General features: G+C 67.6%; 50 protein-coding genes and 1 pseudogene (2 of these 51 cut by a window edge). 36 read left to right on the top strand and 15 right to left on the bottom strand.

Annotated elements, in window-relative coordinates; translation table 11 throughout:
* On the top strand, positions 1-1790 hold the final stretch of the coding sequence (gene gltB, locus L8F96_RS06845; RefSeq protein ID WP_334655606.1) for a glutamate synthase large subunit. It extends 2725 nt beyond the left edge of the window; 1790 of the gene's 4515 nt are visible here — the last part of the coding sequence; its start codon lies off the left edge, out of view; it ends in the stop codon at positions 1788-1790.
* A gap of 43 nt (positions 1791-1833) precedes the next feature.
* Here gltB and L8F96_RS06840 read toward each other — a convergent pair whose 3' ends face one another.
* A complete protein-coding gene (locus L8F96_RS06840) occupies positions 1834-3942 on the bottom strand; it encodes a transglycosylase domain-containing protein (protein WP_334655605.1) in 2109 nt (702 codons plus the stop codon).
* Positions 3943-4043: 101 nt separating this feature from the next.
* On the opposite strand from L8F96_RS06840, the gene L8F96_RS06835 reads away from it, so the two are divergent.
* The 12 genes from L8F96_RS06835 (at position 4044) to L8F96_RS06780 (ending at position 17545) form a co-directional block, all read left to right on the top strand.
* Positions 4044-4643 (top strand): NADPH-dependent FMN reductase, encoded by a 600-nt coding sequence (locus tag L8F96_RS06835; RefSeq protein WP_046407933.1) that lies wholly within the window; start codon positions 4044-4046, stop codon positions 4641-4643.
* A 212-nt stretch (positions 4644-4855) separates the two neighbouring features.
* On the top strand, positions 4856-5968 hold the full coding sequence (locus L8F96_RS06830; protein WP_334655604.1) for an Rv3169 family protein: 1113 nt from the start codon (positions 4856-4858) through the stop codon (positions 5966-5968).
* The gene (locus L8F96_RS06825) at positions 5965-7374 is read left to right on the top strand and encodes a phosphotransferase family protein (RefSeq protein ID WP_334655603.1); all 1410 of its coding nucleotides are present in this window, start codon (positions 5965-5967) and stop codon (positions 7372-7374) included. The genes L8F96_RS06830 and L8F96_RS06825 overlap by 4 nt, the downstream gene beginning before the upstream one ends.
* Positions 7371-9638, top strand: a complete 2268-nt coding sequence (locus L8F96_RS06820) for a CaiB/BaiF CoA-transferase family protein (protein WP_334655602.1) — start codon at positions 7371-7373, stop codon at positions 9636-9638. The genes L8F96_RS06825 and L8F96_RS06820 overlap by 4 nt, the downstream gene beginning before the upstream one ends.
* Positions 9639-9649: 11 nt before the next feature.
* The gene (locus tag L8F96_RS06815) at positions 9650-10453 is read left to right on the top strand and encodes a crotonase/enoyl-CoA hydratase family protein (RefSeq protein ID WP_046408016.1); all 804 of its coding nucleotides are present in this window, start codon (positions 9650-9652) and stop codon (positions 10451-10453) included.
* Between the two features lie 2 nt (positions 10454-10455).
* Positions 10456-11964, top strand: coding sequence for an acetyl-CoA acetyltransferase (locus L8F96_RS06810; RefSeq protein WP_334655601.1), 1509 nt, complete (start codon positions 10456-10458; stop codon positions 11962-11964).
* A gap of 128 nt (positions 11965-12092) precedes the next feature.
* Positions 12093-14135: a malate synthase G gene (locus tag L8F96_RS06805; RefSeq protein ID WP_334655600.1), complete on the top strand. Its 2043-nt coding sequence runs from the start codon at positions 12093-12095 to the stop codon at positions 14133-14135.
* 137 nt (positions 14136-14272) lie between these two features.
* Positions 14273-14725 (top strand): ribose 5-phosphate isomerase B, encoded by a 453-nt coding sequence (gene rpiB, locus L8F96_RS06800; protein WP_136450985.1) that lies wholly within the window; start codon positions 14273-14275, stop codon positions 14723-14725.
* A complete protein-coding gene (gene glyA, locus L8F96_RS06795) occupies positions 14722-16044 on the top strand; it encodes a serine hydroxymethyltransferase (RefSeq protein ID WP_046407940.1) in 1323 nt (440 codons plus the stop codon). Before rpiB ends, glyA begins: the two co-directional genes overlap by 4 nt.
* Before the next feature lie 7 nt (positions 16045-16051).
* A complete protein-coding gene (locus tag L8F96_RS06790; protein ID WP_164518900.1) occupies positions 16052-16228 on the top strand; it encodes a hypothetical protein in 177 nt (58 codons plus the stop codon).
* A gap of 62 nt (positions 16229-16290) precedes the next feature.
* The gene (gene nrdR / locus L8F96_RS06785; protein ID WP_125945407.1) at positions 16291-16752 is read left to right on the top strand and encodes a transcriptional regulator NrdR; all 462 of its coding nucleotides are present in this window, start codon (positions 16291-16293) and stop codon (positions 16750-16752) included.
* 61 nt (positions 16753-16813) lie between these two features.
* Positions 16814-17545, top strand: a complete 732-nt coding sequence (locus L8F96_RS06780) for an RNA methyltransferase (protein WP_334655599.1) — start codon at positions 16814-16816, stop codon at positions 17543-17545.
* A 22-nt stretch (positions 17546-17567) separates the two neighbouring features.
* On the opposite strand, the gene L8F96_RS06775 is transcribed toward L8F96_RS06780, so the two are convergent.
* A complete protein-coding gene (locus L8F96_RS06775; protein WP_334655598.1) occupies positions 17568-18260 on the bottom strand; it encodes a DUF2490 domain-containing protein in 693 nt (230 codons plus the stop codon).
* A gap of 78 nt (positions 18261-18338) precedes the next feature.
* Here L8F96_RS06775 and L8F96_RS06770 point away from each other — a divergent pair, with 78 nt between their 5' ends.
* From L8F96_RS06770 to L8F96_RS06760, 3 genes are read left to right on the top strand one after another with little or no spacing between them, the layout of a single operon-like run.
* Positions 18339-19301 carry an alpha/beta fold hydrolase gene (locus L8F96_RS06770; RefSeq protein ID WP_046407945.1) on the top strand — a complete coding sequence of 321 codons (963 nt, stop codon included), beginning with the start codon at positions 18339-18341 and terminating at the stop codon, positions 19299-19301.
* A gap of 45 nt (positions 19302-19346) precedes the next feature.
* A complete protein-coding gene (locus tag L8F96_RS06765; protein WP_334655597.1) occupies positions 19347-20648 on the top strand; it encodes a teichoic acid transporter in 1302 nt (433 codons plus the stop codon).
* Positions 20641-21669 carry a glycosyltransferase family 4 protein gene (locus L8F96_RS06760; protein WP_334655596.1) on the top strand — a complete coding sequence of 343 codons (1029 nt, stop codon included), beginning with the start codon at positions 20641-20643 and terminating at the stop codon, positions 21667-21669. The genes L8F96_RS06765 and L8F96_RS06760 overlap by 8 nt, the downstream gene beginning before the upstream one ends.
* Here the strand turns inward: L8F96_RS06760 and L8F96_RS06755 are convergent.
* On the bottom strand, positions 21618-23117 hold the full coding sequence (locus L8F96_RS06755; RefSeq protein ID WP_334655595.1) for a hypothetical protein: 1500 nt from the start codon (positions 23115-23117) through the stop codon (positions 21618-21620). The two genes, L8F96_RS06760 and L8F96_RS06755, sit on opposite strands and share 52 nt — an antisense overlap.
* Positions 23118-23276: 159 nt before the next feature.
* Here L8F96_RS06755 and L8F96_RS06750 point away from each other — a divergent pair, with 159 nt between their 5' ends.
* From L8F96_RS06750 to L8F96_RS06735, 4 genes are all read left to right on the top strand, one after another.
* Entirely contained in the window at positions 23277-23855 is a 579-nt protein-coding gene (locus tag L8F96_RS06750; protein ID WP_334655594.1) for an LbetaH domain-containing protein, read from the top strand.
* Positions 23852-25024 (top strand): glycosyltransferase, encoded by a 1173-nt coding sequence (locus L8F96_RS06745; protein WP_334655593.1) that lies wholly within the window; start codon positions 23852-23854, stop codon positions 25022-25024. The genes L8F96_RS06750 and L8F96_RS06745 overlap by 4 nt, the downstream gene beginning before the upstream one ends.
* 64 nt (positions 25025-25088) lie before the next feature.
* On the top strand, positions 25089-25517 hold the full coding sequence (locus L8F96_RS06740) for a hypothetical protein (RefSeq protein WP_046407949.1): 429 nt from the start codon (positions 25089-25091) through the stop codon (positions 25515-25517).
* Positions 25514-26935, top strand: coding sequence for an SGNH/GDSL hydrolase family protein (locus L8F96_RS06735; protein WP_334655592.1), 1422 nt, complete (start codon positions 25514-25516; stop codon positions 26933-26935). Before L8F96_RS06740 ends, L8F96_RS06735 begins: the two co-directional genes overlap by 4 nt.
* A 30-nt stretch (positions 26936-26965) precedes the next feature.
* Here the strand turns inward: L8F96_RS06735 and L8F96_RS06730 are convergent, their stop codons facing one another.
* Positions 26966-27499, bottom strand: a complete 534-nt coding sequence (locus L8F96_RS06730) for a hypothetical protein (RefSeq protein WP_052742442.1) — start codon at positions 27497-27499, stop codon at positions 26966-26968.
* Positions 27500-27657: 158 nt separating this feature from the next.
* Here L8F96_RS06730 and L8F96_RS06725 point away from each other — a divergent pair, with 158 nt between their 5' ends.
* The 4 genes from L8F96_RS06725 (at position 27658) to L8F96_RS06710 (ending at position 31916) form a co-directional block, all read left to right on the top strand.
* Entirely contained in the window at positions 27658-28257 is a 600-nt protein-coding gene (locus tag L8F96_RS06725; protein WP_465250262.1) for a TonB-dependent receptor plug domain-containing protein, read from the top strand.
* Positions 28139-30979 (top strand): TonB-dependent receptor domain-containing protein, encoded by a 2841-nt coding sequence (locus L8F96_RS06720; RefSeq protein WP_334655590.1) that lies wholly within the window; start codon positions 28139-28141, stop codon positions 30977-30979. The genes L8F96_RS06725 and L8F96_RS06720 overlap by 119 nt, the downstream gene beginning before the upstream one ends.
* A gap of 373 nt (positions 30980-31352) precedes the next feature.
* Positions 31353-31610, top strand: a complete 258-nt coding sequence (locus L8F96_RS06715; protein WP_125945418.1) for a hypothetical protein — start codon at positions 31353-31355, stop codon at positions 31608-31610.
* Between the two features lie 48 nt (positions 31611-31658).
* Positions 31659-31916: a hypothetical protein gene (locus tag L8F96_RS06710; protein ID WP_046407955.1), complete on the top strand. Its 258-nt coding sequence runs from the start codon at positions 31659-31661 to the stop codon at positions 31914-31916.
* Positions 31917-32014: 98 nt separating this feature from the next.
* Here L8F96_RS06710 and L8F96_RS06705 read toward each other — a convergent pair whose 3' ends face one another.
* On the bottom strand, positions 32015-33058 hold the full coding sequence (locus L8F96_RS06705) for a hypothetical protein (RefSeq protein WP_125945420.1): 1044 nt from the start codon (positions 33056-33058) through the stop codon (positions 32015-32017).
* Positions 33059-33164: 106 nt separating this feature from the next.
* Here L8F96_RS06705 and L8F96_RS06700 point away from each other — a divergent pair, with 106 nt between their 5' ends.
* Positions 33165-34418 (top strand): aspartyl/asparaginyl beta-hydroxylase domain-containing protein, encoded by a 1254-nt coding sequence (locus L8F96_RS06700; RefSeq protein WP_241212593.1) that lies wholly within the window; start codon positions 33165-33167, stop codon positions 34416-34418.
* Positions 34419-34454: 36 nt separating this feature from the next.
* On the opposite strand, the gene L8F96_RS06695 is transcribed toward L8F96_RS06700, so the two are convergent.
* Positions 34455-36590 (bottom strand): AsmA family protein, encoded by a 2136-nt coding sequence (locus L8F96_RS06695; protein ID WP_417158949.1) that lies wholly within the window; start codon positions 36588-36590, stop codon positions 34455-34457.
* A 156-nt stretch (positions 36591-36746) separates the two neighbouring features.
* Between L8F96_RS06695 and rpmI the strand changes: the two genes are divergently transcribed.
* From rpmI to L8F96_RS06650, 9 genes and pseudogenes are all read left to right on the top strand, one after another.
* The gene (gene rpmI / locus L8F96_RS06690; protein WP_046407959.1) at positions 36747-36950 is read left to right on the top strand and encodes a 50S ribosomal protein L35; all 204 of its coding nucleotides are present in this window, start codon (positions 36747-36749) and stop codon (positions 36948-36950) included.
* 17 nt (positions 36951-36967) lie between these two features.
* On the top strand, positions 36968-37333 hold the full coding sequence (gene rplT, locus L8F96_RS06685; RefSeq protein WP_046407961.1) for a 50S ribosomal protein L20: 366 nt from the start codon (positions 36968-36970) through the stop codon (positions 37331-37333).
* A gap of 139 nt (positions 37334-37472) precedes the next feature.
* Positions 37473-37763 (top strand): annotated as a pseudogene (locus L8F96_RS06680) (GIY-YIG nuclease family protein); the annotation flags it as partial.
* Between the two features lie 85 nt (positions 37764-37848).
* A complete protein-coding gene (gene pheS, locus L8F96_RS06675) occupies positions 37849-38955 on the top strand; it encodes a phenylalanine--tRNA ligase subunit alpha (RefSeq protein WP_046407964.1) in 1107 nt (368 codons plus the stop codon).
* A 13-nt stretch (positions 38956-38968) separates the two neighbouring features.
* On the top strand, positions 38969-41320 hold the full coding sequence (gene pheT / locus L8F96_RS06670; protein WP_334655588.1) for a phenylalanine--tRNA ligase subunit beta: 2352 nt from the start codon (positions 38969-38971) through the stop codon (positions 41318-41320).
* Between the two features lie 51 nt (positions 41321-41371).
* A complete protein-coding gene (locus L8F96_RS06665; RefSeq protein WP_334655587.1) occupies positions 41372-42247 on the top strand; it encodes an aldose 1-epimerase family protein in 876 nt (291 codons plus the stop codon).
* On the top strand, positions 42244-43128 hold the full coding sequence (locus L8F96_RS06660; protein ID WP_334655586.1) for an RsmD family RNA methyltransferase: 885 nt from the start codon (positions 42244-42246) through the stop codon (positions 43126-43128). Before L8F96_RS06665 ends, L8F96_RS06660 begins: the two co-directional genes overlap by 4 nt.
* Positions 43129-43186: 58 nt before the next feature.
* Positions 43187-43582 carry a peptide-methionine (R)-S-oxide reductase MsrB gene (msrB, locus tag L8F96_RS06655; RefSeq protein WP_334655585.1) on the top strand — a complete coding sequence of 132 codons (396 nt, stop codon included), beginning with the start codon at positions 43187-43189 and terminating at the stop codon, positions 43580-43582.
* A gap of 143 nt (positions 43583-43725) precedes the next feature.
* The gene (locus tag L8F96_RS06650; protein ID WP_334655584.1) at positions 43726-45855 is read left to right on the top strand and encodes a transglycosylase domain-containing protein; all 2130 of its coding nucleotides are present in this window, start codon (positions 43726-43728) and stop codon (positions 45853-45855) included.
* Here L8F96_RS06650 and L8F96_RS06645 read toward each other — a convergent pair.
* Genes L8F96_RS06645 through L8F96_RS06635 form a run of 3 tightly spaced genes read right to left on the bottom strand, consistent with a single transcriptional unit; the run spans position 45813 to position 47586 of the window.
* Entirely contained in the window at positions 45813-46532 is a 720-nt protein-coding gene (locus tag L8F96_RS06645) for a M48 family metallopeptidase (protein ID WP_334655583.1), read from the bottom strand. The genes L8F96_RS06650 and L8F96_RS06645 overlap by 43 nt on opposite strands.
* Before the next feature lie 44 nt (positions 46533-46576).
* Entirely contained in the window at positions 46577-47008 is a 432-nt protein-coding gene (locus L8F96_RS06640; RefSeq protein ID WP_145117803.1) for a YcgN family cysteine cluster protein, read from the bottom strand.
* Positions 47005-47586, bottom strand: a complete 582-nt coding sequence (locus L8F96_RS06635; protein WP_301091331.1) for an SCO family protein — start codon at positions 47584-47586, stop codon at positions 47005-47007. Before L8F96_RS06635 ends, L8F96_RS06640 begins: the two co-directional genes overlap by 4 nt.
* Before the next feature lie 46 nt (positions 47587-47632).
* On the opposite strand from L8F96_RS06635, the gene L8F96_RS06630 reads away from it, so the two are divergent.
* Together L8F96_RS06630 and L8F96_RS06625 are read left to right on the top strand one after the other, a co-directional pair.
* On the top strand, positions 47633-48244 hold the full coding sequence (locus L8F96_RS06630) for an ankyrin repeat domain-containing protein (protein WP_046407978.1): 612 nt from the start codon (positions 47633-47635) through the stop codon (positions 48242-48244).
* 192 nt (positions 48245-48436) lie between these two features.
* Complete coding sequence (locus tag L8F96_RS06625) at positions 48437-49762, top strand: WcaI family glycosyltransferase (RefSeq protein WP_334655582.1); 1326 nt, start codon at positions 48437-48439, stop codon at positions 49760-49762.
* On the opposite strand, the gene L8F96_RS06620 is transcribed toward L8F96_RS06625, so the two are convergent.
* The 6 genes from L8F96_RS06620 to L8F96_RS06595 all read right to left on the bottom strand — a co-directional run.
* Positions 49646-50626, bottom strand: coding sequence for an acyltransferase family protein (locus L8F96_RS06620; RefSeq protein WP_186313880.1), 981 nt, complete (start codon positions 50624-50626; stop codon positions 49646-49648). The two genes, L8F96_RS06625 and L8F96_RS06620, sit on opposite strands and share 117 nt — an antisense overlap.
* Positions 50627-51486: 860 nt before the next feature.
* Positions 51487-54084 carry a type I DNA topoisomerase gene (topA, locus tag L8F96_RS06615; RefSeq protein WP_334655581.1) on the bottom strand — a complete coding sequence of 866 codons (2598 nt, stop codon included), beginning with the start codon at positions 54082-54084 and terminating at the stop codon, positions 51487-51489.
* A gap of 83 nt (positions 54085-54167) precedes the next feature.
* Positions 54168-54548, bottom strand: coding sequence for a hypothetical protein (locus L8F96_RS06610; RefSeq protein ID WP_334655580.1), 381 nt, complete (start codon positions 54546-54548; stop codon positions 54168-54170).
* Positions 54548-55903, bottom strand: coding sequence for a cytochrome P450 (locus L8F96_RS06605; RefSeq protein WP_334655579.1), 1356 nt, complete (start codon positions 55901-55903; stop codon positions 54548-54550). The genes L8F96_RS06610 and L8F96_RS06605 overlap by 1 nt, the downstream gene beginning before the upstream one ends.
* Before the next feature lie 31 nt (positions 55904-55934).
* Positions 55935-56729, bottom strand: coding sequence for a glutathione S-transferase family protein (locus tag L8F96_RS06600; RefSeq protein ID WP_334655578.1), 795 nt, complete (start codon positions 56727-56729; stop codon positions 55935-55937).
* Positions 56730-56808: 79 nt separating this feature from the next.
* Positions 56809-57149, bottom strand: partial view of a cytochrome c-type biogenesis protein gene (locus L8F96_RS06595; protein ID WP_334655642.1) — the 3' portion only. The gene runs 73 nt beyond the window's last position; only the last 341 of its 414 coding nucleotides appear in the window; the start codon falls outside the window, past its right edge; the stop codon is at positions 56809-56811.

Raw genomic sequence — 57149 nt, 5'->3', positions numbered from 1 at the left:
AGGGCGGCGAGGACAAGAGCCGGTATCAGCCGTACGAGAATGGCGACAACGCCAATTCGGTGATCAAGCAGATCGCGTCGGGGCGCTTCGGCGTGACGGCCGAATATCTCAACGCCTGCGACGAGATCGAGATCAAGGTCGCGCAGGGTGCCAAGCCCGGCGAGGGCGGGCAGCTGCCCGGTTTCAAGGTGACCGAATTCATCGCCAAGCTGCGCCATGCGACGCCGGGCGTGACGCTGATTTCGCCGCCGCCGCACCACGACATCTATTCGATCGAGGATCTGGCGCAGCTGATCTACGATCTGAAGCAGATCAACCCGCGCGCGCGGGTATGCGTGAAGCTCGTCTCCTCGGCGGGCATCGGCACGGTGGCGGCGGGCGTCGCGAAGGCGCATGCCGACGTGATCCTGGTGTCCGGCCATGTCGGCGGCACGGGTGCTTCCCCGCAGACCAGCATCAAATATGCCGGCACGCCGTGGGAAATGGGCCTTTCCGAGGTCAATCAGGTGCTGACACTGAACGGCCTGCGCGGGCGCATCAAGCTGCGCACCGACGGCGGCCTTCGCGTCGGGCGCGACATCGTGATCGCCGCAATCCTGGGGGCGGAGGAGTTCGGCATCGGCACGCTCAGCCTCGTCGCGATGGGCTGTATCATGGTGCGCCAGTGCCATTCGAATACCTGCCCGGTCGGCGTGTGTACGCAGGATCCGCGGCTGCGCGAGAAGTTCGTCGGAACGCCGGAAAAGGTCATCAACCTGATGACCTTCATTGCCGAGGAAGTGCGCGACATCCTGGCGCGGCTGGGCGTGCGCAGCCTCGACGAAGTGATCGGGCGTACCGAGCTGCTGCGGCAGGTGAGCCGCGGTGCGGAGCATCTCGACGACCTCGATCTCAACCCGATCCTCGCCAAGGTCGATGCCACGGATGCGGAGCGCCGCTTCTCGCTCAGCACCTTCCGCAACGAGGTGCCCGACAGCCTGGACGCGCAGATCATCAAGGACGCCGCCGCCGTCTTCTCGCGCCGCGAAAAGATGCAGCTGACCTATTCGGTGCGCAACACGCACCGCGCAGTCGGCACGCGGCTGTCGAGCGAGATCACGCGCACCTTCGGGATGAGCGCGCTCAACGACCATCACGTGACGATCCGCCTGCGCGGCTCGGCGGGGCAGAGCCTTGGCGCCTTCCTGTGCAAGGGCATCACGCTGGAGGTGTTCGGCGACGCCAATGATTATGTCGGCAAGGGTCTGTCCGGCGGCATCATCGTGGTGCGCCCGGCAGTGTCGTCACCGCTGCGCAGCCAGGAAAATACGATCGTCGGCAACACCGTCCTCTATGGTGCGACCTCCGGCGCGTTGTTCGCGGCCGGACAGGCGGGCGAGCGGTTCGCGGTCCGCAACTCGGGCGCGACGGTGGTGGTCGAGGGCTGCGGCGCGAACGGCTGCGAATATATGACCGGCGGCACGGCTGTGGTGCTGGGCGCCGTCGGCCAGAACTTCGGCGCCGGCATGACCGGCGGCATGGCGTTCGTCTATGACCATGACGACAGTTTCGCCCGGCGCGCCAATCCGGAAAGCATCACCTGGCAGCGGCTCGCCTCGACGCATTGGGCGCACGTGCTGCACGACCTGATCGCGCGTCATGCCAAGGCGACCGATTCCAAATGGTCGCGCGGTATCTTGGAGGATTGGGACCGCAGCGTCGGCCGGTTCTGGCAGGTGGTCCCGCGCGAGATGCTGGACCGGCTGTCGCACCCGCTGGACGACAGCCCCGTGATGGAAGCGGCCGAATGAGGGACGCGCCCGCCGCTCGTGACCCGAGCGGCGAGCGGCGCGACTAGTAGAAGCCTGGCGGTCCGTCCTCGAAGACCGGTTCGCGTTCCTCGCGCCGGCGCGGCGGGGGCGGGCCCTCGGGACGGGCGATGCTGACCGAGCCATCCGGCCCGATCTGAAGATCCATCCCCAACCCCTCGATCGGCGCGGTGATCGGCGCGATTTCGTTTTCGACGTCGGCGATCAGCCCGGCATCGGGATCGACATCCTCGACCACCGGCGCCTTCACGACCGGCGCAAGATCGAGTGCGCTGACCATGAAATTGCGCCAGATCTGCGCCGGGATCCCGCCGCCGTGAAGCCCGGGGTTGGGGGTATTGTCGTCATTGCCGACCCACACGCCGACTACCAGATCGCCCGCAAAGCCGATGAACCACGCGTCGCGTCCCGATTGCGACGTGCCCGTCTTGCCATAGGCATCGACCGACAGCGCCGCCGCGCGGCCCGTACCGCGCATCGAGGCGGCAAGCAGGGTCAGCATGTCGTCATGGATGCGGCGCGGCATCGTGCGTTGGCCATCGGTCAGCGCCTGGTACCAGCTCTTGTCCGCGACGTTGCGCAGGCCGTGCGGCTGCACCGGATAGCGGCCCTCGGACACGCCGGCGAAGGCAGCGGTCAGTTCCAGTAGCGATACTTCCGACGTGCCCAGGCCAATCGTCGCCTCATTGGCGATCGGGGTGGTGATGCCGAGGTCGCGCGCGGCGCGGATCACGTTGCGCACGCCGACCTCCTGCGTCAGCCGCGCGGCGACGACGTTGGAGGATCGTTGGAAGGCGCGTTGCAGCGTGATGTCGCCGAGATAGCGGCCGTCGTCGTTCTTTGGTTTCCACCCGGCGATCTCGACCGGCGAATCGTCAACGATCGTGTCGGGGGACATGCCGGCGCGCAGCGCGGCGAGGTAGACGAACAGCTTGAACGTCGATCCCGGCTGGCGCCTCGCCTGGGTGGCGCGGTTGAACGGGCTTTTCTTGTAATCGCGCCCACCGACCATCGCGACGACCTCGCCATTGCGCTTCATCGCCACCAGCGCGGCCTGCGCCTGGCGCAATCCGGCCTGGCGGATGACGCGTTCGGCATTGCGCTGCAGATCGCGGTCCAGCGTGGTGCGCACCGTCGCCTCGGTCTGCACCTCGCCGGCCTGGTCGCGCGCATCGGGCAATACCCAGTCGGCGAAATAGGTGCCGGTGGGCAATTGCTGGGCGCGGCGCGCCTTGACGCGCTGCGGCTGCACGTCGGCTGCCTCGCTTTTGGTCAGGAAACCGGCGTCGACCATCGCCGCGACGACCACCTTCTGGCGATCGCGCGCGCCCTTCAGGTTGCTGGTCGGAGCGAGCCGTGACGGCGCCTTGACGAGGCCGGCCAGCATCGCCGCCTGGCCGATGTTCATCTTCTCTGGCTCACGCCCGAAATAATGGTTCGACGCGGCGCGCAGGCCATAGACGTTGTCGCCGAAATAGACGTTCGACAGATAGCGGGAGAGGATCTCGTCCTTGCTCAGCCACGCCTCCAGCCAGAAGGCGATGAACACCTCCCGGATCTTGCGCGCGGCGGTACGATCGGAATCGAGAAAGGCGTTCTTGGCCAGCTGCTGCGTGATCGTGCTGCCACCCTGACGCACCCCGCCGGAGCCGAAATTCGCCCAGGCGGCACGCGCAATGCCGCGCGGATCGATGCCCCAGTGCGAATAGAAGCGCCGGTCCTCGATCGCCATGAACGCTTCGCGGACATGCGCGGGCAGCTTCGCAGCATCGACCGGCTGGGCGATGATTGCGCCGCGCCGCGCGATCGGCGTGCCGTCGGACGCGGTGAGCGTGATCGACGGGGGCGTCGGCGGTTTCAGCGATTGCGACAAGGGCGCGGTGATCGCCAGCCAGATGATCGCCAGCACCAGCAGGATGACGGCTGCCCCGAGCCCGCGCATGATCCAGCGCATCGACACCCGTGGCAGGCGGAAGCGCGTTGCGCGGCTTGTCGCCGCTCCGTCCTCGCCCGGCAGGTCGCCGTCGCGCCACGCCGCGAAATCGGGCATGGGATCACGCGCCTCGCCGGGGGCATGGTGATAGCGGATGCGGCCACCGTCGTGCTGGCTGGGATCGAAGGGGTCAGGGCGCATGGAGCTCGGGCGCATGGAATCATCTCGGCGGTCAGCCATCGGGCGTATTACTTCAGTATGACAGTTGCCGCAAGGGTGCGCACCGTGCGAGGGATAGGCGCATGAGCGGCGAAGAGAAAGCATTTCAATTGGACGACAGACCGTTGGTCGTGGGCATTGGCGGCACCATTGGTGGCATATCCTCCACCGAACGCGCGCTTCGGATCGCGCTGGACGCGGCGGGCGAGCAGGGTTTCCGCACGCGCCTGTTCGGTGGTGCCGACATGGCGAAATTCCCGCTCTATGACCCCAAGGCGCCCGGCCGCACCGCCGAGGAGCAGGAATTCGTCGACGCGGTGCGCGGCGCGTCGGCGCTGATCATCGCCTCGCCCGGCTATCACGGCAGCATTTCGGGCGTGGTGAAGAACGCGCTCGACCTGCTGGAGGAAACCGCGCGCGATGCCGAGCGGACCTATCTTGCCGACATGCCGGTGGGGCTGATCGCGACTGCTTATGGCTGGCAGGCGACGGGATCGACGATCGCCGCGCTGCGATCGATCGTCCATGCGCTGCGCGGCTGGCCGACGCCTTTCGCCGCCGCGATCAACAGCGCGATCACCAAGTTCGATGCCGAGGGCGGGGCGAACGACCCGGCGGTGGTCGAGCAATTGCGCATGGTGGGCAAGCAGGTCGCCCGCTTCGCACCGCTCGCGCGCGGCTGAGCCAGACCGGAGGCGCACGGGTGGCGGCTTTGCCCCGCCCGTGTCGCCGGGTGGTTGGGCCAGTGTCTGCTTGGTTGACGCACCCGCCCGCACCAGCGCGTCATCGTAACGTAACTTCTGTTATCTTGGCGTTGACAGGGCCGCCGCCGCTGGTCCACCTCCGCCCTTGAGCCGACGACAGATCGGCCAAGGATGTGATGGAGAGAGCGGGCATGGTGCTGACCAAGGGCGACGAATATCCGATCCACCAGACCGCCGAGCCGGTCGCTTATGCGGGGACGGACCGCAATTTCTACGATCGCTTCTTCTTCAACGGCTATGCCCCCGGCGCGGACGAAGACGGCTTCTTCGCCGCCGCGATGGGCGTCTATCCGCATATCAACATCATCGACGCGAGCTTCTGCTGGCTGAAGGACGGCAAGCAGGTGAATCTGCACGCCAGCCGCGGCCTCAACATGGAGCGGATGGACACGCAGGTCGGCGGGATCGCGGTCGAGGTGCTTGAGCCGCTCAAGTCGGTGAAGCTCAAGGTCAATTCGCCCGAGCACAAGATCCGCGCCGAGCTGACCTTCACCGGCCGCGCCTTCCCGCTGGAGGAGCCGCGCTTTACCCGCCGCAACGGCCCGCGCGTGCTGATGGACGTGACGCGGATGACGCAGAACGGCAGCTATCAGGGCTGGATCGAGGTCGATGGCGAGCGGACCGAGGTGAACGGCTGGCTGGGCACGCGCGACCGCTCCTGGGGTGTGCGCCCGATCGGTGCGCCCGATGCGCAGCCAGCCAGCCCGCCTATTGCGCCGCAATTCTTCTGGCTGTGGAGCCCGACCGCGATGGAGGACGGGGACTTCTATTTCCACACCAACGACGACGAGCATGGCCGCTTCTGGAATCGCCGCGCGGCGTGGAAGCCGCTGGGCGGCGGGATCGAGGATGAGACGCATTTCGAATCCGACTATCAGGTGCAGTGGAAGCAGGGATCACGCCACGCCCAGGCTGCAAGCGTCACGCTGAAGGACGAAGAGGGTCAGGAAACGAAGGTCGAGTTCGACCTGGGCCAGCAGTTCATGATGCTTGGCCTTGGCTATACCCACCCCAAGTGGAGCCACGGCCGGCACCAGGGCGACGGGCTGACGGTGGAGCGCGAGGATTTCGTACCCGCGGAGATGGACCCGATGCAGCCGCACCATCTGCACGTCCAGGCGCTGGCCACCGTCACCATGACGGGACCGGACGGCAAGGTGCGGCGCGGCAAGGGGGTGCTCGAGCAATTGGTGATGGGGCCGCACGCGCCGTCGGGCTTCAAGGGCGTGCTCGACCCGGCATGACGACGCTGACCGCAACCGAGATCGAGGCCTATCTCTCGCGCGTCTGGGAACAGCCGGTGCGGGTGGCGGATCTCGCCCGGATCCCCGGCGGCGCGAGCCGCGAGACCTATCGCTTCAATGCCCATGCCGGCGCGAACATCCACCGGCTGATCCTGCGGCGCGAGCCGGCAAAGGGCCTGATCGACACCGAAAGCGCGACCGAGTTTCGCGCCTATCAAAGCGCCGCCGGTGTGGTCCCCGTGCCGCGTGCGGTGGCGCTGGAGCCCGATGGCGCCGAGCTTGGCCGACCGTTCTTCATCATGGAGCGGATCGAGGGCGGCGAAGTCGCGAGCAGCTTCGCCCGCGATCCGTTCGGCGCACATGGGCCGGCGCTGGGCGAGGCGTTCTTCGGCGCGCTGGGCCGGCTGGCGGCGCATGATCCGACCGGTACGCCGCTCGCCGATCATGTGCCGATGCCCGAGCCCGACCAATGCTGGCGGATCGCGCTCGATTATTGGGAAGGGGTGATCGAGGAGGACGCGCTGCAGCCGCAGCCGATCGCGCGCGCCGCGATCCGCTGGCTGCGCGCCAATCCGCCGCCGCCGGCGCAGCGTGTTGCGATCGTTCATGGCGATTACCGCTCCGGCAACGTCATGCACGACGGCGCGGGCGGGATGCGCGCGATGTTTGACTGGGAAATGGCGCATCTCGGCGATCCGCTGGAGGATCTGGGCTGGGCGCTGGACCCGATCTGGGATCATTTCATCCCCGGCGCGGCGAGCGGCATGCTGCCGCGCCCGGACGCGATCGCGATCTGGGAGCGCGCCAGCGGGCTGACCGTCGACCCCGCGGCAATGCACTGGTGGTCGCTGTTCGCATCGGTGAAGGGAATGGCGATCTGGATCTCCGCCTTTCGCGAGTTCGTCGACGGCGGGCGGCAGGATCCGGTACTCGCCGTTTCGGGCTGGTACACCGCGCGGCGGCAGGAGGCGATCATCGCCGCGCAGCTTGGCGGATCGGTGTTCGATCCGGTGCCGGCCCTCCCCACCAGCGATCTGGCGCAGGTGCTGATCGGTGCTGGCATCGCCGCCGCCGGGGCGGGGGAGAAGGTGGGTGCGAGCGATGCCTTCGCCGGATCGACGCTGACCGTGGCGGCGCTGCTCGCGCTGCTCGGCGCGCAGGAGGCGGAGAAGGCTGCCGCCTGGCGCCGCGCCGATATTGCCGACATGCGCCGGCTGCTCGGCGACGATGCTCCGGTTACCAACGAGGGCGAGACGCTGGACGCGCTGGACGGCGCCTGGGCGACGCTGGCCGAGGCGCTGATCGCGCATCATGACGAGGTTGCGCGGACGCGCGAGGACGAGCGGCCGCTGCTCGATTTCTACCGCGAGAGCGCCGCACGGCGGGAGCTCGCCTGGCCGCTATGACCGACCTGCCGCTCACCGGGATACGCGTATTGGATGCCGTTCCCGGCGTGCTCGGATCGGCGGGGCGGCTGTTGGCGGAACTGGGCGCCGAGGTCATCCGCATCGAGTCCCGCGGCGGGGGCGTGGATCGCCGCGCCGGTATGATGGTCGGCGACATCAGCCTCGACTTTGTTGCGGCGAACCTTGGCAAGCGCGCCGTCACGATCGACCTGCCGCGCGATCAGGATCGCTTTCTGGCGCTGGCGGCGGGGGCGGATATCCTGCTCGAGGCGCAGCTCCCCGGGCTCGATCACGCGGCACTTCGCCGTGCGGCGCCGCAGATCATTCATGTCACGCTGAGCGATTTCGGCACCGTCGGCCCGTGGAAGGACTGGCGTGCGAGCGACGCGGTGCTGCACGCGCTGACCGGCAGCCTGTCGCGCTCCGGCCTGCCGGACCGGCCACCGCTGCTGCCGCCGGGCCGCCTGACGCTGGAAACCGCAGCGACGCAAATGGTGGTCGCGACGCTCGGCGCGCTGATCCGCCGCTTGCGCACCGGCGAGGGCGATCACCTCGACATGACGCTGCTCGAGGCGGCGATGCAGGCGCTTGATCCGGGCTTCGGCCTGAACGGCAGCGCGCAATCGGGGGTGCCAAGCTGGAAGCAGCCGCGCGGTCGCACCGACGAACGCTATCGCTATCCGATCCTGCCCTGCGCTGATGGCTTCGTGCGGCTGTGCGTCCTCGCGCCCCGCCAGTGGCGCAGCATGTTCGTGTGGCTGGGGGAGCCGGACGAGTTTGCCGGGCCGGAGTGGGAGAAGCTGATGACCCGCTTCCGCTCCACCACCTTGCTGCCGGCGATCACGCGCTTCTTTGCCGACAAGACCCGCGCCGAGATCGAGGAAGAGGCGGCGGGACGCGGAATCCCGGCCGCCGGACTGCTCACCGTCGAGGAAGCGATCGCGACGGCGCAGATGACGGCGCGCGAGGCCTTCGTGCCGGTGGAAATAGCGCCCGGCATCACCTTGCCCTTCCCCAACGGCACGATCGAGATCGACGGCGAGCGCGCCGGGGTGTCGCCTGCCGCTCGCGACCCTCTGGCGGGCGAGAATACGGCGTTCGCGACGGCGCGGCCGCGCTTCGATCCTCCGCCAGCGGCCGATTACCCGCTCGCCGGCCTGCGCGTGCTCGACATGGGGATCATCGTCGTCGGGGGAGAGGCCGGGCGGCTGCTCGCCGACTTTGGCGCCGACGTGGTGAAGGTGGAAAATGCCGCTTTCCCCGACGGGCAGCGCCAGTCGCGCGACGACGATCCGGTGAGCCTCACCTTTGCGGCCGGCCACCGCAACAAACGCGGGCTGTCGATCGATCTCAAGGCGCCGGAGGGGCGTGCGCTGTTCCTCGATCTGGTGCGGCAGGCCGATGTGCTGCTGTCGAACTTCAAGCCCGGCACCCTCGATGCGCTGGGGCTGGATGCCGCGACCTTGGTCGAGGCCAATCCGCGGCTGGTCAGCGTCGACAGTTCCGCCTTCGGGCCGACCGGGCCCTGGTCGCGCCGGCTGGGCTATGGCCCGCTGGTGCGCGCCTCCGCCGGGCTCAGCACGCAATGGACCTATCCGGGCGAGCCCGACAGCTTCTCCGACACAGTCACCGTCTATCCCGATCACGTCGCTGGCCGGATCAGCGCGATCGGCGCGCTGGCGCTGCTGATCCGGCGGATGCGCACCGGCACCGGCGGGACGGCGAGCGTCAGCCAGGCGGAAGAGATGCTGGGGCACAAGGCAGTGGAGATCGCCGCGGCCGCCGCCCGCGCGGAGGGGCTGACGGTCAGCGGCGATCCGGCGGAGGATCGTCTTCTTCCGTGCGCTGGCGAGGACGAATGGTGCGCCGTGACGCTGCGTGACGCGGCGGATCACCGGGCCCTGAAGGCGATCGCCGGTGACGAGCCCGAACAATGGTCGCGAACGCAGCCGGCCGACAACGTGATGGCACAGCTTCAGTTGGCGGGGCTGGCGGCGGGCATGATGGTCCGCGTGGTGGACCTTCCCGACCTTCCCGTGTTTCGCGCGCTCGGCACGTTTCGCACCGCGCGGCACCCGCTGCTGCCCGACCCGTTCATCGTCGAGGGCGCGCTCACCCGCTTCGACCGGGTGCCGCCGCCGGACCAGCGGCCCGCGCCGCGGATCGGCGAACACAGCGCCACCGTCATCAAGGATTGGCTGGGGTGGAGCGACGATCGCGTCGCTTCGCTGCTGGCCGGGAAGATCATCGAACAAGCAGCATGAAAGGGATCAATATGGCCGACCTTGGCAATGAAGCCGTCACCGTCGAAACGCGCGGCAATGTGATGCTCATCACGATCAACCGCCCGGAAGCGCGCAACGCGGTCAACCGCTTCGTCCATGAGGGCGTAGGCGATGCGCTGGAGGCGGCGGACAAGGATCCAGAGATCCGCGTCGTCATCGTAACGGGCGCGGGCGACAAGTCGTTCTGCGCGGGTGCCGACCTCGTCGCGCTGTCGCGTGGGGAGAGCCTGGCGCCGGACGACAAGACCAAGGCCGCATGGGGCTTTGCCGGGATCGTCAGCCACGCCATTTCCAAGCCGGTGATCGCGGCGGTGAACGGCATGGCGCTGGGCGGCGGGCTGGAAATCACGCTGGCCTGTGACCTCGCCGTGGCCGTTGATGAGGCGAAGTTCGGCCTGCCCGAGCCCAAGCGCGGCCTGTTTGCGGCCGCCGGCGGCGTGTTCCGGCTGCCCGAGCAATTGCCCAAGAAGATCGCGATGGAGATGATCCTGACCGGCGATCCGATCGACGCCAACCGCGCGCTGGAACTGGGCCTGATCAACGCCGTCGCCCCGCGTGAGCAGCTGCTCGACACCGCCTTTGCGCTGGCCGAGCGGATCGCCGTCAACGCGCCGCTGTCGGTGCAGGCGTCGAAGCGGATGGCGCAGGGCATTTCGAATGGCCGGGTCGAGCGCGAGGAAGCGGCCTGGGCGCAGAACCGCGAGGAAACCAAGATCGTCTTCACCAGCGAGGATTCGCGCGAAGGGCCCAAGGCGTTCGCCGAGAAGCGCGCGCCGGTGTGGAAGGCGCGCTGAACATGGCGACTGACCCGGAGAAGGTCGCGGTCATCGTCGGGGTCGGGCAGGTCAATGACCGCCCGGCCGATCCGATGGCGGGCAAGGATGCGCTGGGCCTGATGATCGCCGCGCTGGAGGAGGCCGACAAGGATGCCGGCGGCGGCTGGCTGGCGGACGTGGATTCCGTCGCGGTCGTGCAGCAGATCAGCTTCCGCAAGGACAATCCGCTGGCGCAGAAGGTGGCGGACGGGATCGGATCGACGGCGGGGATCGTCTATGAATCGGTCGGTCCCAATGGCGACAGCCCGATCCTGCTGCTGAACGAGGCGGCGAATCGGATCGCGCGCGGCGAGATCAAAATCGCGGCGGTGACCGGCGGCGAGGCGCTGCGCACCGCCAGCCAGCGTGCGGCGATCGCGGCGAAGACGAGCGTTGCGGACCAGAACCCGCTGCGCACGCTGAGCAAGGGCGCGAAGCCCGGCTATCGCCAGATCTATGGCCTGGCGACGCCGGTCGACGTCTATCCGCTCTACGAGAATGCCGGGCGTGCGGCTTATGGCCAGACGCTGGACGAAGGGCAGCGTGAGTCAGGCGAGATCTGGTCACGCTTTTCCGAGATCGCGGCGCAGACGCCGGCGGCGTGGATCCATGCGCCCAAGTCACCGCAGGAGATCGTCGAGCCGACCGCGGACAATCGCCCGATCGCCTTCCCCTACACCAAGCTGATGGTGGCCAATTCGAGCGTCAATCAGGGCGCCGGCTTCATCGTCACCAGCCTTGCCGAAGCACGACGGCGCGGCGTGCCGGAGGAGCGGATCATCTATGTCGGGCGCGGCGCCAGCGCGCATGAGGCGGACGATTTTCTCGCTCGTGACCGCTACGACACGTCGCCCAGCATGGAAGTGTGCCTCCGCCGCACGCTCGAGTTCAACGAGGTGACGGCGGACGATCTCGACCTGGTCGAGCTTTATTCCTGCTTCCCCTGCGTGCCCAAGATGGCGCGGCGGGTGATCGGCTGGCCGGTGGAGAAGCCCGCGACGGTGTTCGGCGGGCTGACCTTCGGCGGCGGGCCGATCGGCAATTACATGGCGCACGCCGTAGCCGAGATGGTCGACAGCTTGCGCGCCGGCGAGGGCGAGAAGGGGCTGTTGTTCGCCAATGGCGGCTTTGCCACGCACAATCACGCGATCGTGCTCGGCACAAAGCCGCTGCCTGGCGCGGGAGAGGCACATGAGTTCGACCTGCAGGCCGAGGCGGATGCTGCGCGCGGGGCGGTGCCGGAACTGGTGAAGGACTATAGCGGACCGGCTGAGGTCGAGACCTACACCGTCTTCTACAACCGTGACGGTTCGGCAAAGGCCGGGGTGGTCGTGGCGAAGCTGCCGGATGGGAAGCGCACGCTGGCGCAGGTGCCGGCGAGCGATGCGGCGACGATCGCTTTCCTCAGCGACGGCAGTGCGGAGCCCGTCGGAACGCCTGGCCAAGTGGTTGCCGAGGGCGAACTGATGGTGTGGAAACGCGCCTCCTGATCGGGCCCGATCAATCCTCCCCGGGCGGACCTCGGGGAGGAATTGGGCGTTGCACTCCCACCGCGGCATCGATTAATCGCGGCGGTGCCCTCCCCAGGCGCTGTTGGTAACGTCAGGAGGAATCCCCCATGCAGACCCGCGCCGGCCTTTCGGTCGATGATCGCCTTGCCGCCTTTGTCGAGGAGGAGGCGCTTGCCGGCACCGGCATTTCGGCTGACGCCTTCTGGCAGGGCGCCGCGGCGATCTTCGATCGCTTCACGCCGGAGAACAAGGCGCTGCTTGCCCGCCGCGAGGAGCTGCAGGCGGCGATCGACGCGCGCTATATGGCCGGCGAGCCGGTCGACGAGGCGTTCCTGACGCAGATCGGCTATCTCGTGCCAGAGCCGGCGCCGTTCACCATCGGCACGCAGAATGTCGATCCCGAGATTGCTACGATGGCCGGGCCGCAGCTGGTGGTGCCGAGCCTCAACGCGCGCTTCGTGCTGAACGCCGCCAATGCGCGCTGGGGCAGCCTTTACGACGCATTCTACGGCACCGATGCGCTGCCGGGGAAGGCGAAGCCGGGCGGCTATGATGCCGATCGCGGCGCTGAGGTGATCGCGCGGGCGCGGGCGTTCCTCGATGAAACGCTGCCGGGCTGGGAAGCGGCGCTGACGGGCGGTGACTGCCCGCATCGCTTCGCGCGCTTCGATAAGGGCGTGATGTTCGTCCATAACGGGCTGCACATCGAGATCGTGGTCGATCGCGAGTCCCCGATCGGCAAGACCGATCCGTTCGGCATCGCCGACGTGATCCTCGAATCGGCGCTGACGACGATCGTCGACCTGGAGGATTCGGTGGCCGCGGTCGACGCGGAGGACAAGGTCGCGGCGTACCGCAACTGGCTGGGCCTGATGCGCGGCGATCTTGTCGAGACGTTCGAGAAGAACGGCGCGACGCTGAACCGCAAGCTGGCCGGCGATCGGACCTATCAATCGCCGAGCGGCTCCAGCTTCACGCTGCCGGGCCGTTCGCTGCTGTTCGTGCGCAACGTCGGCCATCTGATGACGACGCCCGCGCTGCGCCTCGAAGATGGCAGCGACGCGCCGGAGGGGATCCTCGACGCGATCGTCACCTCGCTGATCGGGCTGCATGATCTGAAGCGGCTCGGCACGCTGCAGAACAGCCGCACCGGATCGATCTATATCGTGAAGCCCAAGATGCATGGGCCGGACGAAGCGGCGTTCACCAACCGGCTGTTCGATGCGGTGGAGGATCTGCTCGGCCTCGACCGCCACACGATCAAGGTCGGTGTGATGGACGAGGAGCGTCGCACCTCGGCCAATCTCGCCGCGTGCATCCATGCGGTGCGCGACCGGATCGCCTTCATCAACACCGGCTTCCTCGATCGCACCGGCGACGAGATCCACACCGCGATGCGAGGCGGCGCGGTGATCCGCAAGGCGGAGATGAAGGGCGCCGAGTGGATCAAGGCCTATGAGGATCGCAACGTGCGCATCGGCCTTGCCTGTGGCCTTTCCGGCAAGGCGCAGATCGGCAAGGGCATGTGGGCCGCGCCGGACATGATGGCCGACATGCTGGAGCAGAAGATCGCGCACCCGAAAAGCGGCGCCAACACCGCCTGGGTGCCGTCGCCCACCGCGGCGACGCTCCACGCGCTGCATTACCATCAGGTCGACGTGTTCGCGCGGCAGAAGGAGATCGTGGGCGAGGCGCCGCCGCCGCTGGCGAAGCTGCTGGCCGTGCCGTTCGCGGCGCCGGGTCGCAACTGGACGCCGGAGGAGATCCGCGAGGAACTGGACAACAATTGCCAGGGGATCCTTGGCTATGTCGTGCGCTGGATCGACCAGGGCGTCGGCTGTTCCAAGGTGCCCGACATCCATGACGTGGGACTGATGGAGGATCGCGCGACGCTGCGTATTTCCTCGCAGCATATCGCCAACTGGCTGCTCCACGGCGTGTGCACCGAAGATGAGGTGGACGAGGCGCTCGATCGGATGGCGAAGAAGGTCGATGCGCAGAATGCGGGCGACCCGCTGTATCGCTCGCTCGACTGGGACGGTCATGCCTTCCGTGCGGCCCGCGCGCTGATCTTCGAAGGGGTGGAGCAGCCGTCGGGGTATACCGAGCCGTTGCTCCACCGTTTCCGCCAGGCAGCCAAGGCCGCCTGATCCGCGCCCTATCCCTCGCGCCCGGCCATGTCCCGGCGCGGGGGAGGCGAGCGGTGGCGATCGCGACGGTGGCATTATCGTGACACCGCGGCTAAAGGGCCGCGCATCCACCACTGCCGAGAGCATCGCTGAACCCCATGCGAGTCGCCGTCGCTTCCGATCACGCCGCCGTGTCGCTGAAGGCGACGCTTGTCGCCTGGCTGCGCGAGGGCGGGCATGATGTTCTCGACCTCGGGCCCGACACCGACGCGCGGGTCGATTATCCCGATTACGGATACAAATTGGCCGAAGCGGTCGCCGCGGGTGAGGCCGAGCGCGGCATTGCCCTATGCGGTTCGGGTATCGGCATTTCGATCGCGGTGAACCGCAATCCCGCGCTGCGCTGTGCGCTCGTGTCCGATCCGCTCGCCGCCGCTTTGTCGCGCGAGCATAATGACGCCAACGCCATCGCGCTTGGTGCCCGCCTGATCGGCGAGGACATGGCCAAGGCCTGCGTCACCGCCTTCCTCGACACCGCCTTTGCCGGCGGCCGCCACGCCCCCCGCGTCGACAAGCTCGGCGCGCCTGATTTCCAGAAGGAGCCAGCATGAGCACCAACCCAACCACGCTGAACGAGGTTCAGACGCCTTATGCTGTCGAGGGCGGCTTCTTCACCCGCGGTCTCGCCGATGCTGATCCCGCGGTGTTCGCCGGTGTCGAGCATGAGCTGGACCGTGAGCAGACTCAGATCGAGCTGATCGCGTCCGAGAACATCGTCTCCAAGGCGGTGCTGGAGGCGCAGGGCTCGGTCTTCACCAACAAGTACGCCGAGGGTTATCCCGGCAAGCGTTACTATCAGGGCTGCCACCCGTCCGATGAGGTGGAGCAGCTCGCGATCGATCGCGCGAAGCAGCTGTTCAACTGCGGCTTTGCGAATGTGCAGCCGCACTCGGGCGCGCAGGCGAATGGCGCGGTGATGCTGGCGCTGGTGAAGCCGGGCGACACGATCATGGGCCTCAGCCTCGATTCGGGCGGGCACCTGACGCACGGCGCGCGCGCGGCGATGAGCGGCAAGTGGTTCAACGCCGTGCAATATGGCGTCACGCCGGACACGCACCTGATCGATTATGACGCGGTCGAGCGTCAGGCGATCGAGACACAGCCCAAGCTGATCATCACCGGCGGTTCGGCCTATCCCCGTCACATCGATTTCGCCCGCTTCCGCGCGATCGCGGACAAGGTCGGCGCGTTCTTCATGGTCGACATGGCGCATTTCGCGGGCCTCGTCGCTGGCGGCGTCCACCCAACCCCGTTCGGTCATGCCCATGTCGTCACCACCACGACGCACAAGACGCTGCGCGGCCCCCGTGGCGGCATGATCCTGACCGATGACGAAGCGATCGCGAAGAAGATCAACTCGGCGGTGTTCCCGGGGCTCCAGGGTGGCCCGCTGATGCATGTCATCGCCGCCAAGGCAGTGGCGTTCGGCGAGGCGCTGCAGCCGGAGTTCAAGAGCTATGCCGCCGCGGTGGTGGAGAATGCCAAGGTGCTGGCGGCAACGCTGAAGGAGCGCGGCGCGGCGATCGTGTCCGGCGGCACCGACACGCATCTGGCGCTGGTCGATCTCACCCCGCTCGGCGTCACCGGCAAGGATGCGGACGAGGCGCTGGAGCGTGCCGGCATCACCTGCAACAAGAACGGCATCCCCAACGATCCGCTGCCGCCGGTGAAGACCAGCGGCATCCGCGTCGGCACCCCGGCGGGCACGACCCGCGGTTTCGGCACGGCCGAGTTCCGCGAGATCGGCAACATGGTCGCCGACGTGCTCGACGGTCTGGCCAAGAAGGGCGAGAAGGGCGATGCCGAGGTCGAGGCGGCCGTGCGGGAACGAGTTCGCGCGCTGTGCGCTCGTTTCCCCATCTACAAGTGAGGTGAACGTGTCCAAGATCGAGGAAGTCCAGACCACCGTCCAGAACACGCCGGGGCTCGGCAAGAAGATGGCCAAGTACGGCGCGATCGGCGCGGTCATCGCCATTCCGGTGCCGTTCGTCGGCCCGGTGCTGGGCGCGCTTGTCGGTGCCGGCGTCGCTTATGCCCGGCGGGACAAGATCTGATCCTGTCATCCTGCGTCCCTGTCGCGGCTGCGGCGGGGGCGTCCAACCAGAAGAGTTGAACGATGCGCTGCCCCTTCTGCGGCCATGATGCGAGCCAGGTGAAGGACAGCCGCCCGACCGACGATGGCGCCGCGATCCGCCGCCGTCGTCAGTGCGAGGGCTGCGCCGCACGCTTCACCACCTTTGAACGGATCCAGCTGCGTGAGCTGACCGTGGTGAAGTCGGAGGATCGGCGCGAGCCGTTCGATCGCGAGAAGCTGCTGCGATCGATCGGGATCGCGGCGCGCAAGCGGCCGCTCGACGGCCTCGCCATCGAGCGGCTGGTCAGCGGCATCCAGCGCCAGCTGGAAACCAGCGGCGAGGCCGAGGTCACGTCCAAGCGGATCGGCGAAATGGTGATGGAGGCGCTGAAGGGCCTCGATTCGGTCGCCTATATCCGCTTCGCCAGCGTCTATCGCGATTTCAGCGAGGCGCGCGATTTCGAGGAGTTCGCCGGCACCGTGGAGGAAGCGGCGCGCGGCTGAGGCGCCCGAGCGCCGCTGCGATACTTGTCGAACGCGACCCTTGGCGGATAGGCGCAGCACCATGGCTTCTTCCCAACCCCCCGTCATCGTTCTCGTCCGTCCGCAACTGGGCGAGAATATCGGCAAGGCGGCGCGCGCGATGCTCAATTTCGGGCTGACCGAAATGCGCCTGGTGTCGCCGCGCGACGGCTGGCCCAATCCCGCCGCGGGCCCCGCCGCCTCGGGCGCGGACATCGTGCTGGCACAGGCCAGGGTGTTCGACAGCGTGGCGGAGGCGGTGACCGACTGCCCCAACGTCTATGCGACGACGGTGCGAAAGCGCGGGATCACCAAGCCGGTGGTAACGCCCGAACAGGCGGCGACCGACATGCGCGGCGCGGCGGGGCGCAGCGCGATCCTGTTCGGGCCGGAACGATCGGGGCTGGAAACCGACGACGTCGCGCTCGCCCGCACGATCCTGACGGTGCCGATCAATCCCGAATTCGGCAGCCTCAACCTCGCCCAGGCGGTGATCCTGGTCGCCTATGAATGGTCAAAGGGCGAGGCGCTCGCGTCACCGCCGGAAGTGACGCTCGATCCGCCCGCCCCGCAGGAGGAGCTGGAGGGGCTGATCGGCCAGCTCGACACGATGCTGGTGGAAGCGAATTTCTTCTTTCCGCCCGATCGCACGCCCGCGACGCGCCGCACGCTGCGGACGTTGCTGACCAAGCCGGCATGGACCAGCCAGGAAGTGCGCACCATGCGCGGCGTGCTATCGGCGCTGGCGGGGGCGAAGGCGAAGCGCGGCAGCTGAGCTTCCGCCCCGTTCGTTCAGGTCAAAGGCGAACGAACAGCGTCAATGAGGCGACGTGCGCCATATCGACGCGGCGCCCGGGCGCGTCGCGGGTCTGGTTGAGATATCCCGCCTCCAGCGTCGACGTGCCCGGCAGCGGGATTTCCAGCCCCACAAAGGTGCGCACCTGATCGAACCCTGTGACGCCGCCCCAATCGGCTGACTTCAGGCCGACAAAGCCCTCGACCGATCCCAGCGCCGCGACTCGCCTGGTGCCCGGCGCGAGCGGATATTCGAACCGCATCATCTGCCGCGCGCGCAGCGACATGCCGTCACCGTCGGAGCGCCAGCGCTGTTCCAGCCGGGTGCGCGATTGCACCTCCAGCTGGCCGATCTTGCCGACATTCCACGTCACTTGCTGGAACAACCGGTCCTCGCTGCGGTCGGGCCTGTTTTCCAGCGGCTCGATGACATGGGCATAGCCCTGATACACCGTCACCGCCGGCGAGATCTGATAGCCGATCGCCGGGCGCAGCAGCACCTGCGACAGCCGCGATACACCGTCCGTCACGCGCGGCTGCACTTCGGCGAAATATACCAGCGGTCCGGAAATGCGGCCCATCACCGTGGCATTGACCCACAGCGCCTCGTCGTGATTGGTCTGTGCCGCGACCGGCGCGGCGGCGATGGTGGTCAACAGGGCAAGGGCGAGGGTCGGGACAAGGATACGCGACATGGCGCGGTCTCTAGCCTCGCCCTCCGCAACTTGTCATGGTTCAACGCGCAACAGCAATAAAACGTCAGGAGAGAGTGGATGCCCGAATTTCGCATGATCGATACGGGCCGCGTACGGCTGCGTGTCGCGGTGGAAGGCGCGGGTCCATTGGTCCTGATGGTGCATGGCTTTCCCGAAAGCTGGTATTCGTGGCGGCATCAGCTGGGCCCCGTCGCGGCGGCCGGCTTCACCGCGGCGGCGATCGACGTGCGCGGCTATGGCCAGTCCGACCGGCCGGGGCTGGTCGAGGATTATGCCATGGAGCATCTGGTTTCCGACATAGCGGCCGTGGCCGACGCCTTTCAGCCTGACCCCGCCATCCTCGTCGGGCACGACTGGGGCGCGCCGCAGGTGTGGAATTCGGCACTGACCCGGCCGGAGCGTTTTCGCGCGGTGGCCGCGCTGTCGGTGCCTTATGCCGGCGTGCCGGCGCGGCCGTTCACCGAGGTGTTCCGGCAGGCCTTCACCAACAAGGGGCGCTTTTTCTATCAGGAATGGTTCCAGGAAGTGGGGCCGGCCGAGGAGGAGGCGCAGCGCGATGTGCGCGATTTCCTGCGCAAATTCTATTACGGCATTTCCGGCGACGCGCCCGATGGCACCTGGCCCAACAAGCCGGCCGGCTCGACGCTGCTCGATGGCATGGTCGATCCCGATCCTTTCCCGGCGTGGCTGACGCCGGCGGACCTCGATTATTATGTCGGTGAGTTCGTCCGCTCGGGTTTCTTCGGGCCGATCAGCCGTTACCGCAACCACGAGCGCGATTTCGCCTGGCTGCAGCCGTACAAGGATCGCCGGATCGAGCAGCCCGCGCTGTTCATCGGCGGCACTCGCGACCCCGCGACCACCTTGTTCGGGGCGGTGCCCGATCCGATCGCGCTGATGCGCCCGCATGTGCCGGGCGTCGAGGGCCATTTGCTCGAGGGCTGCGGCCATTGGACGCAGCAGGAGCGCCCCGATGTGGTCAATCGCCTGCTGGTGGAGTGGCTCGGCCGCCTCGGGTGACGCGGCGGATGGGGGGCGCGGGCGCGGCGGATCGGGGCGGGCGCGGTGCTGCGCGCGCTTGACCGGTCGATCACGCGCCGCCTGGGGCGCACGCTGTCTGCGCAGGGCTATGCCCAACTGGTCACGCTGGCGGTTCAGCTGGCGCTGGTCCCGGTGCTGCTTCGCGCCTGGGGAACGTCGCTGTACGGCGCGTGGCTGGTGCTGTCGGCCGTGCCCTTCTACCTCAGCTTCAGCGACTTCGGCCTGACGTTCGTCGCCAAGAACGCGATGGTCATGGCCGTCGCGGGCGGGCGGCGGGATGAGGCGCTGCGCATCTTCCACACGGTCTTTGCGCTGCTGTGTGCTTTGTTGCCGCCGCTGCTGATGGGGAGCGCTGCGCTGATCCTGTTGTTCGACCCTGACATGCTGCCAGGGCTGGCGGGGGTGGCGCCCGGCACCGCGCGAGCGGCGCTGCTGCTGCTGGCGCTGAACATGGCCGCCTACCAGCTGTTCCTGCTGGTCTGCGCCGGGATCAGGGCCGAGAATCGTCCGGCGAGCGAAGTAACCTGGGCGGCAACGGCACGGCTGGGGGAGGGCGCGGCGATTGCCGGCGCCGCACTGGCCGGTGGCGGGCTGGTGGCGGCGGCAGCCGCCATGGTCGCGATCAGGCTGCTGTTCCTCTTCGCCGCCTATCGCTGGCTGCGCGGCACCGCGGGCTGGCTGGCGCTGGGCTGGCGGGCGGCCGATCGCGCCACGGCGTCCGCGCTCTGGCGACCCGCGCTGGCGTATATGGCGATGCCGGTCGGCCACGCCCTGCTGCTGCAAGGGCCCGTGCTCGTGGCCGGCAGCCTGCTGGGTGCCGGCGCGACGGTGGCCTTTGCCACGACCCGCACGGTCGCGCGGCTCGGGACGGCCGGGATCAACATGATCAACAACAGCGTGGTCAGCGAATATGCCGCGCTTCACGGCAAGGGCGCGCGGGCGGCGGCATCCGTGCTGTTCCGCTGGCATGTTGGCGCAACGCTCGTCGCGACCTTTTGCTATGCCGCCGCCATCATCCTGCTCGCCCCCGCGGCGGTCGCGCTGCTGACGCATGATGCCGTCCGCGTCGCCGCGCCGTTCCTCCTGTGGCTGGTGCTGGCGGTGGTCGCCGAGATGATCTGGTCGGCGCTGTTCAGCCCCAGCGCGGCGATCAACCGCCACGCGCGGCTGGCGATCGGCTTCGCGGCACTCGCGCTGGCGGGCGTGGGTGCCGCCTGGCTGCTCGCGCCGCGCTACGGGCTGAGCGGGGTCGCCGGGGCGCTGGCGGCCGCGCATCTCGCAATGGTCGCGCTTTGCCTGTTCACGGGTCGGCGGCGGCATGGGTAACCCGCCGGGCCAAGGCCGCGCGCTGTTTGTCGGCATTGCCGCGCATGGCCATGGCGGGATCCAGGCGTTCAACCGTCGCGTCGCCGCGGCATTGGCCAGCCTTGCGGTGCCTGCCGACGTGGTGATGCGGGCGGACGAGGGCGACTGGCGCTTCGCCCGCAGGGCGCTTCGCCTGCTCCCCGCCTCCGACCTGCTGCTGATCGGCCATGTCAACCTGCTGCCGCTGGCTGCGCTTCACCGGCTGGTCCGCCCGCGCGGCCGGCGCATCCTGTTCGCGCACGGGATCGAGGTGTGGGGCGACCCCACCTATCGCGCGGTGCGTCGCTGGGAACCGGCGCTGTTGTCCCGCACGATCAGCCAGGTGGCGGTGGTGAGCGGCTATTCGCGCGATCGCATGGCCGCGGCGTTCGGGTTGCCCCACGCACGTTTCACGATCTTCCCCAACGCCGTGGATCTGCCACCGGATGCCCCGCCGGCGCGGGGCACACGCCAGCGGCTGGTGCTGGCGGTCAGCCGATTGGGCGCGGCGGAGGGGGCGAAGAACCTCGATGCGCTGATCCGCGCCTTGCCGCTCATCCCCGACGCCCGGTTGATGATCGTAGGGGAGGGGCCGCTGCGCGATTCTCTGCGGCGGCTGGCCGAGACGCTGGGCGTCGCGGGGCGTGTCGACCTGCCCGGTGCGCTCGATCCTGCCGCGCTGGCGCATGCCTTTGCGGTCGCCAGCGTCTTTGCCCTTCCCTCTTCAAAGGAGGGATTCGGCATCGTCTATCTGGAGGCGTGGGCCGCTGGATTGCCGGTTGTCGGATCGTGCCACGGCGCGGCGGGGGAGGTGATCCGCGATGGCATCGATGGTTTCACGATCGATCCGGCGGACATAGCGGCGCTTGCCGAGCGGCTGCGTCGCCTGCTCGACGATCCCGCGCTCGCCCAGGCAATGGCCGCCGCCGGGCGCGCCCGCGTCGCGCAGCATTATTCCGCGCCGGCGTTTGTCGCCAACCTCCGCGCGCTGATCGCCGCATAGTCCCGCCCATCGCCCGCTGCCGTCGCCCGTCGCGGCCGCCGTGCGACCAGCAGCAGCGCCCCGCCGACGATCAGGATGAAGGGAAAGCTGCGGCAGAAGAAGGCCAGCATGGTGCTCGCCTCGCGCTCTGCAAGGAAGGCGGTGGCAGCAAGCAGGAACACCGCCCAGACATTGCCGGAGAGGCGCCCGCCCACGAGGTCGAGCAGGGTGAAGCTGATCGCGGCGATGGCGCCCGGCAGCAGCAGCACGCCGGCCAGCCCGAACGCCGCGAGGCTGCTGGCGATCAGCCCGACGACCGGCCGCGCGATCGACCCCTTGGCGCGGAAGCCGTAATGCCAGGCGATCCGGTCTGGCGCGGTCACCAGCGATTTCCTGATCAGAAAGCCGGGCAGCAGCGCTTCCGCGGGATCGCGCCACAGGTCAGCGCTGCCCATCGTGCCGTGTTCCGCCAGCCCGCGCGCGACCTGGTCGATCGGCTGGATCATGGTGAAACGCTCGCTGTTCCAGGTCAGCGGGTGGACGTAGCTGTCGGTCCAGGCAAAGCGATAGCCGGTGGCGACCCGCGCCTGTGCTGCACTGAGCCGCGACGCGCTGAAGCCATGCGCGCGCAGCACGTCCCACGTCGCCGCGATCCGCGCCGTGCCACGCACGTCGGGATCGGTGCGCACGATCTGAATCGCGGGAAGGAGCAGGGCGAATATACAGGCGGCGGCGATACTGCCCGGCACCACCCAACGCCAGCGGACACGCCCGTTCAGCGCCACGAAGGCAAGCGCGACGACGAACAGGAAATCGAACAAGGTCCGCTTGGTGTTGTCGGCCAGCGTCAGCGCGAGGATCGTCGCCGCCATCGCTGCGAGGACCAGCCCGTGGCGTCGCTGGTCAGGGCGCCGGATGACGAGCGCCGCCTGCATTGCCGCGCCCAGCATCAGCAGCGGGTAGAAGGTGCCAAAGCCGCCAAATCCCCCAGCGGTGAAGCCGCCCGACACGGCGATCGCGCGAAACTGTGTCTGGAGGAGCAGGAACATCGCACCCAGCGCGAAGATCGGTACCGCGAACCGGCGCAGATTGGGTTCGTGCCCGGTCACGCGGCGCAGCGCGCGGGCGAAGCGGAGCGGCCGGCGCACCCCCTGGCTCAGCCCGTAGCCGATGGTGATCGAGCCGAAGCCGGCCAGAAGATAGGCGGCGGACAGATCCGGCACATGCAGGTTGGATTGCACCGGCTGCCCCGCCAGCGTCTTCACCACCAGGGCGCCCGTGCCGAAATAGACAATCATGATCGCGTACAGGCCGTCGGACACCCGCCATCCGCCGCGCGTCAGCGGCAATAGCGCCGCGGCCGCGATCAGCAGCAGGATCGCCAGCAGCCAGACGTCGGCGCGCAGGGCGAGCTGCACGCCGCCAAGCCCAGCGAGCGCCAGCAGATATAGCCAGCCGAGCCCCCTCACGACCGTGCCCTCTCCTCCCTGTCTGTGCCCAGCCTAGGCAGCGCGCGGTCGTCCGTCGAGAGCATGATGAGCAAGCGCGAAACATGGTTAATCTGAATGATTGCGCGCGCTTCGCGCAGCCCCTAGCGTTCGTGTCGGGGAGCAGGGGGAACAGGGGCGATGACTCAGTCGCACGACGCGCGTGGCGCGCCGATGTGGGAGGGGGGCGCCAGCTTTCCGCTCCGCAACCGGCTGTATCGTGCCGGCTGGATCGTCGCTTGGCTGCTCTTGGTCAGATGGACCCCGCCGCCGCTGCGCGCATGGCGCCGGCTGGTGCTGCGGGCATTCGGCGCGCAGGTCGCACCGACCGCCAATGTCTATGGCAGCGCGCGCATCTGGTCGCCGGCCAATCTGGCGATCGGCGATCATGCGACGATCGGGCCGGGCGCGCACATCTATTCGATGGGAAAGGTGACGATCGGGCGGTTCGCCATCGTCTCGCAACGCGCGCATCTTTGCGCCGGCACGCACGATAGCGAAGATCCCGCCTTCACGCTGCACACACGGCCGATCGTCGTGGGGGCGCGCGCCTGGGTGGCGGCCGAGGCGTTCGTCGGCCCCGGCGTTACCGTCGGCGAGGGCGCGGTGCTCGGCGCGCGGGGCTGTGCCTTCGCCGATCTGGCGCCCTGGACCGTCTATCGCGGCAATCCCGCCGCCGCGATCCGACCGCGCACGATCCGCTTCGCGGAGGCTGCATGACCCGCGTGCTGCGGATCATCACGAGCGCCGACCCGCGCGCCGGCGGCCCTATCGAGGGCGCGCGCCGGCTGGGCGAAGTGTGGGCGCGGCAGGGACATCGGCAGGACCTGCTGACGCTCGATCCGCCGGACGAATTTCACTTGCCGGATTACCCGGGCGCGATCGTGCCGCTCGGCCCGCCGCGCGGCCGCGATCCGCGGCAGCTGTATCGCTATTCGCCCGCGATGGTCCCCTGGCTGCAGCGCCATGCGCGGGACTATGACGCGGTGATCGTCTCGGGCCTGTGGCGCTATGGCGCGCGCGGCGCGGCGCAGGCGCTGGCCGGCGGGCCCGTGCCCTATTTTGTCTTTCCGCATGGCATGCTCGACCCATGGTTTCGCCGGACGATGCCGCTCAAGCATGTCGGCAAACAGCTGAGCTGGTGGTGGGCGGAAGGTCCGCTGCTGGCCGGCGCGCGTGCTGTGCTGTTCACCACGGAGGAGGAGCGACGGCGGGCGGAGGGCGGGTTCCGGCCGTGGCGCATGAATGCGGTGATCACGCCTTATGGCACGGCGGACCTGGCGGGGGATCCGGCCACGCAGATCCAAGCGTTTCGCCAGCAGATACCAGCGCTGGGACAGCGCCCCTTTCTGCTGTTTCTTGGCCGCATCCACCGCAAGAAGGGGTGCGACCTGCTGGTGGAGGCGTTCGCCACGATCGCGCGGCGTGACCCCGGCATCGACCTGGTGATCGCCGGCCCCGACGAGGCGGCGCTGGTCGCCGGGCTTCGCGACCGCGTTGCCCGGCTGGGCATCCGCGACCGCGTCCATTTTCCGGGCATGCTCTCGGGCGCCGCAAAGGCGGGCGCCCTGCGCGCAGCGGCGGCGTTCGTGCTGCCGTCACATCAGGAGAATTTCGGGATCGCCGTGGCGGAGGCGCTGGCCGCCGGCACGCCAGTGCTGGTGAGCGATCAGGTCGCGATCTGGCGCGAGATCCTGGCCGATGGCGCCGGGATGGTGGCCCCGGCCACTGCCGCCGATACGGCGACGATGCTGTCCCGATTTTGCGCGCTTCCTGTCCGCCAGCGAAGCGTGATGGGGCGGCGCGCGCGCCACTGCTTCGCCACCCGCTTTCGTATCGAGGCGGCGGCCGATCACCTCCTGCAGCTGATCGATCAGCACCGCGCCTGACGCACGCCTGTCCTACATCCGCCTGCCCGCTGTAGAACATAGCACGAACAACAGGAGGCGTGCGATGGTCGCGGAAGTGGAAGTACCAGCGGGGTTCGTCCCGCAATATGCGGTGGCGTTCGGTGCCGTCGATGGGCCCGCGGTGGCGGTCCAGGCGGACAATCCATTGCCGGTGCGCGCGGTGCCCCGCCCGGCGCAGTCTGCGCCGCTCGCCGGCACGATCGTGAGCAGCGCCATCGTGGGGCCATTCGTGCCGGAGCTGGATCGGCCCATCTGGCTGAGCCTGTCCGGCCAATGGCATGGGCAGGTCGACTTCCTCCGCTCGGCCGATGGGGGGGCAACCATGCTGCCGCTGACGATCGCCGGTGAGCGCTGGGGGCGGTTTGTCGGCAGCACCAACGAGGCGGTGGCGGACGAGAGCGAGGCGGGCGCGACCTATTATCTTGCCGTCACGCTGCTGGGTGGCGCGCTGACCTATCGGGTGGCGCAATGAGCGGCCCGGACCTGATCGCGCGCGGCCTGGCGGTGCAGGCGCGGGCGACCCAGCGCGCCGCCGCGCGGCATGCGCGATTGCTTCGTGCGGCAGACAGCGCGCGGGGGCGCAATCCGGCGACCGCGCCGCCCTGGCTTGCGCCGCCAGCCTATGCGCCGGGCAGCGCCTATGCGCCGGGGCAGATCGTCGCGCATGCGGGCGCCTGGTACATGTGCGGGATCGGCGGGGTGGCCCCCGCGACTGGCCCCGGACCGACCGGGCGGCACCATGGGCAATATCTCCCCGACGGAACGGGCGGCCTCTACTGGACCTGCCTTGGCGGGGCGCGGCATCCCGATGCGGCCGATGGCGCCCCGGTGGTCACGCTGCTGACCAGCAATCCCGCGCTCGGCGCCAACTGGCTGCCCGCGCTCGTCCCCGGGGCTTACGCTGTGCGCGGCGCGCGCCCGGTGCCGCTGCGCGCCAGTTTCTGGTCGCTGGAAACGCTGGAAGCGAAGCCGGATATGATGACGTGCGCGGGGGCCTCGGTCGCCTTTGACAGCGATGCCGATCGACTGGCGCTCTTCCTTCCCGCCAATTCGGCGCAGCTGCGCGTGCTGGTGGAGGAGCGGTATCTCCATCCCGGCAGCATCGTGATCGGTGGCCAGGATCAGTGGCTGATGATCGACTGGACGATGAGCAGCGGCGGCCGGATGCGCCGGTATGAGCTCGAAACCGGCAAGAGCGCGGCGCAGTTCGGCTGCGCGCAGACCGGCACCGCGGCGACGGTCACCGCGGCGCCGGCATCGGACCCGCGCCTGGTGGTGATCGGCGACAGCTATAATGCCGGCTCGTCCTATGGCCCGTGGCTGGCCGGCGGGTCGATCGCACAGCTGCTGGGCAAGCGGCTCGGCTGGCGTGACACCTGGAACCTGTCGGTCGGCGGGACGGGTTATTGCAACACGGGTGCGGGCCTGCGCACCTTTGTCGATCGCGTCCCGCAGGCGCTGGCGCTTCGGCCGGATGCGGTGCTGGTGATGGGATCGACCAATGACGTTGGCTATTCACCCGCGACGGTGGAGGCGGCGGCAGTGGCCATGCTGCGCGCATTGCGTGGCGGCACGCCCGCGCCGATCATTGTCGTGGGCGTGCCCTCGATCAACCTCCCCGGGGCGCGTGCGACGGAGCAGGCACTCGCCGCCGCCGTCGCCGCTATCGCCGACCCGCTGACATTCTTCGTCCCGGTCACCACCGCCACGCCGCCCTGGGTGCTCGGCGGCTGGAACAATGCCGTCGCGGTGCCGTCCGGCACCGCCAATGCAGCGCTCTACATCGCCGGGGATGACGTCCATCCGCCGGAAATCGGCTATGATTATTATGCGCAGCGGATCGAACAGGCGATCCGCGCGCAGGTGCTACCGGCCCTGGCCGCCGGATAGCCGGCCGACGCGTGCGCCGGCCGCTCCCGGTCAGCGCACGCGCATGCCGCGATAGGTCTTGCCGTCCACGGCGAGGAAGTAATTGCCCATCACGCCCTTGCGGATGCGGATCGCCTCGCCCTGCTTGGGCGGGAAGGGCATCGGATCGGTGGTCACCCACACGGCTCCCGATTCATCGCCCAGCCGGATCTCGACGCGATTGTTCGCCAGCGATCGCGTGCTCGCCACGGTGGTATTCACCTCAGCGAAGTCCTCCTTCTGATCCTTTTCATCGGGCTCACCGAACAGGTCGATGCGCGGCAGCGTGAACCCGAACAGCGAGCGGCGTGCCTTTCGCACGTCGGTCCGGTCGACGATCCGCACGTCTTTCGCCTTCACCGCCTGCTCCAGCGCCGCTGCGGCGGAATCGAAACAGGCGAGCCGCTGCGCAGGGTCGGCCTGCGTCCGGCATTGCGCGAAGGATTGTAGCACGCGCTCCCCCGCAGCATCCTGCCCGGCCGCGCTTGCAGTTCCTGCAATCATCATGGCGCCTGCGCCCGCCACCACAATGCCCCACCGTGCCATTTTGCATCTCCCAAACCCTGGTTGGGGATAGAGTGTGTCGCGAAAACGGACAAGGCAGACACTAAACTGTTGCCTTCCTGTTACACATGCGCCGCAATGTTGCAGTTGCGCAGAGCAAACATTGCGGCACGATGAATAGCGTTCTAGCCCCCTGACCTATGTGGGTCGATCTTGGTCGATTGCACATTGGGAATGCCGCAAAACCGGGTTGGACCGGGGCAACAAAAAGGGAAAAATGCATGCGCACAAATCTTCGTTCGCGCCTGTTGACGACGACGCTGTTCGTCGGCGCCGTGATGGCGTCGGGCACCGCGTTCGCGCAGGACGCCGATCCCGCCAATCAGCCGAAGACTGGTATCCAGAGCAACGATCCTGCTGCGCCTGCCGCCGGCATTTCGAGCCAGGACGCTGCTCCCCCGGCTTCTGAAAACACCACCGGCGACATCGTCGTCACCGGCACCCTGATCCGCAACCCCAACCTTGTGGCATCCAGCCCGATTACCGTCGTCGGCCAGGAAGAGCTGAGCCTGCGTCAGACCAACACCGCCGAGCAGGTCCTGCGCGACCTCCCGGGCAACGTTGCGTCGATCGGTTCGGCCGTGAACAACGGCAACGGCGGTTCGTCCTACGCCGACCTTCGTGGTCTCGGCTCGTTCCGTAACGTCGTCCTGCTCGACGGCAGCCGCATCGCCCCCTCGGGCCTCGTCGGCCGCGTCGACCTCAACAACATTCCGCTCGCCCTCGTCGAGCGCGNGTAACGTCGTCCTGCTCGACGGCAGCCGCATCGCCCCCTCGGGCCTCGTCGGCCGCGTCGACCTCAACAACATTCCGCTCGCCCTCGTCGAGCGCGTTGACTCGCTGATCGGCGGCGCCGCCACCACCTACGGCGCCGACGCCGTGTCGGGCGTCATCAACTTCATCACCCGCTCCGACTTCTCGGGCATTGAGGCGAACGTCTCGAACCAGATCACCGAGCGTGGCGACGGCGCCTACTTCCGTGCCGACCTCACCATCGGCGCCAACATGGACGACGGCCGCGGCAACGTGGTTCTGTCGGTTGGCTACCAGCAGGCCGACCCCGTCTATCAGGGCGATCGCGACTTCTCGATCCTCGCGCTGAACTCCTTCACGCCGAACAATCTGGCCCTCGCCGGCTCGGGCACCGCGGTCCCCTCGTCGATCTCCGGCACGCGCCCGATCGACCCGGCAACCGGTCTGCCCAGCACGGATCCGGCTGTCGCCAACGGCGGCCTGCGCCAGATCGATCCGACCACGGGCCGCGCAGTGACGGCGTACGCGCCGTACAACTTCAGCCCGTTCAACATCTTCCAGACGCCGTTTGAGCGCTACAACATCTACGGTGCTGGCCGCTACGAACTGGCGGACAACATCGAAGTGTACAGCCGCGGCCTGTTCTCGAAGAACACCGTTGAGACGATCATCGCACCGTCGGGCGCGTTCGGCGTGCCTGTCGCTGTGCCGCTGTCCAACCCGTACCTGCCGACCGCGCTGCGCAACCAGCTTTGCGCCTTCAACGCTGCGCCGGTCGTCAATGGTGTCGTGACCGGCTACGTCCCGCGCTTCACGGCCGCCGAGTGCGCCGCTGCCGCGGTTGCGACCGACCCGAACGATCCGAACTTCCGCACCGCGAACATCAACGTGTCGCGTCGTACCCCGGAAGTCGGTCCGCGTGTCGGCCGCTACACCACGACGATCTTCGACTATAAGGCGGGCATCCGTCTCGGCATCACCGACTCGATCAACCTCGACGTGTCGGGCGCCTATGGTGAGTCGGAGCTCGACAACACCTCGCAGAACTACACGCTGAACTCGCGCTTCGCGGCTGCGGCCTATGCGACCAGCACGACGGCCTGCCTTGCCTCGGGTCCGGGGCGTCCGGCGACCGCGGCATCGATCGGCGCAGGCTCGGGCTGCGTTCCGGTCAATCTCTTCGGTCCGGAAGGCTCGATCACGCCGGATCAGACGCGTTACCTGACGGCGGAAAGCACCACCACGATCCGCACCACGTTGACGCAGGCGCGCGCGCTTCTGTCGGGCGATCTCGGCTTCTCCAGCCCCTGGGCGGCTGAGCCGATCGGCTTCGCGGCAGGCGCGGAATATCGTGAGTACCAGGCCTCGCAGCGCGCCGATTCGCTCGCCCAGGCGAACGACCTCGGCGGTGCCGGCGGCGCCTCGCCGAACATCGACGGCGGTTACAAGGTGTATGAGGGCTACGGCGAAATCATCGCGCCGCTCGTCGCCGACGTCCCGGGCTTCCGCAGCCTGACCCTCGAAGCTGGCATCCGTTACTCCAGCTACGAGATCAAGACGCCGACCGCGCCGAAGTTCGACACCACGACCTGGAAGGCCGGCGGTAGCTGGGAGCCGTTCGACGGCCTCAAGATCCGCGGTAACTACCAGCGCGCGGTTCGTGCGCCGAACATCAGCGAGCTGTTCTCGCCGCTGAACACCGTGCTGACCAACCTGGGCACCGATCCGTGCGCAGGCTCGGCACCGGTGACCAACGCCGCGCTGCGCGCCGTCTGCCTTGCGCAGGGTGCACCCGCCGGCACGATCGGTTCGATCCAGGATCCGACCTCGGGTCAGGCCAATATCACCACCGGTGGTAACCTGAACCTGCGTCCGGAAACGTCGAACTCGTACACCATCGGCGCCGTGATCCAGCCGAACCAGATCCCTGGTTTCTCGGTCTCGTTCGACTATTACAACATCAAGGTTGACGGCGCGATCACCACGCCGACCGTGGGCGACCTCATCAGCGCCTGCTTCGACAGCCTGAGCCCGACCAACCCGGCCTGCACCAGCATCCGCCGTAACTCGGTCACCGGTGGCCTCGACGGTCTCCCGGCGCTCGCACCGGGTCTGTTCGGCGTGCTGTCGAACCTGGGTGTCCTGAAGACCGACGGCATCGACCTCAACGTCAACTACCGTCGTGACCTGGGCTTTGCGAAGCTGAACCTCAGCTTCCAGGGCAACTGGACCAACCGGTCGCAGTTCCAGGCGACGCCGACCTCGATCAATCGTGAGTGCGTCGGCTTCTACTCGGTCAACTGCTCGTACACCGGTTCGCTGCAGCCGGAGTTCTCGTGGAACACCCGCGCGACCTTCGGCTTCGAGAACGTCGACTTCTCGGTGCTGTGGCGTCACATCGACGGCTTCCGTCAGGAGCCGCTGGATGCGCAGGAGCGTGCCTTCTGGACGGGTCCGGTCCCGAGCCTGGGTGGCGGTACTTACGACTTCACGCGCATCAAGTCGGCGGACTATATCGATCTCGCCACCCGCGTGGGCGTGACCGACAACTTCGACTTCACGCTGACCGTCACCAACCTGTTCGACAAGGACCCGCCGATCGTCGGATCGAGCGCCGGTTCCACGTCGTTCAACAGCGGCAACACCTATCCGTCGACCTTCGACGCGCTGGGCCGCCGCTATGCGATCGGTGCACGTCTGAAGTTCTGATCCCCGCGATCAGACCGAAACAAGGGAAGGGGCAGGCCGAAAGGCCGGCCCCTTTTCTTTTGTCAGCGCGACGCGGGCGGCAGCGCCAAGAATGAGGGCCATCGATCAAGCTCAGCCCATAATCGCCGGTGAGGGTCCCCTGGGAAAAGATTACGTAAAAGAAGTGCTTGCGCTCAATTGACAGTCTTCGTGAAACCGGTTCTACTTCGCTCAACGGTACATGATCCTGTCCGCTGTACTATTCGCCGCTATCGCGAAGGTGTTTCGCCCGGCCCCGTCCTTCGGGCCGCGGCTAGCATGACAGGCTCCCGTGCTGACAACCGCCGGAACGGTGCGGCCGCCCGGCACGCATCCTTGCGAAAGGAATGGTTCGTTGCTGACCCTCTTGCTTACCCTCCTCGTCGCCGCTCCCGGCCAAGTGCCTGACAAGCCAAGCAAGCGCGAAGTGGCGGAACGCTCTGCCGATCCCGCGGACAAGGTGATCTGCAAGCGGTTCCAGCGGATCGGCACGCTCGTTGGCACGGAGCGCGTGTGCAAGACGAAGCGTGATTGGGATCGTGAGCGCGACGCCCTTCGCCAGCAAGGCAATGGGGGGGCGTGCGGCGTCTCGGGTGCCCCGGGCGGTTGCTGACACCCAGCTGCCCCATCCTGCAGCGGCCAGAAGCGAAGGGAATGATCGATGCTGACCCTCTTGCTTACCCTCCTCGTCGCCGCTCCCGGCCAGGTGCCTGACAAGCCAAGCAAGCGCGAAGTGGCGGAGCGCTCTGCCGATCCCGCGGACAAGATGATCTGCAAGCGGTTCCAGCGGATCGGCTCGCTGGTCGGGACCAACCGTGTCTGCAAGACGAAGCGGGATTGGGATGTCGAGCGCGAGGCTCTTAATCAGTGGAGCCCAGCGATCTCGTGCCGGCCCTCGGATGTGACCGGACGCTGCTGAACGCCGCCGCGTGCGGCTCGCGCCGGCGGGGCCCGCGCTGGTCCTAGCCCACCCAACCTCAACCGTGATCGCGGTCGGGCGCCCGCGCCGGGTGACGGTCAGCCGATTAGCGGCGCCGGTGCGTCCAGCGTGATCCCCGCGGATTGTGCGACCGCCGCCGCCCATTCGGCGACCTTGTGGATCTCGTCGGCATGGACCGCGGCGGCATCACGATGTTCCGCATCGCGCTCCGCTGTCCCGAATGCCTCGCCCGACTTGGAATGCCGCGTGAAGGCCGGCCCACGTGCCACCGCCTGCGCCTCCTCGGCGCTCAGCGACCGGCGGAACAGCGTGCCCAGCTGCGCCATTGCGGCAGCGGGATCGGCCAGCAACCGGCTGCTGTCGAGCGTCCGCACCCGCGCCGCGCCATAGCGGTCGACCATCCCGGCATACAGCTGCTGCTGCGCCAGCCAGCCGAGCGCCGCCACCTGCAGGTCGGTCTGCTCGAGATAGTCGCGCGTCGAAAAGCCCAGCTGGACCATATTGTCGTCCAGCATCCCGGTCAGCAGCGTGCGAACCCAGCGCCGCCCATCGATCCCCTTCTTGGCGATCGAGGCGAGATAGGTACGCAGCGGCGCATACATCATGATGGCGCAGGCATCGGGCCGTAGCGCCAGGATCGCTGGCGCAAGCGCGTTGATGACGGTCGACGGCTTCACCACCACCGTCTCGCCCGGCGCGAAGGGGCGTGCGAGCAGCGTCAAGACGTTGTCCAGCACGCTCGCCATGTCGGGGCCTTGGCCACCACGGCGGCGCCAGCCCACCATGTCGTTCAGGATCATCGGCTCCTTCAGCCCCATGGCCCAGCCTGGTCGATCGACCGCGCGCGACAGCAACGTCGAACAGCAATAGCCGGAGTGGAACAGGAAGTGGATCGGCGCCGCCTGTGGCCCGGTCGCCATCACATGATCCCGCCGCAGCACCACCGGGTTCAGCCCGGCGGGCAAATGATCGTCGATGAGGAAGGTGGTCGCACGATGCATGTCGCGGGGAACAGGAATGAAATGGATGGCATCGTGACCGGGATCATAGCGATGCGGGAGCCATTGCGGGTCGCGCGCGATCCCGATGAAGTCTGTCGAAGAAGCAAGTGCAGCCGTCATGATCCGGCTGATGTGGGCTGAAACAAGGTTAGTTGTCTAGCACGGGCCCTGTGATTATGCGTTGGTCGTGCAACAGGCAGCAATACAACAAATGATCAGCCGCGCGATGGCTGCCCAACAGGCAGGTCGGCAGGGCGAGGCGGTGGCGTTGTTTCACGAACTGCTGGATCGCGCGGGCGAACAGCCGCTTGCCCTGAACGCACTCGGCATGGATGCGCTCGGTCGCCGGGACTTTGCGTCAGCCGCCGCCTTCTTCGATCGGGCCATTGCCGCGGACCCGCGCGCGCCGGAATTGCAGATGAACCTTGCCAAGGCCTATCGCGAGGCGGGCGATGTCGCGGGAGAGGAACGGGCGCTGCTCGGCGCACTGGCGGTCGACCAGACGCACTTCATGGCTTTGGTCCGGCTGGCCGAACTGCACGAGCGCACGGGCGATCTGCGGCGCGCGGCGGAACGCTGGTCCAACGTGCTGGCGGTTGCCGCAGGCATTGCGGAACGCTCGCCGGCGCTGGAGATGATGCTGGAACATGCACGCGAGGTCGTGGCGCGGCAGCATGCAAGCTTCGCCGACGCGCTCGACAGCGGGCTCGCTGCGGCGCGCGCGGCGGCCGGTCCGTCGGGCCGGCGGCGCTTCGACGCCTGTGTCGATCATGTGCTGGGCCGCCGGCGGATTTACGCCAATGAATGTCACGGCCTGCACTTTCCCTTTCTGCCCGCCGACGAGTTCTTTGACCGCGCGCATTTCCCGTGGCTGGGGGAGATCGAGGCTGAGACCGACGTGATCCGTGCCGAGCTCGAAGCCGTGCTGGCCGAGGATGCGGCGCCGATCCGCCCCTATGTGGCGATGGAGCCGGGCACACCGCAGAACAAATGGTCGACGCTTGATCGATCGCTCGCCTGGGGCGCGATGCACCTGTGGAAGGACGGCAAGCGCGACGATGCCGTCTGCGCCCGCTTCCCGCGCACTGCCGCGGCGGTCGAGCGGCTGCCGCTCAGCGACCTACCGGGACGCACACCGACGGTGTTCTTCTCCCTGCTCAAGCCCGGCACGCATCTCCCCGCGCATACCGGCGTCAGCAATGTGCGCACGATCATCCATCTGCCGTTGATCGTGCCCGAGGGGTGCGAATTCCGCGTCGGTGGCGAAACGCGCCGCTGGGAAGAGGGCAAGGCCTGGGCGTTCGACGACACGATCGATCACGAGGCGTGGAATCGCTCGGATCAGATGCGCGCGATCCTGATCTTCGATGTGTGGAACCCGTACATCACGGCGGAGGAGCGCGACTTGCTGCGCGCCTTCTACGCGCTTGCCGATGAGTCGGATACGGCACCGACGGCGGCGATGCAGATCGGCGACTGATCAGCCGCGCGCGTGGCGCACCTGCGCATCGCGCGATCAGAAGATGCCGAGGAACTTCTTGCGCTGTTCCTTGCCCGGCTTCTCCTTGCCCTTTTCGTCCTTTGCCGTCGTGCCGCGGCCCACGTCGTCGCGCTTCTCGCCCTTGGTCGTGCGCTGCGCCGCCGCGGTTGCGCCGGCCAGCACCGGGCCGCACGCGGCCGACTTCGCGTCGCCGATGTCGACAAAGGCTAGCACCCCGGCGAGCGGTGCGGCCGCTACGGCAAGGCCGAGCCCGGCGCCTGCGCGGGCGAGCAGGTCCGGGCTGATCACGCTCAGCGCCGGCGCGGAGAAATAGCCAGCCAGGCCGACTGGCGACTGACCGGAAAACAGGCTGAACTTCTTGGCATCGGCGCGGACCGCCAGATCGACCGCCTCGGTGCGGAAGCTGAAGCCGCCCCGGCCCAGGATCACGTTCTTGCGCGTATCGATCAGGATCGGGTCGGCGGCTGCGATGCCGTTGCGCACGCTGAACGCCACCAGTCCGCAGTTGATGCTGACCGGCTCCTTCAGCTTGCCGGCGAACATCTTCTGCACGAACGTGCCGATGTCGAGCTCCGCCAGCTGCACGTTGCGCGTCCACAAGGCGCCCTGCGGCATGATGAAGGCGATCCGCCCGCTCGACGTCGCCAGCGAATCGGCGATCGAATCACCGCGCCCGTTCAGCTGGACACGGCCCTTGATCGTCCCCGTGGTGCCCGCTTCGGACACGCCCCAGCCAGCGAACAGCCGCCCCATCGGCGTCGGCGCGAGGCGGAAGTCGTATTTCACCGCGCTCGGCCGCTGGCGCGTGTCGAACACGATGTCGCTCGACACATTGCCGCGCGACATTGAGAAGCTGAACGGCGACAGCGCCAGCCGCCCGCGATCGAGATCGAGCGTGAGTTCCATGTTGGAAATCGGCACCTTGCGCGACTTCACCTGATCGACGGTCCAGACGAGGTCGGCGTCGAACGTCCGCATCTTCTCGACCGGCATGTCATCGTCCGGCAGCAGCTTGCGCGGGCCGGAGCCGGTGGCGGCCGCTGCGGCGACCGCGCCCTTGGTTTCGACGATGTCGGGATTGTAGCCGACCAGAACCGACGCATCGACGATATCGAGGCTGCGCGTGCGAATGGCCGAATCGAGGTGCAGCCGCTCCCCGTTGGTCACGGTCAGCCGCCCGGCTACGTCGCTCTCGCCAACGGTGCCGGCGATATTGGTGAAGCGATAGACCTCGCCATCCTTCACCATCCGGCCCTTCAGCGCATAGCGCCGCGTTTCCGGCAGGACGACGCCGATGATGCCGAGCAGTTCGGACAGGTCACGCCCGCGCGCCCGCGTCTCCAGCGGCACCTTCTCGATCTCGGCCAGCGAGGGAAGTGTGCCCGACACGTCGACCACATTGTTCGCCGCCCAGACGCGCGCGGTCAGCTTGTTCTCGCCGCGGTTCACCGTTGCGTCGGGCGACAGCAATTGCGCGGTGACCCGGAACGGCGTGTCGCGGATCCGCCCGGTGCCGCCGACGCGCACCGACTTGCCGATCTGCGCATCTTCCGAACGGATGTCCTCGATCCCGAGATCGGCGAGCAGCCGCATGCGGGGATCAAGATAGCGCACCGTCGTGCCGCGCACGGTTGCGACGTCGATGCGCGGAAACTCCAGCGGCTTGCCGCCCTTCTTCTCGCTGAACGTCCAGGTGTTGGTGGTATGCCCGGCGTTCCACTCCAGATCCGCCGCGCCGTTTTGCAGGTCGAGCCAGTAGAGTCGCCGCTTGCCGAACAGCAGCGACAAGGGCGCGATGCGCGTGTCGATCCTGTCCGCGCGGAACAGATAGGGCCGCGTTGCCCAGGCCGGATTGGCGATGGTGAAGCGCTCGGCGTAGAATTTGATCCTGAGCGGCGCGAAATACAGCTGGAAATCGCCGCCGACGCGGACCTCGCGGTTGGTCATCCGCCCGACGATCGTTTCGAACGGCCCCTTCAGGAACCGGCCCTTGGTGATGAACAGCACCAGCCAGATGAGCGCGGGTACGGCGAGGATGGCGATGATCGTGTTGCGCAGGATAAGGCGCCGCCGCCGCGGGTCGCGCGGGCCGGTGTCGGGCGGGGTCTTCGCCGTGGACAGCGCGGGCTGCCCATCACGCTTCGTCGCCATGTCCATGAAAGCGGGAATCGCATGGCGCACGCGTTGGTTGCATTTCGCCGGTCCGCCCGCTATGCGCCCCGCTTCTTCCCAGCGAGGTGAAAAGAATCGCCCGGCCATCAGGGCTGCCGCGGCGGTTCCAGTCTCGCTCGATTTGAAAGGACCAAAATGCCCAAGCTCAAGACCAAGAGCGGCGTCAAGAAGCGCTTCAAGCTCACCGCATCCGGCCTGCTCAAGCACGGCGTCGCTGGCAAGCGTCACCGCCTGATCAGCCACAACAGCAAGTACATCCGCCAGAACCGCGGCACCAAGGTGCTGTCGAAGGCCGACACCGCGACGGTGAAGGCCTGGGCCCCGTACGGCCTGCGTTGAGCGAGAGGAACTAGCACATGGCACGCATCAAGCGGGGCGTAACCACTCGCGCCAAGCACAAGAACATTCTGGAACAGGCCAAGGGTTACCGCGGCCGTCGCAAGAACACGATCCGCATCGCGCGGCAGGCCGTCGAAAAGGCTGGCCAGTATGCGTATCGCGACCGCAAGGTTAAGAAGCGGACCTTCCGCGGTCTGTGGATCCAGCGCATCAACGCCGGCGTCCGCGCCGAGGGTCTGACCTACAGCCAGTTCATGCACGGCCTGAAGCTCGCCAACATCGACCTCGACCGCAAGGTCCTGGCCGACATTGCGATGCACGAAGGCGAAGCATTTAGCGCGCTGATCGCTCAGGTGAAGAAGGCGCTGCCGGCCGAGGCTTGAGCCTCTTCTTCCAAAGCGACACAAAGGGCGTGGGTGGCAACACCCGCGCCCTTTGCGTGTCGGTCATATAACAAGATTTCCGTCATTCCCGCGAAGGCGGGAATCCATATTCTCCGAACGCTCGCGAGCGGAGAACCCGATGTCCCGACAACCCTGCGTCTATATCCTCGCCAGCGGCAGGCATGGCACGCTCTACATCGGCGTGACCTCGAACCTCGTCGCCCGCCTCCACCAGCACCGCGAAGGATTGATCGAAGGGTTCACCACCCGCTACGGGATCCATCGTCTGGTCTGGTTCGACATGGCAGACACGATGGAAGCGGCGATCACCCGCGAGAAGCAGCTCAAGAAGTGGAATCGCGACTGGAAGCTGCGGCTGATCGAGGAGGGCAATCCCGAATGGCGCGATCTGGCGATCGACCTCGGTTTCGCTCGAGTAGAGAAGACAATGCGTATGGATTCCCGCCTCCGCGGGAATGACGATGTGGCGCGGTGGAATGACGGAACGGGAAAGCATGACCGAGATTGACGACCTGAAGACGCACCTGCTGACCGCGATCGATGCCGCGGCCGGGCTCGAGGCGCTGGAAACCGTGCGCGTCGACGCGCTGGGCAAGCAGGGCCGGGTCACCGCGCTGCTGAAGTCGATGGGCGGCCTCAGCCCCGAGGAACGCCAGGTGAAGGGTCCCGCGATCCACGGCCTGCGCGAGGCCGTCACCAACGCGATTGCCAACCGCAAGGCCACGCTGGAGGCCGCCGCGCTGGAGGCAAAGCTCGCCGCCGAGCGGATCGACATGACGTTGCCGGTGGATGCGCCGCTCGCCGGCACGATCCACCCGGTCAGCCAGGTGATGGACGAACTGGCGGAAATCTTCGCCGATCTCGGCTTCGCGGTCGCCACCGGCCCGGAGATGGAGACCGACTGGCACAATTTCACCGCGCTCAACATTCCGGAAACCCATCCGGCACGCGCGATGCACGACACCTTCTATCTCGCCGGCGATCATGTGCCTGAGGATCGCGAGCGGCCCCGCCTGCTGCGCACCCACACGTCGCCGGTGCAGATCCGCACCATGCTGGCGAACAAGCCGCCGATCCGAATCATCGCGCCCGGCCGCACCTATCGCAGCGACAGCGACGCGACCCATACGCCGATGTTCCACCAGGTCGAAGGGCTGGTGATCGACAAGGGCATCACCATGGGTCACCTGAAATGGACGCTGGAGACGTTCCTGAAGGCCTTCTTCGAGCGTGACGACATCGTCCTGCGCCTGCGCCCCAGCTATTTCCCCTTCACCGAACCCTCGGCGGAGGTCGACGTCGGCTACACGCTGCAAAAGGGCAAGCGCGTGATCGGCGGCGGCGGCGACGTGCCCAACGGTGGCTGGATGGAAGTGCTCGGCAGCGGGATGGTCCACCCCAAGGTGATCGCCGCCTGCGGGCTCGATCCCGACGAATGGCAGGGCTTCGCCTTTGGCTGCGGCATCGATCGCCTCGCCATGCTGAAATACGGCATGGACGATCTACGCGCCTTCTTCGACGGCGATATCCGCTGGCTCAAGCATTATGGCTTCTCCGCCCTCGACGTCCCGACGCTGTCGGGCGGCGTCGGCGCGGCGTGATCGGACGATAGAGATGAAATTCACGCTTTCCTGGCTCAAGGACCACCTCGACACCGCGGCATCGCTGGACGAGATCCTCGTCGGCCTCACCCGCATCGGCCTTGAGGTCGAAGGGGTCGAGAACCCGGGCGAGAAGCTCGCCGCCTTCCGCATCGCCAAGGTGCTGACCGCCGAGCGGCACCCGCAGGCGGACAAGCTTCAGGTGTTGTCGGTGGATGCCGGCAACGGCCCGCTGCAAGTCGTCTGCGGCGCCCCCAACGCCCGCGCCGGCCTGGTCGGCGTGTTCGGCTCCCCCGGCGCGACCGTCCCGGCCAACGGCATGGTGCTGAAGGTCGCGGCGATCCGCGGCGTCGAATCGAACGGCATGATGTGCTCCACGCGCGAGCTGGAGCTGGGCGACGATCATGACGGCATCATCGAACTGGCCGCCGATGCGCCGGTCGGCGAAGTCTATGCCGAATGGGCGGGCCTCAACGATCCCGTCATCGACGTGTCGATCACGCCCAACCGGCAGGATTGCATGGGCGTGCGCGGCATCGCGCGCGATCTCGCCGCCGCCGGCCTCGGCACGCTGAAGCCGCTGAGCGTCGAGCCCGTCGCAGGCGAAGGCCCCGGCCCCGATGTGCGCACCGACGACCCCGCCGGCTGCCCCGCCTTCTTCGCGCAGGGCGTCAACGGCGTCACCAACGGCACCTCGCCCGAATGGCTGGCGAAGCGGCTGCGCGCGATCGGTCAGAAGCCGATTTCGGCATTGGTCGACATCACCAATTACATCACCGTCGATCTCGGCCGCCCGCTGCACGTCTATGACAAGGCGAAGCTCTCCGGCGGCCTCGTCGCGCGCAAGGCGAAGGCGGGCGAGACGGTCCTTGCCCTCAACGGCAAGACCTACACGCTCGACGAGACGATGACGGTCATCGCCGATGATGCCCATGTCCATGACATCGGCGGCATCATGGGCGGCGAGGAATCGGGCGTGTCGGACACGACCACCGACGTCATCATCGAATGCGCCTTTTTCGATCCCGAGCATATTGCCCGCACCGGCCAGAAGCTGATGCTGACCAGCGATGCGCGCCAGCGGTTCGAGCGCGGCGTCGACCCGGCCTTCCTCGACGACGGCCTCGCGATCGCTACCCGCCTCGTGCTCGACCTGTGCGGTGGTCAGCCGACCGGCATCACCCGCGCGGGTGAGCCGCCGCTCGGCACCCGCAGCTATGCCTATGATCCGGCCCGCGCCGAAACGCTCGGCGGCCTTGCCGTCGCGCCGGAACGGCAGCGTGCGATCCTGACCTCGCTTGGCTTCACCGTCAGCGACGATTGGCAGGTGACCCCGCCCACCTGGCGCCGCGATGTGGACGGCCCGGCCGATCTGGTCGAGGAAGTGATCCGTATCGAGGGCATCGACAACGTCCCCTCCGTGCCGCTGCCGCGCGCGCCGGGTGTCGCGACGCCGACCGCCACGCCGGAGCAGAAGCTGGAGCGCCGCGTCCGCCGCGCCGCTGCCGCACGCGGTCTCGACGAAGCGGTGACGTGGAGCTTCATCTCGGAAGCCGAGGCTGCGCCCTTTGGTGGCGGTGCCTTCACGCTCGCCAACCCGATCAGCGAGGACCTGAAGGTCATGCGCCCGTCGCTGCTGCCTGGCCTGCTGTCGGCCGCCGCGCGCAACGTGCGGCGCGGGGCCGGCACGATCCGCCTGTTCGAGATCGGCCGCCGCTATCTTGCCGACAAGGAGCGCCCGACCCTCAGCCTGATCCTCGCCGGTGACCGCCGCGCGCGGCACTGGCAGACGGGCAAGGCGCAGGGCTTCGATGCGTTCGACGCCAAGACAGAGGCGCTGGCGCTGCTCGCCGCCGCCGGCGCGCCGGTCGACAATTTGCAGGTGTTCGGTGAAGCCGGTGACGCTTGGCATCCAGGCCAGTCCGGCACGCTGCGGCTCGGGCCAAAGACGGTGCTCGCCGCCTTCGGCATCCTCCACCCCAATGTCACCCGCGCGTTCGATCTCGACGCCGGCGTCGCCGCGGTGGAGCTGTATCTAGATGCGATCCCCGGAAAGCGTTCCGCCGGCTTCATGCGCCCGGCCTATACGCCGCCCGCTCTCCAGGCCGTCCGCCGTGACTTCGCCTTCCTCGTGCCCGATGGCGTCGCCGCCGATGCACTGGCGCGCGCAGTGAAGGGCGCGGACAAGGCCGCGATCGTCTCCGCCCGCGTGTTCGACGTCTTCACCAAGGACGGCGAAACCTCGATGGCGGTAGAGATCGTGCTCCAGCCCGGCGACAAGGCGTTCGTCGAGGCCGAGCTGAAGACGATCGCCGACAAGGTCGTCGCCGCCGCCGCCAAACTGGGCGCGTCGCTCCGCGGCTGACACATGGTCGTCATCCCCGCGCTAGGCGGGGATGACGATGAAGGAGGCAAAGTGACCGACTGGATCACCATCGCGAACGATCATCTGTCGGCGGCGATCAACCCGCTCGGCGCGGAACTGTCCTCGCTCAAGGACGCCGCCCGCCGCGAGCTGATGACCGACGCCGATCCTGCTTTCTGGACCGGGCGTGCGCCCTTGCTCTTCCCCGTCGTCGGCAAGCCCGCCGGCGAGGTGATCCGCATCCAGGGCCGCGACTATCCGATGAAGCAGCACGGCTTCGCCCGCCGCCTGCCGTTCACGCTCGTCGATCACGGCCCGACGCACGCGACCTTCCGCCTGGCAGAAAGCGACGAGACGCGCGTCCATTACCCCTTCGCCTTCACCCTCGACGCGACCTTCCGTCTCGACGGCGCGACGCTGCACACCGACATTGTCATCAGCAATCCGAACGCGCAGGACATGCCGGCGAGCTTCGGTTTTCACCCTGCTTTCGCCTGGCCACTGCCGGGCGGCGCGGAACGTGGCCAGCACGTCATCACATTTGGCCAAAATGAGCCGGATGGCGTCCGGCCCATCGCCGATGACGGCACGATCAAGGCCGGTTCTGACCCCTCTCCGTTGGACGGTCGGACGCTCCACCTCGCCGACGATCTGTTCGCGCATGACGCGCTGGTGTGGGACAATGTCCGCTCCTCCAGCGTCACTTACGGTGCGCCTGGCGGGCCGCATCTGCGGATCGACTTTCCCGACACTCCGATGCTCGGCATCTGGACCAAGCCCGGCGCCCGCTACATCTGCGTCGAGCCATGGCACGGCATCGCCGATCCGGAGGGCTATGCCGGTGAATTCATTGATAAAGCCGGCATCTTCCTGATCCCGCCCGGCGGTTCCAAGCACATCAGCATGGCGGTAACTTTTCTCCCATGAAACTCGACACGCTCATCGGTGAACCCTGGGGCGACTATGGCCTCGTCGATTGCGGCCATGGTCGCAAGCTGGAGCGCTACGGCGACTATCGCTTCATCCGCCCCGAATCGCAGGCCCTCTGGGCGCCGGCGCACGACTTTTGGCAGGCCCACGGTGAATTCATCCCCGGCAGCGACGAGGATGGCGGCGGCCAGTGGCATTACTCCCGCCCAGTGCCGCGCGATGGCTGGCCGCTCGCCTGGGGCGTCGGCGCGGGTGCGGTGCGCTTCACCGCGCAGAACACGCCCTTCCGCCACCTCGGCTTCTTCCCCGACATGGCGCCCGTCTGGTCCTGGCTACGCGAGCGGCTGGAGGGCGTCAGTGAGCCTGAAGCGTTGAATTTGTTTGGTTATACCGGCGTCGGCACGCTCGCTTTGTCGGCCGCCGGCGCGAAGATGGTCCATGTCGACGCGTCCAAGAAGTCGGTCGAGGCGGCGCGCGCCAATGCGAAGCTATCGGGCATGACCGATCGCCCGGTGCGCTGGATCATCGACGATGCGGCGAAGTTCGTCGCGCGCGAGGTCCGCCGGGGCCGCCGCTATGACGCTATCCTGCTCGATCCGCCCAAATATGGTCGTGGCCCGGACGGCGAGATCTGGCGATTGGAGGAGCATCTGCCGGGGCTGATTGCCGACTGCCGCCAGCTCCTCGACGCCAATTCGCGGGCGCTGTTCCTCACCGTCTATGCCGTGCGCATGTCCGCGCTGGCGATCGGCGAGATGCTGCGCCAGGCCTTCGCTGATCTGCCCGGCACCGTCGAATGCGGCGAGCTGGGCGTGCGGGAGGAAGCACGCGGCCTGGTGCTGCCCACCGCAATCTGGGCGCGCTGGTCCAACGCGTGACTTGCACCCTGCATCTCGCGCTACCAGATGCAAGACAAGTTACGGAGACCAGTCGCCCATGGATCAGTTGAACCTGTCGGAAGCCGAATGGAAAGAGCGGCTCACGCCCGAACAATATCACGTGCTGCGAGAGGCAGGCACCGAACGGGCGTTTGCCGGCAAGTACAATGATTACAAGGCCGACGGCATCTATCATTGCGCCGCCTGTGCGCTGGAATTGTTCGACAGCGCTGACAAATACGATTCGGGATCGGGCTGGCCGAGCTTTACCCAGCCGATCGCGCCCGATGTAGTGACCGATCATCGTGACACCAGCCACGGGATGATTCGCATCGAATCGCGGTGCGCGCGTTGCGACAGCCACCTTGGCCACGTGTTTCCCGACGGTCCGCCGCCGACCGGTCTTCGCTATTGCATGAACTCCGTCAGCCTGGATTTCCGCCCGCGAAAGTAAGCCCCGGCACACGGCGGGCGAGAAGATCCGCCGTGTAGATGTTGCGCGCGCGCCACTTTGCGCGCCAGCATGTTCCGTTGCTGCGGCAGGCGACCTTACCTTGTTAAGCCCAGCCTAAGCTACTATCCGCCAGATCGCATCCGATGGCCCGTCGCCCCGTTCCCCGCTCGCCCTGGCGTCGACGCCTGTCGATCGCGATCAAGATCCTGATCGCGCTGGCCGTCGTTGCCTTTGGTGCGCTGCTCACCGCCGTTTACATCGCGCGGACGCAGCTCCCCTCCTTCGATGAGCTGAAATCCTCGCCCAATGGCCAGATGATCCGGGTCCATGCCGCCGACGGCACTGTGCTGGTGTCGATCGGGCCGAGCTATGGCGAATGGCTGCCGTTCGATCGCATCCCGCGGATCATGCGCGATGCGACGATCGCGGTGGAGGACAAGCGCTTCTACAGCCATCTCGGCGTCGACCCGATCGGAGTCGCGCGATCGGTGAAGGTGCGCTTTGATCGCGGTCGCTGGGTGCAGGGCGGGTCGACGATCACGCAGCAGCTCGCCCGCAACGTCTTCCTTAACAATCAGAAGAAGTTCGGCCGCAAGTTCCGCGAGTGGATTCTGGCGCTCGCGATGGAGCGCAAGTTCACCAAGGAACAGGTGCTCGAACTGTACCTGAACAAGGTCTATTATGGCGGCGGCGCCTATGGCATCGACGCTGCGTCGCGCAAGTTCTTCGGCCATGGCGCCAATCGCCTGACGCTGAGCGAGGCGGCGATCATCGCGGGGCTGGTCAAGGCACCGTCGAACTATTCGCCGACCGCTGACGCGCAGGCCGCGGTGGACCGCGCACAGGTCGTGCTGAATGTCATGGCCGAGAATGGCGTGATCAGCGCCGCGGAGGCGGCCGAGGCCGATCCGCAGGCGGTCAAGCTCGCGCCCGAGCCCAAGCAGAACAGCGTGCGCTATTTCACCGACTGGGCATTGCCCCAGCTCGAGCTGCTGATCGACGAGACGGAAAAGCCGCTCGAGGTGTGGACCACGCTCGATCTCAACATGCAGCGCGCGGCGGATGCCGCGGTGCGCGCCAATGCGCCCGGCGGCGCGCAGGGTGCGCTGGTCTCGCTCGATCGCGACGGCGCGGTGCGCGCCATGGTGGGCGGCAAGGATTATGTGTCGTCGATCTACAATCGCGCGACTCAGGCGCAGCGGCAGCCGGGCTCAGCCTTCAAGCTGTTCGTCTATCTTGCCGCGCTCGAGGCCGGGATGACGCCCGAGACGACGGTGGTGGATGAACCCATCACGATCGACGGATGGAGCCCGCGCAACAGCTCGCGCCGCTATTCGGGGCAGGTGACGCTGCGGACCGCCTTTGCTTATTCGCTCAACACCGTTGCGGCGCGGCTTGGCCAGCAGGTCGGCTTCACCACCGTCGCCGACATGGCGCGCCGCTTCGGCATCACGACCCCGGTCAACACCCAGCCGTCGATGGTGCTCGGCACGTCGGACGTGCGCCTGATCGACATGACCCGGGCGTTCGCCAGTGTCGCCAACAAGGGTGTCGCCGTGATGCCGTACGGAATCACCAAGGTGACGGCGAACAACGAGGTGATCTATCAGCATGAGGTCGATCGCAGCCGCGTCCTGGTCGCACCCTATGTGGCGGCGCAGATGACCGACCTGCTGCAGACGGCGGTGAATACCGGTACCGGCCGCGCGGCGCAGATCGGCCGCCCGGTGGCGGGCAAGACCGGTACCACCTCATCCTCCAAGGACGGCTGGTTCCTCGGCTTCTCCTCCGGCCTGACGACGGGCGTGTGGATGGGCCGGGATGATGCCAAGCCGATCGGCGGCTTGCAGGGCGGCGCCGCGCCGGCCCGCGCCTTCGCCCAGTTCATGACCAAGGCGGTGGCCAATCGTCCGATCGAGCAGTTCGAGACCGAAGTGACCCTGCCCGAATGGCAGCTCGAACCCGATGAGGAGAGCTATTTCGGGGAGCCGGACAACAGCGTCTTTGTCGACGACAATGGGGAGCCGCTGCCCAGCGACGCGGTGCCGCTGCCGGAGGACGATTATGGCCGCGGCATTGAGCGTCCGTCGCCGCGCGCCGAGCGTCCGGTGGTCGAGGATGGCGATCCGGCCCAGCCCGCGCCGCCGCAACGGCTGGATCAGGACTGGATCGACCGCGTGACCGGCAGGGACCCGCGCGCGCCCGCGCGGGAGCCCCGCGGCGAGCGTCGCTACCCGGCGCCGCCGCCCGTCGAGGAACGACCATACCAGTGAAGTGTCGCACCTTGGGTGCGCAGCCATTGACGATGTGGCGTCGGGTCGCTGCCGTATAGCTGCTCGACCAGCGCGTGGAACGCGGGCGAATGATCCATGTGGATGCGATGCGCCACTTCATGCGCTGCGGTTGCACGGCGTACCGCCACGGGGGCGAGCGCCAGTCTCCAGCTGTAGCGGATCGCGCCCGTGCTGCTGCAACTGCCCCACCGCCCGCGAGGATCACCAATCGAAACGCGCTCCACAGCGATGCCGGCGCGATCGGCATAAAGACGCGTGTCCGCCTCCAGCAATGACAGCGCCTCGCGCTTCAACCATGTCTCCACGCGGCGCGCGATTGTTTCGGGCGGCCCCGACAGGAGCAGCAGGTCGCCCTCGCGCCGCACGATCCGCGAGCAGCCGGGTTGCCAGGCAATGGTGAGCAGGTCGTCGTCGAACGGAAATTGACCACCATCCTCGAAGGGGCGGGCCTGGGGAAGGCGGGCGCGCTGAGCCGCGATCCAGTCGCCATAGCCCATTGCCCAGGACAGTGCCTTTGCGGCGGAGGCACGTTTCGGGATGGTCAGGCGGACGCGGCCGCTCAGCGGGTCGAAGCTCAATTTCACGCGCCGGGCGGTCGGGTGCCGAACCACCTCGATCGCGTTTCCTGGATCGGCAAGGTGGGCGTTCTGCGCCATCGATGATCCAGCGTCTCCCGGCGTACCCGGCCGAGACGATCCGCTCACAGCTTGCGATCGACCATGTGATATTCCAGTTCGCCGGCGTCATCTTCGCTGATCGTCCAGCCGCGCACGGATTCGCCCGCACGATGCACCGCCTCGCGATCACCGGACACGAGGTAATGCCATTCGGGCAGCTGCTCCCCATGCAGCCGCAGGCGATAGGCGCAGGTCGAGGGCAGCCACTCGATCGCGTCGACATTGCGCATCGAAAGTCGCACGCATTCCGACACATAGGCATGCCGGTGCTTGTAGTTCGAGCAGAAACCGGTGCGCCGGTCGAGCAGGCGGCAGGCGACGTTGGTCGGGTAAAGCTCGTTCGTTTCCTCGTCCTCAAGCTTGTGCAGGCAGCATTTGCCGCAGCCGTCGCACAATGCCTCCCATTGCGCGCGGTCAAGCTTGTCGAGCGGTGTGTCTTCCCAGAAGCGCGTCATTCGGCCCAGCGTTTGATCTCGTCGGCGATGGCCTGTGGCGGTCCCTCCTGCGGCAGCAGCGCGAGCGGCTTGCCGTCCGGGGACATCAGATAGGCCTGACGGCTGTGATCCATCAGATAGCCGCCGGACGTGCCTTTACCACGCTGGTAGAAAATCGCGTAATCCTTTGCGGTCTTGGCGATCTCTTCCGGCGTGCCGGTCAGTCCGATCATCCGCGGGTGGAAGGCGGAGACGAATTGCTTGAGCACCGCGGGCGTGTCGCGTTCCGGGTCGATGGTGATGAAGACGGGCACGATCCGTGCGGCGAGCGCGGGATCGCTCTTCTCCAGCAGCTTCAGGCCGGCGCCGATATTCTGCACGTCGACCGGGCAGACGTCGGGGCAGAAGGTGTAGCCGAAATAGACGATGCGATATTTGCCGTTCAGCGCCTGATCGCTGAACGGTTTCCCATCCTGATCGATCAAGCTCATCGGTCCACCGATCCGCGCGCCTTCCAGCGGCGGGCGCGTCGGGGTCGCGGCGGGCGAGCAGGCGAGGAGGGCGAGGGGGGCTAGGCTGATGAGAAGGCGGACGTTCATGGCATCGCCAGCCTTGATCTGTTAAGGCCGCGATCGCAACCATCGGATGGACCTTCTGCCTGTGAAGACGCTGCGCCGCCTGCTCGTTCCCCTCCTGATCACCGCCGCCGTACCGGCCGCTGCGCAGCAGCAGTCGCAGGGCTACAAGTTCCTGGAGGCGGTGCGCAAAGCCGATGGCGACACGGTGGTGAAGATGCTCGACCAGCCCGGGCAGCGGATCGTCAACTCGCGCGACATCACGACCGGCGAAGGGGCCCTCCACATCGTGGTGAAGCGCGGTGACTCGACGTACCTGCGCTTCCTGCTGCAGCGTGGCGCCGATCCCAACATGCGCGATGGCCGCGGCGACACGCCGCTGCTGCTCGCGGTCCAATATGGCCAGAACGCGATCGTCGACGTGCTGACCGCGAACAAGGCCAACCCCAACTTGGGCAATGGCGGGGGCGAGACGCCGCTGATCCGCGCGGTGCAGAAGCGCGATCTGCCGATGGTCCGCAGCCTGCTTGCCGCGGGCGCAAACCCCGACCAGACCGACAATATCGCCGGGATGTCGGCGCGTGATTACGCCCATGCGGATGCGCGGTCCCCAGCAATCGCAAAGCTGATCGATGAAAAGCCGAAGCGGGCGGTTCGGGCAGTTGCGGGCCCGAAGTTCTAGCATCACAAGGAGCAGAATTGCTCGCATTCCCTTGCCGCACGAAGATGGTTAATCCGCTCTGGACATTTGTCAGTAATCAGTGAAGCTTGCCCCTGCCGAAGCAACGGCGCCGGGGGGCAGCTTGATGGGCAATGGAGACGCGGGGGCGCCGGGGGCACGCCAGCGCCTGATCTTTGACTTTGGTCAGATCCGATGACCGAGACGCCGCTCGACATCCTTGTGCTCGGTCACAATTACGCGCCCGAACCGGTCGGCATTGCTGTTTATACCAGCGGCATGGCCGAAATGCTGGCGGATGGCCATGAAGTTCGTGTCATCTGCGGCACGCCATGTTACCCGCATTGGTCGGTGCTGCCGGGCTACTCCCACTACAAGGTGACGCACCGGTGCGAGGGCGGGGTCGCCGTGACACGGCTGCCGCACTTCGTGCCCTCGGTCCCGCGTGGTTGGCGCCGCATCCTCCATCATCTGAGCTTCGCCCTGCTAGCGACTTGGGCGATGCTGCGAGCGTGCTGGCGCCGGCGGCCCGACGTGATTGTCGCAATTGCGCCATCGATCCTGTCGACCGCGGTGGCGCGGCTCGTCGCCACATGCGTGCGGCGGCCCTTGTGGATCCATGTCCAGGATCTCGAGCTCGAGGTTGCGCTGGCGACGGGGCAGTTGCCGGGTGGCCGGCGAACCGCCGCGCTGCTGGGCGCGGTCGAGCGCTGGGCGCTGTCGGGGGACCGGGTGAGCAGCATTTCGCCGGCGATGTGCGAGCGGCTCGCGGCGAAGCTGGGGCGCGGTGCAGCCGTGTTCGAGTTCAGGAACTGGGCTGATCCGGCGGTCGTCCATCGGGCGGAGGCTGAGTCGCCCTATCGTCGCGAATGGCGCATCGGGCGGCCGCATGTGGTGCTATATTCCGGGAATATAGCGGCAAAACAAGGCGTTGAGCTCGTCGTCGAGGTGGCCCGGCTGCTTGGCTGGCGGACCGATATCCAGTTCGTGATCTGCGGCAATGGCGCCAACCGGGCAGCGCTGGAGGAGGCGGCGCGGGGGAGTGGGGTGATGATCCATGACCTGCAGCCGACCGAACTGCTGGGCGATCTTCTGGCGTTGGCGAGTGTGCATGTACTGCCGCAGATCGCGGGAGCGGCGGATCTGGTGCTGCCGTCAAAGCTGCCCAACATGCTGGCGTCGGGGCGGCCGGTGATTGCCACGGCGGACGAAGGTACGGGAATTGCTCGAGAATTGGGCGGGGCCGGGCTGCTGACGCCGCCGCATGACGCGCGCGCGCTGGCGGACGCGATCGCGTCGTTGATCGATGATCCGGTGCGGCGCGCGGCGATGGGGGCGGCGGGACGGCGGCTTGCCGCGGCGCGCTGGGACAAGCGCGAAATCCTGGAGCAGTTTGGCCGCGAATTACGCACGCTCGTGGTGGAGGCGGGGTACAACCGGCCTGTTGGCGGAGTCATTCGGCCGCGCTTTGCCCAGCATCAGCCAGCGGGTCGCATCGAACCGGTCCAGCAGCATCCATAAGGCTACCCCGAGGCCAAGGGCGAGGGGGACGAGCAGCGGCGCGCTGAGCACGTCGCGCAACGCGTAATAAAGCGTCAGGTGGACATACATGATGACGAGGCTGGCCTGACCGAGCCGTTCGATGGCGGGCGAGCGGGGAAGCCGGCGCGCGGCCAGCAGGATCAGGTGGCACAGGCCGAGCGCGGCGAGGATGCTGAAGAGCGGCGTGCCGGCGTCCGCGACCTTGAGGTCGAGCGGGCGCGACAGCGGCGCGAGGAGCGCGAGCGCGATCGCTGCGAGCGTCAGCGGCCCGCCAAGCCGGTCGGCGTGACGGTGGTGGAGGATGCCGGCGAGGAAGAAGAACAGCGCCAGCGGCACGCTGATGATCCCCCAGGGATTGGGGAGGGCGGGCATCAGCAACGCCGCGGCGAGGGCCGCAGCGGCGGTGGCGGGGAGCCAGCGCGCGGGCAGCCGCAGCACGAGGGCGGCGAGGATCTGAGTGACGAAGAGGCAGGTGACGAACCAGAAGATGCCGAACGGGGCGACGAGGAACGTGCCGCCGAGCAGCAACCGGGCGAGCGCCGCCGGGGGATGATCCCACGGCAGATAGGCCCGATGCCCGGCGACCGCCGCGATCGCCGCGTCGGACAGCGCGATCACCAGCAGCCAGGCGGCATAGGGCAGGAGCAAGGTCGCCGCGCGGCGGCGAATTAGGCGCGCGGGGGCGGGCGTGCCGAAGACGATGCCCGACAGCATGAAGAACAGCGGCATGTGGAAATGGAACATCGCCGCGCGCACCGCGGGATCGCTGGTGAAATGACCGATGACGACCGCGACGATGCCGATCGCGCGCGCCGTATCGAGCCAGCCGATCCGATCCCCCATCATCGGAGCGTAACAGCCGCGCAAGCCAGCGCAAGCGGATGCGTGCCTGTATGGCGCGCCCGGACGGGCCGCTGCGTCGACGGGCGCGGGTAGGGGGGAGCTGGCCGATAGCCACCGCGACGATCCGCTCGCGCGAGACGAACCGCGCCAGCCGATCCGTCCCTCATAAGAGGTTGACAGCCGTGGGTGCGGCCAAAGCAGATGCAGGCGGTCGGGCGCGGCGAGGCCCGGTGGGTCGCCGGTTGGGCTGGGTTGGTCCGGGCTGGGTTGGTCCGGGCTGGGCTGGGCTGGGCTGGGCTGCGCGGATGAGTGGCGGCGACCAGAATTCCAACCGTATGCGGCGTGCCGATCCCGCGGAGCCGACCCCCTATCGCGCGACGCGTAGCTACCGCGCGGGCCCGAATGCAGATAAGAGCGGGCGTAGGTGGCGAGGGCGGGTGGGCCCGGTGTCGGGTAGCGCTGCGCGGATCGGGTGTGCGTTGTCCGATGACGACGCGTAGGACGCCAATTGCCAGCGCCGTGTCGAGCCTGCCGGCCCGATTTCCTGTCACGGGCGCGTGGCAGCAGCGCAGGGCGGCGCAAGTAGATGCAAGAGCGCGGGCGTGCCGAGGGAAGGCGGGCCGCCGGGCCGGGTCGGGCTGCGTGGATCGGGGTCGGCTGTCCGCCGACTTCGATCCTGGTCGCGAGCGCCGTAGCTCTTCAGAGGATCATGCCCGGAGCGGGGCAGCTTCGCGGGGCAGCGGACGCGGATCGGGCGTTTGCCGATCGGCGCGGCGGCGGGGTGACCTTTCTTGCATGGGAAGGGTTTTTCCCGCGCCGGAACGGCCGGCCCTGCGGGGCAGGGGCCGGCCGGCCGGTGTTTATTCCGCCGCGGCTTCCTTCTTGGCGGCCGTCTTCTTGGCGCCCGTCTTCGCGGCCGGTGCCTTCTTTGCGGCCGCGGTCTTCGGGGCGGCGGCTTTCTTGGGTGCAGCCTTTTTGGCGGGCGCCTTCTTCTTGGCCTTGCCCTTGCTCGGCATGGCGGCGCGCGCGTCGATGAGCTGCGCGGCCTCCTCCAGCGTCAGTGCATCGGGAGCGATCGTCTTGGGCAGAGTGGCGTTGGTTTCGCCGTCGGTGACATAGGGGCCGTAGCGGCCCTCCATGAGCTTCAGCTCCGCCTCGGTGCGCGGATGCTTGCCCAGCACCTTGAGCGGTTCGCGCGAGCCGCGCTGCGGGCGGCCACCGCCGGCGGCGGCCTCCGCGAGCTTCACCACGGCGGCGTTCATGCCGGTTTCGAACACGTCGGCGGTGCTCTGCAACCGGGCGTACTTCCCGTCATGCTGCAGATAGGGGCCGTAGCGGCCGATCGAGGCGACGATGTCCTTGCCGGTTTCGGGGTGCTGGCCGATCGTACGCGGCAGGCTGAGGAGCTTCAGCGCCATTTCGAGGTCGAGCTCGCCGACATCCTTGGGGATCGAGGCGCGCTTGGCATCCTTGCCCTCGCCGAGCTGGATATAGGGGCCAAAGCGCCCCGACTTGCGCTCGACCGGGAGGCCGGTTTCCGGATCATGGCCGAGCTGTTCGGGCTCACCGCTGTCGCCGCCCTCGGCGCCCGCCTGTGCGAAGCGGCGGGTGTATTTGCACTCGGGGTAATTGGAGCAGGCGATGAACGCGCCGAAGCGGCCGCCGCGCAGCGCGAGCCGGCCATTGCCGCAATTGGGGCACAGCCGTGCATCGCTGCCGTCCGCGCGATGGGGGAAGAGATAGGGCGCGAGGAAGGCGTCGAGCTGTTCGGTGACTTCGCTCGGCTTGAACTCCATCACCTCGGCGGTGCGCGGCTTGAAATCGCGCCAGAAGCTTTCGAGCACCGCCTGCCATTGCGCGCGGCCGCCAGAGACGTCGTCCAGTTCCTCCTCGAGCTCGGCGGTATAATCATAGCCGACATAGCGTTCGAAGAAGCGTTCGAGGAACGCCGTCACGAGACGCCCGCTCTCCTCGGCGAAGAAGCGATTCTTCTCGACGCGGACGTAGGCGCGATCCTTCAGCGTCTTGATGATTGAGGCGTAGGTGGACGGGCGGCCGATGCCGAGCTCTTCCATGCGCTTGACCAGCGAGGCTTCGGAGAAGCGCGGCGGCGGCTGGGTGAAATGCTGTTCGGCGTCGACCGACTTCTTGGCCGGGGAATCGCCGTCGCGCATCCGCGGCAGGCGCTTCGCGTCTTCATCGGCGCTATCGTCCTGCCCCTCTTCGTAGAGCGCGAGATAGCCGGGGAAGAGCACGACCTGGCCGGTCGCGCGCAGCACGTTGCGCCCCGTGCCGTCGGCCATGTCGACGGTGGTGCGCTCCATCCGCGCCGAGGCCATCTGGCTGGCGAGTGCGCGCTTCCAGACGAGGTCGTAGAGGCGGGCATGATCGCCCGAGCCGACGCGATCGCGGCTGAAATCCGTCGGGCGGATCGCCTCGTGCGCTTCCTGCGCGTTCTTCGCCTTGGTCTGATACTGGCGCGGCTTGTCGGGGACGTAGCTCGCGTCATAGCGATTGGCGATCGCGCCGCGCGCGGCGTCGATGGCGCTGCCGTCCATCTGCACGCCGTCGGTACGCATGTAGGTGATCGCGCCATCCTCGTAGAGCTGCTGCGCGATCCGCATCGTGTGATCGGCGGAGAAGCCGAGCTTGCGCGCTGCCTCCTGCTGCAACGTCGAGGTGGTGAAGGGCGGCGGCGGGTTGCGCGTCGCGGGCTTGGTCTCGACCCGCTCGACGGTGAAGCGGCCGGCCTCGACCGCGGCCTTGGCCTTCAGAGCATCGCCCTCATTGCCGATCGACAGGCGATCGAGCTTCTTGCCGTCCCATTGCACGAGGCGCGCGGTGAAGGGCGTGCCGTCCTGCTCCATCGCGGCAGTGACCGACCAATATTCCTGCGCACGAAACGCCTCGATCTCACGCTCGCGATCGACGATCAGGCGAAGCGCGACCGACTGGACGCGGCCGGCGGACTTGGCGCCGGGCAGCTTGCGCCACAGCACCGGCGACAGCGTGAAGCCGACGAGATAGTCGAGCGCGCGGCGGGCACGATAGGCGTCGATGAGGTCGGTATCGAGCTCACGCGGGTTCGCCATCGCCTGAGTCACCGCGGGCTTGGTGATGGCGTTGAAGGTGACGCGGTCGACCTTCTTGGGCAGCGCCTTGCGCTTCGCCAGCACTTCCTGGACGTGCCAGCTGATCGCCTCCCCCTCTCGATCAGGGTCGGTGGCGAGGATCAGGCGGTCGGCATCCTTGGCGAGATCGGCGATCGCCTTCAGCTGCTTGGCCTTGTCGGCGTAATTTTCCCATTCCATCGCAAAGCCGGCGTCGGGATCGACCGAGCCGTCCTTCGCCGGCAGATCGCGGACATGGCCGTAGCTCGCGAGAACGCGAAAATCGGAGCCGAGGTATTTTTCGATGGTCTTCGCCTTTGCGGGCGATTCGACAATTACAAGCTGCATTGGCGCCTAACTAGTGATCCTCACACGTATGCGCGAGGGTGGAGAGCGCCGGCCCCCGCCGTCAAGCCGGCGTTCTCCCTATTTCAGGCGCGGTGGATTGGTATGGCACGCCAGGCGAGGAAGAAGCCGAGGCCGAGGAGAAGGTCGATCGCGCCGAACAGCAGCACGGGCGCCGGCACCTTGCCGTTGGCGAAGAGCAGGAGCGCGGGCACGCCGAACGCGAGCTTTTCCGCCACCGAGGGCAGCATCAGCGGGCGGTAGCGGACGGGATCGCCGGCGATCACCCAGAAGACGAGCTGGAAGGCGGCAGCGGTGCCGATGAAGCCATAGGCCACCAGCTCCGCCCCAGCCGGCTGTGGCAGGAGATATTGCGGCAGCAGCGCGACGAGGCCGAAGACCGCCGCGCCGCGGAACCACCAGGATATCCAGCGCGGCGCGCCCGCCGCCGCAATGCCGCCGGCCATCAGGCGGCCTGCGCCGCGCGTTCGGGGGTGAATTCCACTTCCAGCCGGCGGACGGCGTGGACGAAATTGTTGGGCGCGATGTCCATGTCGCCGGTCCAGCGGATGTCGGGGAAGCGAGCGAAGATCTGGCGGTACGCTTCCTCCAGCTGCAACTGCGCGGTCATGCGGCCGATGCAGATGTGCGGGCCGTGGCCGAAGGCGATGTTCTTTTCGGCATTGGCGCGGGTGATGTCGAAGCGGTCGGGATCGGGGAACATCTTCGGGTCACGATTCGCCGCGCCGTAATACATGATGACCTTTTCGCCCTCGGCGATCCTCTGCCCGTCGATCTCGGTATCGCGGGTCGCGGTGCGGCGCATGTAGATGACCGGCGAGACCATGCGGGTGATCTCGTGCACCGCATTGGTCAGCAGGCTGCCGTCGGACTGAAGCCGCTGTTTCTCAGCCGGATTTTCGGTGAACAGCTTCATCGCGCCGGAGATCGAGTTGCGCGTCGTGTCATTGCCGGCGAAGACGATCAGCAGCCAGGCGCCGTCGAGGTACGGATCGGGCAGCGGATCGCCCTCCACCATGGCATTGGCGATCGCGCTCATCAGGTCGGGCTGCGGATCGGCGCGGCGCTTGGCCAGCATGTGGCGACCGTATTCGAACATCTCGGCGATATTCTTGTTGAACATTTCGATGAAGGCGAGGATCTGCGGGCTGAGCTCGCCGCCGCTGGCGATCTGCTGCGCCTGTTCGGTCGCAACCTGCTGCGCCATTTCGAGGAAGTGGATCCAGCCGATGAAGCGCTCGCGGTCGGCCTCCGGCACGCCGAGCATTTCGCACAGGGTGAAGATCGGCAAGCGTTGCGAGAATTTCTCGACTAGGTCGCATTTGCCGAGCGGGGCCATCGTGTCGAGCAGTCGGGTGACCTCCGCCGAGACGCGCGCGCGCAGCCCCTTCATGTAGCTGGCGGTGAAATAGGGCATGTGCTCGCGGCGCAGCTCCCGGTGCGGGCGGCCGTCGAGGTTGATCATCGAGTTGGTCGAGGCGGAGAACAGCACCGGGTGGCGCGTTTCCTGCGGGCCGAGCGCCATCAGGATGCCGCCCTTCTCGCTGCTGAACGTCTCCGGATCGCCGTTGACGCGCTTCACGCCATCATAGCTCGTCACCGCCCAAAAGCCGATGCCGTTGCCCGGCATCGGATGCCACATCACCGGCGCTTCCTCGCGCATGCGGCGGAAATCGTCCCACGGCTGGCCGGCGGTGAAGCGCTTGATGTCGATGAGGTCGGCGCCGGGGATCGTGGGATAGGCCTGGTCGAAGGTCGGGCCCTGCCGGCCCTCGATGATGTGATCGCTGACGAGATGCATGGTCGGTCTTCTCTGGCTGGCGGAGGGAGGGTCAGGTGAGATCGGGGGAGAAGCGGATGTTGCCGCGCTCAAGGCCCTGGGTGACGACCTCCAGCCCGCCGGACTTCACCATCCATTCGAGCCGGTGGTCGCGATATTCCCGCTTGAAGAGGCCCTGTTCGAGGAGCTTTGCGACATCGCCCATGCCGCCGGTGGAGGCGGTCGCGGCGGCATCGGCGACGGTGTCGCGCACCGACGGGCGATCATTGGCGCGGGCGAGCCAGCCGGCGAGCTTCGATCCCGGCGCTGGCGGCACGCCGTGGCCGGCGGAGCCGTTGAGGTAGGGCACGACGCTGAGGTCGCCCCAGCCGAAGCTGTCGCCGTTGAACCAGGGGCGATCGCCGAGCGCGCGTTCGAGCCAGGCGTGGTAGCCGCGGATCTGCTCGGCTGCCTTGGTGGCGAGGCTTTCGCCCAGCGGCCCTTCGGCGCGGCGGAACCAGCGCAATTCGCTGAGGCCCCAGTTCACCGCCTCGAGGTGGGTGTCGACCACCTCCTCGATCATCCGCACGCGGGCGCGATCGGCGGGGGTGGCGGGGAGCAGCGCCGGGTCGGGCCAGCAATCCTCGATATATTCGAGGATGATGGTCGAATCGAAGATGGCGGTGCCGTCATGGAGCAGCGCGGGCACCTCCGCGCGCGGATTGGCAGCGAGGAAATCGCCCGCCGCGCCGCCGACGCCGATCCCGCCGGGCACCGCCGTGTCGAAGGGAACGCCCTTCTCGCGCAGCGCGATCTTCACCTTCTGCGCGTACGGCGACAGCGGGTGATCCCACAAAGTGACGGTCATGCCGCACCCTCCCCATAACTTTTGTTGTGGAAGAGGCTATGCGGCAGCGGCGGACAAATCCAGTCCTATTTCGCTACTTTCACTTGTGTCGGCGACGACGCCTGCGGAAGCTGGAACGCGCGATCCAAATGCCGATCGCGAGCAGGGCGATCGGGGTGAGCCAGAGCGGCAGGGTGACCGCGCTCATCGGCGGATCATAGGTCACGTAATCGCCGTAGCGGGCGACCAGCCAGTCGCGGACCTGCGTGGCATTGTCGCCGGTGGCGATGCGTTGGCGTACCAGGCTGCGCATGTCGCCGGCCATGTCGGCGTCGCTGTCGGCGATCGACTGGCCCTGGCAGACGAGGCAGCGCAAGGTTTCCATCAGCGCCTTCGCCTCCGCCTCCTTAGCGGGATCGCGCAGCTGGACGTTGGCGTAAT

The sequence above is a fragment of the Sphingomonas panaciterrae genome (genome assembly GCF_036890205.1).
Lineage (GTDB): Bacteria > Pseudomonadota > Alphaproteobacteria > Sphingomonadales > Sphingomonadaceae > Sphingomonas > Sphingomonas panaciterrae.
This window is presented reverse-complemented; position numbering and strand designations above follow the sequence as displayed.

Excerpts from the sequence above, each read along its gene's own strand:
- L8F96_RS06810 (WP_334655601.1), top strand. The coding sequence starts at position 10,456 with ATGGCGACTGACCCGGAGAAGGTCGCGGTCATCGTCGGGGTCGGGCAG.
- rpiB (WP_136450985.1), top strand. The coding sequence starts at position 14,273 with ATGCGAGTCGCCGTCGCTTCCGATCACGCCGCCGTGTCGCTGAAGGCG.
- pheS (WP_046407964.1), top strand. The coding sequence starts at position 37,849 with ATGACCGAGATTGACGACCTGAAGACGCACCTGCTGACCGCGATCGAT.
- L8F96_RS06640 (WP_145117803.1), bottom strand. The coding sequence starts at position 47,008 with ATGACGCGCTTCTGGGAAGACACACCGCTCGACAAGCTTGACCGCGCG.
- L8F96_RS06660 (WP_334655586.1), top strand. The coding sequence starts at position 42,244 with ATGAAACTCGACACGCTCATCGGTGAACCCTGGGGCGACTATGGCCTC.
- L8F96_RS06700 (WP_241212593.1), top strand. The coding sequence starts at position 33,165 with ATGGCTGCCCAACAGGCAGGTCGGCAGGGCGAGGCGGTGGCGTTGTTT.
- L8F96_RS06605 (WP_334655579.1), bottom strand. The coding sequence starts at position 55,903 with ATGCATCTCGTCAGCGATCACATCATCGAGGGCCGGCAGGGCCCGACC.
- glyA (WP_046407940.1), top strand. The coding sequence starts at position 14,722 with ATGAGCACCAACCCAACCACGCTGAACGAGGTTCAGACGCCTTATGCT.
- L8F96_RS06760 (WP_334655596.1), top strand. The coding sequence starts at position 20,641 with ATGGGTAACCCGCCGGGCCAAGGCCGCGCGCTGTTTGTCGGCATTGCC.
- L8F96_RS06710 (WP_046407955.1), top strand. The coding sequence starts at position 31,659 with ATGCTGACCCTCTTGCTTACCCTCCTCGTCGCCGCTCCCGGCCAGGTG.
- L8F96_RS06610 (WP_334655580.1), bottom strand. The coding sequence starts at position 54,548 with ATGGCCGGCGGCATTGCGGCGGCGGGCGCGCCGCGCTGGATATCCTGG.
- L8F96_RS06740 (WP_046407949.1), top strand. The coding sequence starts at position 25,089 with ATGGTCGCGGAAGTGGAAGTACCAGCGGGGTTCGTCCCGCAATATGCG.
- L8F96_RS06650 (WP_334655584.1), top strand. The coding sequence starts at position 43,726 with ATGGCCCGTCGCCCCGTTCCCCGCTCGCCCTGGCGTCGACGCCTGTCG.
- L8F96_RS06635 (WP_301091331.1), bottom strand. The coding sequence starts at position 47,586 with ATGAACGTCCGCCTTCTCATCAGCCTAGCCCCCCTCGCCCTCCTCGCC.
- rplT (WP_046407961.1), top strand. The coding sequence starts at position 36,968 with ATGGCACGCATCAAGCGGGGCGTAACCACTCGCGCCAAGCACAAGAAC.
- L8F96_RS06830 (WP_334655604.1), top strand. The coding sequence starts at position 4,856 with ATGGTGCTGACCAAGGGCGACGAATATCCGATCCACCAGACCGCCGAG.
- L8F96_RS06695 (WP_417158949.1), bottom strand. The coding sequence starts at position 36,590 with ATGGCGACGAAGCGTGATGGGCAGCCCGCGCTGTCCACGGCGAAGACC.
- L8F96_RS06750 (WP_334655594.1), top strand. The coding sequence starts at position 23,277 with ATGACTCAGTCGCACGACGCGCGTGGCGCGCCGATGTGGGAGGGGGGC.
- L8F96_RS06645 (WP_334655583.1), bottom strand. The coding sequence starts at position 46,532 with ATGGCGCAGAACGCCCACCTTGCCGATCCAGGAAACGCGATCGAGGTG.
- L8F96_RS06600 (WP_334655578.1), bottom strand. The coding sequence starts at position 56,729 with ATGACCGTCACTTTGTGGGATCACCCGCTGTCGCCGTACGCGCAGAAG.
- rpmI (WP_046407959.1), top strand. The coding sequence starts at position 36,747 with ATGCCCAAGCTCAAGACCAAGAGCGGCGTCAAGAAGCGCTTCAAGCTC.
- topA (WP_334655581.1), bottom strand. The coding sequence starts at position 54,084 with ATGCAGCTTGTAATTGTCGAATCGCCCGCAAAGGCGAAGACCATCGAA.
- L8F96_RS06835 (WP_046407933.1), top strand. The coding sequence starts at position 4,044 with ATGAGCGGCGAAGAGAAAGCATTTCAATTGGACGACAGACCGTTGGTC.
- L8F96_RS06820 (WP_334655602.1), top strand. The coding sequence starts at position 7,371 with ATGACCGACCTGCCGCTCACCGGGATACGCGTATTGGATGCCGTTCCC.
- nrdR (WP_125945407.1), top strand. The coding sequence starts at position 16,291 with ATGCGCTGCCCCTTCTGCGGCCATGATGCGAGCCAGGTGAAGGACAGC.
- L8F96_RS06730 (WP_052742442.1), bottom strand. The coding sequence starts at position 27,499 with ATGGCACGGTGGGGCATTGTGGTGGCGGGCGCAGGCGCCATGATGATT.
- msrB (WP_334655585.1), top strand. The coding sequence starts at position 43,187 with ATGGATCAGTTGAACCTGTCGGAAGCCGAATGGAAAGAGCGGCTCACG.
- L8F96_RS06840 (WP_334655605.1), bottom strand. The coding sequence starts at position 3,942 with ATGCGCCCTGACCCCTTCGATCCCAGCCAGCACGACGGTGGCCGCATC.
- L8F96_RS06630 (WP_046407978.1), top strand. The coding sequence starts at position 47,633 with ATGGACCTTCTGCCTGTGAAGACGCTGCGCCGCCTGCTCGTTCCCCTC.
- L8F96_RS06825 (WP_334655603.1), top strand. The coding sequence starts at position 5,965 with ATGACGACGCTGACCGCAACCGAGATCGAGGCCTATCTCTCGCGCGTC.
- L8F96_RS06770 (WP_046407945.1), top strand. The coding sequence starts at position 18,339 with ATGCCCGAATTTCGCATGATCGATACGGGCCGCGTACGGCTGCGTGTC.
- L8F96_RS06625 (WP_334655582.1), top strand. The coding sequence starts at position 48,437 with ATGACCGAGACGCCGCTCGACATCCTTGTGCTCGGTCACAATTACGCG.
- L8F96_RS06705 (WP_125945420.1), bottom strand. The coding sequence starts at position 33,058 with ATGACGGCTGCACTTGCTTCTTCGACAGACTTCATCGGGATCGCGCGC.
- L8F96_RS06735 (WP_334655592.1), top strand. The coding sequence starts at position 25,514 with ATGAGCGGCCCGGACCTGATCGCGCGCGGCCTGGCGGTGCAGGCGCGG.
- L8F96_RS06815 (WP_046408016.1), top strand. The coding sequence starts at position 9,650 with ATGGCCGACCTTGGCAATGAAGCCGTCACCGTCGAAACGCGCGGCAAT.
- L8F96_RS06620 (WP_186313880.1), bottom strand. The coding sequence starts at position 50,626 with ATGGGGGATCGGATCGGCTGGCTCGATACGGCGCGCGCGATCGGCATC.
- L8F96_RS06780 (WP_334655599.1), top strand. The coding sequence starts at position 16,814 with ATGGCTTCTTCCCAACCCCCCGTCATCGTTCTCGTCCGTCCGCAACTG.
- L8F96_RS06745 (WP_334655593.1), top strand. The coding sequence starts at position 23,852 with ATGACCCGCGTGCTGCGGATCATCACGAGCGCCGACCCGCGCGCCGGC.
- L8F96_RS06775 (WP_334655598.1), bottom strand. The coding sequence starts at position 18,260 with ATGTCGCGTATCCTTGTCCCGACCCTCGCCCTTGCCCTGTTGACCACC.
- pheT (WP_334655588.1), top strand. The coding sequence starts at position 38,969 with ATGAAATTCACGCTTTCCTGGCTCAAGGACCACCTCGACACCGCGGCA.
- L8F96_RS06805 (WP_334655600.1), top strand. The coding sequence starts at position 12,093 with ATGCAGACCCGCGCCGGCCTTTCGGTCGATGATCGCCTTGCCGCCTTT.